A 57671-nucleotide genomic window follows, 5' to 3' on the forward strand; every position below is an offset into this window, starting at 1 on the left:
AGTCTGGTGCTGGATTGCTTGGGATTGTTCCAATTCACTCTGAGTCTGATGGAGTTGTAACTGGGATTGTTCCAATTGACTCTGAGTCTGATAGAGTTGTAACTGGGATTGTTTCAATTCACTCTGAGTCTGGTGCTGCCGTGCTTGAGATTGTTCCACTTCGCTCTGACTCAGTTGCAATTGCAACTGAAATTCTGCCAATTCACTTTGAGTTTGCTGTAGCAGATCCTTGTTTTGCTCAAATTCTGTCCGCGTCTCATAGGGCATATTGTATAACAGAGGACTCGGCTCGACATTTAATTTCAAGTGAAACTCACTTGAAAGCTTGGAAAGCTCGATAACTGCGATCGCATTTGCTTGAGAAAAAGGCGAGCCGTATTCCACATAACTCAGTTCAAGAGCATCTAATTCTTCCCAAAGCACGTTAAAGCCACGGTCTGTTGTTTCTCTGTCTATTAGCTTTAAACAATTAACAGAGACAGCCTCTTTAGGAATTCCATATTTTTTACCTAATAGATACAAATACTCTTTACTAAACTGAATATACCATTCCCCATCTATAAGTTTTCCAAAAGGAACGGTAATCAAGGCTTTGCCATCAGGAGCAAGTAGGTCGTATATCTTAGCAATTGCTTTTAATGGAGCTTCAAGATCGCGGTTTTCATGCTGCTCTCCATATCCACCAGAAGGATCTCCTTTTTGTCCAATGTGTTCGACTGTAGAAAGTGAGACAATCGCGTCGTATTTTTCTGCCGATTGCAGGTTCATTAAGTCTTCATTATCTACCCCTAATTCTACTTCAAATTTATCGACAATTCGTCTTGATGTTATACCAAGCGTTTCACTCAAATGGTTTTCATAATGAGATAGTACATTTCCAACTTCAAGGATGCTTGCTGGTTTGTTGATAGTGGCAAGAAAGTTAAAAGCAATAGGTATTTCTACAGCTCTTTCGGTAGGATTATTAAATTTTATACGGTTGTAATAAAAATTTTTTTTATTGAAAGAAAACGTTCTTTTCCATTCTTGCATTGTGGCTTCTCCTGTCTTTTATACATTAAATTTAGTCGAATTTGAGACTTGTGCGAATTGACGTAAGTGATCCTGACACTAATTCCATTTGACTCATCTGCACGTCAAACCAATTTTCGCATAAATGATTATTAAGCGCAGCTTAGATTACAGCAATTTCCATTAGTCTATTGAGACTGGCGTCGATCGCTATATGTTCCTGCCGATTTAATCTAGCATCAAGCACTGTCGCCAGAATTTCTGACAACCCATGATGACTTTCACCTGTTGCGCTTACCCAGCCCTCTGGCTGTTCGTGCTACAACATCAAGTACCTCGCCTCTCAAGAGTTCAGGATTAAACCACAGTTTACACTAAGGTCAGGTCATTAAGATTACATCTTGTCAAAGGTACACAACTTAGTGTAACCTGAAGTGGCTCATCAGCTTAGCACGATTGACAGTAACTCAAGATGGAAGCCACAAAAACTGCAGTTGATTATTTGGACGAGGGCGATCGACTTGTAGAGTCAGGGAATCTGGAGGAGGCGATCGCCGCCTACCGCCGTGCCATTGAGCTAAATCCTGACCACTCTTGGTCTCACCACAATGTAGGGGAAGCTCTAGGGAAACTCGGTCAATTCGAGGAAGCGATCGCATCTTACCGCCGCGCCATAGAACTCAACCCGGATTTTTCTTGGTCTTATCATCACTTAGGGGATGCTTTAGAACGACGGCAACAATGGGAGGAAGCGGTTGTTGTCTTTCGTAAAGCCATTGAACTCAATGCCGATCACTTTGGTTCGTATGTGGGATTAGGAAAAAGTTTAGAAAAACTGGGTCAGTTGGATGAGGCGATCGCAGCCTACCGCCGTGCTAGTGAGATTAACCCAGAGGCCGATTGGATTCAGTATAGACTAGGGGAAGTGTTACAACAGCGGACTCAGTTGGATTTGGATGGGGCGATCGCTTCTTATCGTCGCGCTATTGAGCTAAATCCAGATGATGTGCCATCCTACCGCAAGCTCCTAGAGATTCGCCCAGATAACTTGGACATCTGGTTGCAGCTAGCGAAGGCATTAATCAAAATCGAGCAGTGGGCAGAGGCCAGCGTTTGTTACCGCCGCATTACTGAGTTAAATCCAGATGATGTACAAGCTTGTCAGCGTTTAGGGGAATTATTACTCCAACAGGAGGATTTCGAGGGTGCGATCGATATTTTTCGTCATTCTCTTAAACAGAACCCCAACTCTGATGAATTTTACTATAACTTAGGAGAAGCACTAGCAGCTCAAGGAAACGCAACCGAAGCCAGCCTCTGTTACTACAAGGCTTTCAAGATTAATCCCAATAATATGCAAGCTAATCAAAAGCGGCCTCGCATTTATGACTGTTTTCCCTTCTTCAACGAACTAGATATTCTCAAAATTAGGATAGAAGAACTCAAGGATGTTGTCGATAAGTTTATTTTAGTAGAAGCGACGAAAACTCATAGTGGACAACCAAAGCCTTTATACTATAAAGATTTTATCCATGAGTTTGCTGAGTATCAAGATCGAATCATTCATTATGTTGTCGATGATATGCCAGAAGTCCAAAATAATGACCGATGGCCTCTTGAAAATTACCAGAGGGACTGCATTGGGTTTGCTTTGATGGAACTTGAATGTCAAGACGAAGATGTTATTTTGGTGAGCGATGCAGATGAGATTCCCAGAAAAAACAAAATAAATGAAGCAATAGAATTGCTGTCTAATAACGATTTTGTAATTTTCACGCATGACTTATATGCCCACAACTTAGATAATTTACGAAGTGAGTGGTGGTGCGGAACAGTTGCTTGTAAATACAAAAATTTAAAGCAAAGAACTGTTACCCAAGTTAGACGTTCAGATGCCGGCAATTGGGCCGCCGACAGTAAGGCTGGGTACATTAATGAATCTCGTAATTTTGGACACCCCTATATAGTTAAAGGCGGTTGGTCATTTAGCTGGTTTGGAACTCCCATATCCAACAGGTACAAACTACAAAGTTTTGCTCATGCCGAAGTAGACGATTCTGAAGCCAGAGGATTAAACAAACTGAAATATGATGTTTGTAGACCAACCTTAGAGTTTGAATCTTCAGGAGAGTATTACTTTGATGTCAGAGACATAGAGGGCAAAGATGTGCCTGAATTCTTGAGCAATAATGTCCTCAAGTATAGGCATTTTTTGCAACCTAGACCGACGGAAATGATGGCAAAATTTGGTGGAGAATTTCAACAAGCTAAACAAGCTGAAACTATACTAAAAAATCTAAGGAATGAAGCAATAAAAGTCAAAGAAGACATTGAAAAAGGCATTCAAAATCTGCTAAAAGTTTGTGAAATTTTGGCAGAAAAGGGTGAACTGGTAGAAGCGATCGCACAATGGCGACGGCTAGTAGAACTTTACCCAGAATTTACCAGTAAGAAATGTTTTTTAAGCAACTTAGATGGGATAAAAACTTGGCGAATTAACCCAGAAGATTATACTTTGATTTCAGGACTACTTATTCCCACACAAACTGGTAATCAGCTAGTTAGCCAGACCGGAAATCATGGTCAAGTTTGCTATGGGCCTTATATAACCTTGCCCGCTGGTTTATATCGGATAAGGTTAGACCTAGAAAGTTCAGATTATACCGGGAGTCAAGTTAGCAATGAGGGACAGTATTGGTTTAAGTTTGATGTTGCATTAAATAAAGCTGTGGTGATATATCAAGAAGATGTTTATTTTAAAAATCAAAAAAATCATGAGTTTTTTGTAGATTTTTCCTCGGCTAAAGATTTAGAAATTCGTTTCTGGGCAGCAGGTCTATTCTTTGCTATAAATTTTATAGAACTGACTTTAATTTATCAAACTGATTTACAGAAAACCCAAGTTTATGAAGATATTTGGAAGGAATTAAATCAATTAGAATATTATCAGTATGATCGTCCTGATTACCTAACGGAAAGTAACCCAGAAGTCGCGCTCCAATATTTTCAACTAACAAGCAGATATAGAGTCGTGACCATGCAATTATTAACTGAGGACGACAAAAACTATCTCGAAAAAATTGGGCTGTCATTAGCAAATCTGGAAGTAATAGCACAAGACAACTTTGCTTTGGAAGAAAGCTATATAAATAATTTTGGCGATCATCTGAAAAAGCCGATAGTTCCAAATATTAACTTGGCTCTTCCTTACCAGCAAGTTCTAGTAGAAACCGGTTATATTTATTCTGTTTGCCCTTTCAGTGGGAAGATTTTGAGGTCTAATCAGTCTTTTGTTATTAATCACCAAGAAAATTCCCAGCCACAAAGGGGACATGATTTACAAGGCTTTTGTTATAGATTTGTAGGCAAGGAAGTATTTTATTTGATGGTGGGTTGTCCTATGGGGGAGAAGTTGTTACTTTACTTTCCCAAGATAGACATGATAATTAACTTATCTGCGCACTTAGCCGGATTTGCGAGAGCAGTAGAAAGTATGAATAAGCTAAAAGCTTATATGGTTAGCTCGTGGAAGAATGTAAAATTTTATATAGCAACAACCGAAAAGAAAAAAGTAGTTGATGTTATAGGCTTAGGGTTTAATATGGCTCATTACCTATGGCAAGACTTAACAGCAATGGATGTACTGCATGAAAATGGGATATTACACAAGTTGGATAAAATTCTGGTAGGGCCTGGTGACTATTTTAGTTGTCAGGAGAGTTTTCCAGAAATTCCTGCTGACAAATTTATTGAAGTAGAGGATGTTAGCGATGTTTTTAAAAAAGTTATAGAAAACAATTATGTAGCTTTAAGAGTAAATAGCATTTTTATAAAAGAGCAGTTGATTGAAAGAATACGTCAAACAGCATTACACAAATGTTCAATAGACTTTTTAACTAATCTGAAAAAAGTAAAGCAACATCATCCAGTTTTAGGCGTGCAAGTTCGTGCTAGTGGTAGAGTTTGGGTATCTCAGGTAACGGGAATAGCAAATATTATTAACAAATTGTTCTTAGATTATCCAAACTTAGCCGTAGTTTTTGATGGATGGTCTGTGACAGGTAAAGAAGATTCTTCAAACTTGTGTTGGTCTACGATTAGCATGGAAAAAGAAGTGATGAACAAAATTATTGCTTTGATTAATCCTAATATCCCCACTCATAGTGCGATTGCCTCTACTTTTTTTGAAACATCTGCATGGTGGAGTGAGGCTATAGATATACATATATCACCTATCGGATCTGGTCTAACTTACGGTTCTTGGATAGCGAATAAACCAGGGGTAGTACATGGCCCTATTGCAATTTACTGGAATAAAAGTTTATTTGCTCAATCTGTTCATAGAGAAAACTTACTACCACAGGTTTTCATTCTAGAAGAGTATATTATAGATAAAGGGAATGGAAGTTATGATTGCGATTGGACAGTTATGTATGATGAGGTTATTAAAATCTTAAAGCAAATAGATACTAACCTCCACACGGAAAGTTGAAGCAAGGAGAGAAGTACCTCTAAAGTCAATATCTAGCGGACTAAAGTTTGTGCCGATCTTCATCTACGGTTAGTTTCAACCCATCCTGTAGGGAAATTCGAGGTTGCCACCCAGTTAAAGTAGTAATCTTAGTAATATCGGCTAGGGAATTCATCACTTGACCAGGGCTGTAATTAATAGCACCGTATTCAGGCTGAATCTGGGGATTGACTAGCTCTCGAATCCTTTCTACAACAATTTTCAAGGGCACTGCCATACCAGATCCTAAATTAAAAATGCCGGGAACTTGAGCGTTAGCTACACTCAAAATACCTCTAGCAGCATCGTCAACGTACAAGTAATCCCATATCTGTTCGCACTTAGTTAGTTTAGGTGTATTACCCAGACACATTTCTTTAATCAAATAAGGAATTAACCGAGAAGGTTCATCATGCCTTCCGTAGACTCCACAGGTTCGCATCCAACTTCCACACATCCCATAAGCTTGGCACAAACTCAAAGCTGCCCAACAAGCGGATAATTTAGCCTGTCCGTAAACTGTTGCTGGCATCGTCGGGTAGGATTCATCAACCTGACAGTTTGCATTTCCATACTCTTCTCGCGACCCAATACCAATCCAATGAGTGCAGCCCACTGCCTGGGCAAGTTTTACGGAATCTATGGTTAGGGGAAGATTATCTGTAACTTGATATATTCCTTTACTGTCTCGTCCGGTTGCGTCCCGCCAGTGCCAAGCCAAATGAATCAAGGTTTTCGGTCTGTACTTTTGCAGTTCCCGAACCAATTCAGCACTTTGCAAAGTCTCATAGGTTAAAGAGCGATACTCTTTAAGTCCTTGCAGCCTAGAAGCATTCGATACAGGTCGAAGTAACGCAATAGGCAGATTTCCACTGGCAAGTATCTGCTTGAACACAGCAGCACCGATGAATCCCGTCGCCCCAGTTAAGAGTATAGTATGTCCCTCTCCTTGCTCCATCTTAAGAGACCTTACCTTCCGTTACATCAATCATTGAATAAAACTGATCGGCTTTGTATCCAAAGGGCTGTAGGTCTTCCTGAATTTCCTTCATATATCCAAAACTAAACACCAGAATGTCATCCACAGGTGATTCCTTCAATTTCTCTAGACCAAATACAGGAACGTGAGATTTTGAAGTGTAGATTCCAACTCCTTTGGGCTTTTTATCAACCACATACTCTAGTTTGTGGCCATTGCTCATAGCAGCCAGAGTGAGAATGCCGCGCCCACCAGCACCGTATCCGGCAACTTTCCTGCCAGATTGAGTTAACTTATCCACCAATCTATCGAGGTTGTGAATACCCTCTTGAATTTGATCCGCTTGGGATTGGTAGAATGTCAACCCTCTCCAGTGAGGTTGATCTACGGGTGATATTTTCTTGGAAGTAAAACTAGACTGATTGGGAGTAGCTACAAATATTAAAGAGTTAGCGCGACGAACTGATTCAGGCACGATATCAAAGTCAATGATGGCATATTCTTGTCTTTCTAGCATCGTCTGGGCTGCCATTTCGCTCAAATAGATTGAGTGTTCGTGCTGAAATAAACAAAATTCACGCCTTGACAATAGCTGTTCAATATCGTGAACTTCAACCACTAAAAGACCTCGATCAGGATTCAAAATTAACTTGACTGCTTGCAGAAAGTCTACAGGGTCAGGCAGGTGGTCGAAGGTGTAGGATGTGACAACAATATCTACACTGTTGTTCTTAAAATTTTCCGGCAACTTGTCAAGAGAGTTTTTGTCAAATAGACCTTGAATAGTGGTAATACCTCGCTCTTCAGCAATTTTTGCAACCGGAGCTGATGGCTCATACCCCAATACTTCACAGCCCATCTTTTTAAACGGAAGTAATTGACTGCCGTCTCCCGAACCTACTTCTAAAACCCGCAAATTATTAGTGTTTGGGAAATATTTGCTCAGTAAGGCATCAGCAAGGGCTTCCATAAAGGTTGTAGCCGTCTTAGAATGCCCTACAGAGTATTGATAGTCTTCATAGTAAGCTGATAGATCTACATCATGCTGTGTTTGCACTGTGTAACAATTTAGGCAAACATAAATATCCAAATTTTCCTTGAACTCCTGTTCGAGCAATTTATCCGTAATGAATTGATCGTGAAGGGGCATTTCGGGTAATGATAATATCCGCTCCAAATTAGTTGATTGGCAACAACGACAAGAACTTCTATAAGTAACACTTGCTTGCATAAAATGTTCTTCTCCTTTCGATAGTTGGAATTTATTAAAACTTGCCTCACTCACACGCTGATGACACAGGGAGCTTCATTCATCAAAAAGTTTTCATACCACTCTATTGTTTCTTTCAACCCCTCTTCTAAAGGATACTTAGATTCCCAACCGAGCATTTGTCTGGCCTTATCTGCCGAGAGATACTGATGTTTGATTTCATTCTTGGCCCTATTCAATACCACGGGTTCTAAATGGCTTTTACCCATCAATCTCAAAACATGATCTACCATGCCCCGCACCGAAATTTGCAACTCGTTGCTAAAATTAAATGCTTCTCCCAAAATTTCTTTCCTGTCCATTTGTTCTGCCAAATGGAGATAAGCTAAAACCCCATCCTTCGCATAGAAATAGTCCCGAATAAAAGTGCCATCACTGCGGATGACTACCGGCTTGTCTCGTAATGCCGATCGAATAGTAGACGGAACGATGCGATTAAAATTCAAGTCTCCGCCGCCGTAAAAGTTGCCGCAGCGAGTAATGCACACGGGTAAACCGTAACTGACGTAGTAAGCCCGACTGATTAAATCAGCACAGCTTTTAGAAACATCGTAAGGGTGTTCTCCTTGCAGCGAAGTTGTTTCGCTATAAGGCAACACTAGCTGGTCTCCATAGGCTTTATCGCTGGATGCTATGACAATTCGAGTCACACCACCGACGCGGCGACAAGCTTCTAGAATATTCCAAGTACCTTTAATGTTTGTTTCAAAAGTGGCAACAGGCTCTCTATTTGCAACTCCCACAATTGTCTGAGCTGCTAAATGAAACACCGTATCTACTTCATACTCATTGATGGCTCGTTCTACCGTTGGCAAATCTTCGACACAACCGCGAACGATATTAATTTGCCGATACCACTCTCCAGCATAAAGTCGGGATTGGGGCACCAAGTCACGGACTAATCCCGTTACCAAAGCTCCTCTTTCCAGCAACTCAGCCACTAACCAGTTACCCAAAAGGCCGGTGCAACCTGTAACCAATACCGATCGATCGCGCCAAAATTCACTCATTCCCACACCCTCCAAGGAGCCTCTCCATTATCCCAAAGTTCATTCAAATACTTATATTCGCGGTAAGTATCCATCGCAAAGAAGAAACCTTCGTGGCGGTACGCCATCAATTGTCCCTGGGCCGCTAACCGCTCTAGTGGCTCTCGCTCCAAAAAACAATCATCCCCGCTCAAAGCCTCAAATATGCTGCGGTGAAGTACCAAAAATCCCGCACTAGCCCAGCCATCTATTTGAGGTTTTTCCGTAAATTCCAGAACTTTGCCTTGGCTGTCCACATCTAAAATACCATATCGGGATATCGGACGAACTGTACTAACAGTTGCCAGCTTACCATGAGCCTTATGAAAATCCACCAAAGCTCCAATATCGATATCAGCAACTCCATCACCGTATGTCACCATAAAGGTATCATCAGTAATGTATTTCTCCACACGTTTCACCCGCCCTCCCGTCATAGTGTCCGCGCCAGTTTCTGCCAGTGTCACCTTAAAATCTTGCTCGCGGTGCTCCTCGTGATAGGTAATCTGATTTTGGCGGCCCAGGCAAATAGTAAAATCATTATTCATAGCTTCATAATTCAAGAAATACTCCTTAATCATGTTGCCGCGATAGCCCAAACACACAATAAAGTCCCGGAAACCGTAATGGGCATAGGTTTTCATAATATGCCAGAGAATCGGATATCCGCCCACATCTACTAGCGGCTTAGGACGAAATTCAGTTTCTTCTCGGAGACGAGTACCCAAACCGCCTGCTAATATAACTACTTGCATTTTTTTAGATCTTGAAAATTGTACACAACCCCTGATAATTCACAACAGGTATTTATTGCAAACAAAGAGCTATTTTTTATGAAAAAATCCTCACACCTTACCCATCCTCGCTTCCACCATCATCCGCACCACATCGGGCATTTTATATTGTGCCTCCCATCCCAATTTTTCTTTTGCCTTAGCCGGATTTCCCCTCCCAACTGCAATCTCCGTCGGTCTGTAAAGACTCGCATCGGTTACTAAATGTTCCTGCCAATCCAAACCCGCAGCAACAAACGCTGTTTTCACAAATTCTTCCAAAGGATAGGTTACACCCGTGGCAATTACATAATCGTCCGGTTCTTCCTGCTGCAACATCAAATACATCGCCTCCACATATTCCGGTGCCCAACCCCAGTCCCGCTGCACGGAAATATTACCCAAATGCAGTTTTTCTGAACTACCCGCAGCAATTCGGCACACCACAGATACTATTTTTTGGGTAACAAACCTCTCCGGCCGCAGCGACGACTCGTGATTGAACAAAATACCAGAACACGCAAACAAATTGTACGCTTCTCGATAATTCGCTACTTCCCAAAATGCTGTTGCTTTCGCCACCGCGTAAGGACTTCTGGGGCGAAAAGGCGTATTTTCATCGGCTGGATTGCCTCGGGTATCCCCAAAACATTCGCTAGAACTGGCGTTGTAAAGTTTGATTTTTCCGCCTGTAAACCTAATTGCTTCTAACAGATTTAATGTGCCTGTCGCAATGCTTTCGAGGGTTTCTACGGGCTGTTCAAAAGACAGACCGACGGAACTTTGACCTGCTAGATTGTACACCTCATCTGGCTCTATTTTGGCAAGCACTTGCAAGACGCTGCGAAAATCGTTGAGAGACATGGATTCTAGTTTTACTTTGTCTCGAATGCCCAAACGGGTCAGGTTTCCGAAACTAGATATTTGGGCGTCCCTGGAGGTGCCGCAAACTTCATAACCTCGATCGAGCAAAAGTTTAGCTAAATAAGCTCCGTCCTGACCTGATATACCACTAATTAACGCTTTTTTCATACCACATTTTGCTTCCAAAACTCTACCGTAGCTGTTGCTATTTTTTCAGGTTTTTAACTTTTATAGTCGGAATTTTTATTTTTTTAATATTTGGGGTTTTCCGAGAACTTAACTAAAGCAATTTTAAGCGCTTACTACAAACAACAAAATTATCATCAAGCACACCCGAAAGCCCGATCATAGTATTATGGCAAAAATTTCGATAGCTGGGAGTAGCAGCATAAGCATATCGTAGGGACACGGGACTGCCATGTCCCTACGATATTTCATTTTGTCCTCGCCAACTATCGACTGGCAAAAGTCTCTACCGCTCGAAAACAGAAATAATCAGTCAGCTAGAAATCGACTCAAAAGTACAAAATATCAGGATTTTTTACCTTCTGCCGAATGACTAATGCCTTCTGCCTTGGGGTACTAGGCTTCCCAACGTTCGGCGACTAATTCAGCCAAGTCAACCACCCGCTGACTGTAGCCCCACTCATTGTCGTACCAAGCCAAAACCTTTACCATGTCGCCATCCATCACTAGCGTTAAGCTGGAATCCAGAATCGAAGAAGCATCACTTCCGCGATAGTCGCATGAAACTAAAGGCAAATCGTTGTACTCCAAAATCCCTTTCATGGAGCCAGACGCAGCTTCTTTGAACACTTGATTTACTTGCTCGGTAAAAGTCTTTTTCTCTACCTGAGCCACAAAATCGACTACGGACACATTGGGAGTCGGCACGCGCATGGCGATACCGTTTAACTTGCCCTTCAATTCTGGAATCACCAAAGCCACAGCTTGGGCTGCTCCGGTAGAAGTCGGCACAATATTCATTGCTGCCGCCCGGGCCCGCCGCAAGTCGCGGTGGCTGGCATCCAGCAAGCGCTGGTCGCCAGTATAGCTGTGGGTAGTGGTCATCATGCCTTTGACGATGCCAAAATTTTCGTGCAGCACTTTCAGTACAGGAGCCAGACAGTTAGTAGTACAGCTAGCATTGCTGATGACTGTGTAGTCACTGTGCTTGTAGTTGTGGTGGTTGACTCCCATGACATAAGTGCCAACTTCAGAACCCTTGCCGGGAGCGGTAATTAGCACTTTTTTAGCGCCGGCAGTGATATGCTTCGATGCACCAGCTTGGTCAACGAAGACACCGGTCGATTCAATAATCAGATCAATACCCCAATCTTTCCAAGGCAAGTTTAGCGGGTTGCGATCGCTCACGCATTTAACTGTCTTGCCGTTGAGAGTAATGGAATTTTCATCCGCACTGATGTCCACATTCTTCAACGTTCCCATCATGGAATCGTATCTCAGCAAGTGAGCATTACTTCTAGGATCGGAAGTGTCATTAATAGCTACCAACTCTAGCTGGCTGTTTTCTCGGCCCAGCCAGCAGCGCGCAAAACTGCGCCCGATACGTCCAAAACCATTGATCGCGACTCTAATCACCTTGTACCTCCTAACGATGGCAGCCTCTAGCTCAGGCTTAAATTTTGAAAAAATTTAAGAATTGACTTATGAGACAAGATCATATCGCAAAGGTCGATCCTTTCTAACTTTTTGTGTCGATCAAAAAAGCTTGAACTTTTCTAGAAGGCTAAAATTGCAAGGCAGAAGGCATTAGGCTTTCTGCCGCTAGTTACTGGTAAAGCTGATGGGATGCAATATAAGTCCCGACCACTTCCGGGACTAAGTAGCGGAGGCCGATCCTTTCGGCGCAGCAGCGGCGGATGTGGCTCGACGAAATCTCGATCGCAGCCATGGACAGCACCTCCCAGCGAATCTCCACGTCCAAAAGAGCCATTTGTTCGGCAACTCGCCGGCCAACAGCATTTGCCTGAACCTGCATCCTGTCTCCCCCGGAATCGATGGGTTTTCCACCCGGACAATCTCCCCACTCGGACAGTTCCCCAATCTCCGCGCTTTCTGCTGTCACTCGCTCTCCCTGAGTCGGACGCGGGGCCACCAACCAGTCGCACAACCCGGCAATTTCGCCGCACCGGTGCCATTTGGGGAGAGTAAGGAGTGCGTCACTACCAATAATCCAGTACCAGCGATGATCGCCTGGATACAATTTTTGCAAATACAGCAGGGTGTCGATCGCAAAAGAATTGTCGGAGGGATTTGCCGACGGCGGCGAAATTAGGAAGTCAGGGCGATCGCCGATCGCCAGAGCGAGCATTTCCCGCCGCTGCTCAAAACTTGCCAAATCCGGGCGCTCTTTGTGAGGGGGAGAGCGATCCGGTACCCAAATGACTCGATCGAGAGCAAATTGACTCGCAGCCGTCTCGGCTACCAACACGTGACCCCAGTGAACCGGATCAAAAGTCCCCCCCAAAATCGCTATTTTCGCCATATTCCCCCCAAATCAGGATTAATACAGACATCGCGCCACTTTTATGTTTATACGCTTTTAACCATAAGCTCGTTTATTAGAAAACCCTCGGTTTTCATTGGGGACAAACCCCTGGATGACCCTAGTTTCGAGGATCTTCCCGGACGCTAAAACCGGTTTTTTCAACCCCCTTAATTCGTTCAAACCTTCAATAAGACTTAAAAAACCAGGTTCTGAGCGTCAGAGTGGGTGCGGGACTGGATGATTAACCTTGCCAATATTAATCCCAACTTGTTTTGAGTGCGCGATCGACCGCCTCAGCATTCGTTTGTGGGCGACCGAAAAAGTTTTGACGGTAGATATACTTATCGCAGTGGTAAAAATTTTAAGGGCTGCCAAGAGAGTTGATCGGCTTCTCGATCAAAACCAATGATTTGGTTTGATCTATGGCTTTGCGACTATTTCGACTAACTGCATAACTTGTATATATACAATAAAGTAAGAATATATACTATAGCTGCGATCGTGTCAATCTCTCACTTTCAAGAAAAAATGACCGTACGGGTAGATAAATGACTATAAAAGGAGCGAAATTTTGTTGTTCGTGGTAGTGTTTGTAAATCCTTATGGGTTTTACCCTCAATCTTGGTAGAAAGGTTGTGGGGCTTTTGCTGCCGTATCCCAGCACAGCAGGCGGATCGAAATAGAAAGAATGCAGGAGTATGCAACCACCCAAAATTAGTCTATTGACCCCGACCCCAGACCCCGTTTTCTGTTACCTGCAATTTTCGAGCTGTGACTGTTCCGGAAAACTACTCGGTACTAAGTCATATAGGATACAAGACAAACATCTCTACAAGTCCCGCAAATCTAGGGACGCGCAGAGAATTTTGTACAAAATCTCTAGCGAACTGTATCCTGAAAAAACAATTCTTGATATGATATCGCGTGTTATTGGCGTGGTGTGGTGTGTGAGGAGCAAAGATGCCGAGTTCTGTTGATTTTAGCGGTAGACCATTTCATTTCATCGGCATTGGTGGGATTGGGATGTCAGCCCTTGCCTACATTCTAGCTAAACGCAAGTTGCCTGTGTACGGCTCCGACATTAAATCGAGTCACATAACCGAGCGCTTGCAAGGAATGGGAGCTCATATTTTTTGGAGTCAAGACGCCAGCAATTTTGAATTATTTCAAACGGCCCTTAACGGTAGCAGTCCCGACTGCGGGCAACAGGAAAGAGCAGTATCCTCGATAGTCGCGGGTACGGTAGGGACTTCTGTCGCGACAGCCAAAGCTCTCCAATTGAACGGCAACTGTTCAAGCGCCCAAGCACTTCCGGGATTGCCTCAAGTAGTATGTTCGACGGCTATTCACCCAGCAAATGCCGAATATCGAGCTGCTTTAGATTTGGGCTGTCCGATTTTTCATCGCTCGGATGTGTTGGCAGCGTTAATTCAAGATTACCAAAGCATAGCGGTAGCCGGGACTCACGGCAAAACTACTACTAGCAGCTTAATCGGCTTCATGCTGATGGCTGCGGGTCTAGACCCGACGATCGTAGTAGGAGGCGAGGTAAATGCTTGGGAAGGCAATGCCCGTTTGGGGGAAGGGCCCTACTTAGTGGCCGAGGCTGATGAATCCGACGGTTCTCTCGTTAAGCTGGTAGCCAAAATTGGCATAGTGACGAATGTGGAACTGGATCATCCAGACCATTACGATACCCTTGACCAGGTAATAGACACATTTAAAGTGTTTGCCCAAAACTGTCAAACCTTGGTGGGTTGCATTGACGACCAAATAGTCAAAGACTGCCTTCAGCCTCATGTCAGCTACAGCTTGCAGCCAGACAGCGGTGCTGACTACACGGCTTCGGGCGTGGAGTACGGAGCAGAAAGCACCAAGGCCCGGATTTGGGAGCGAGGATCTTTCCTAGGGGAAATGGAGTTGAAGTTGCTGGGTACACACAATCTCAGCAATGCACTAGCTGCGGTAGCAGTGGGCCGATTGTTGGGGTTAGAATTTTCGGCGATTGCCAAAGCGATTGCTGGCTTTGAAGGAGCTCGCCGCCGTTTTGAGGTGCGGGGTTTTCACAATGACATCCTGTTTGTGGACGACTACGCCCACCATCCTAGCGAAATCCGCGTTACCTTGGCGGCGGCTCGCTTGCGTATTGAAGGTAGCGAAAAAAATCCCAAATCCCGAAGAGTGGTGGCAATTTTTCAACCCCACCGTTACAGCCGGACTCTGACATTTTTGCCAGAATTTGCTCAATCTTTTGGGGATGCTGATTTGGTTGTGGCTTGCGATATTTATAGTGCTGGGGAACCGAATTTAGGAGAGATTAGCGGGCAGCAGGTTGCTGATTTGATTGCTAAAGAAGGCCGAGAGGTTGAGTTTGCGCCTTCCCTGGAGTCAGTCACTAAGTTTTTAACCAAAAATCTGCAACCGGGAGATTTGGCTCTGTTTTTGGGTGCTGGTAATCTGAATCAGATTATTCCAGAGGTTATGGCTTTTTATCAACAAGCCGATCGCCCCGATTAGCTCGCCAACAGAGTAGAGTCGATCGACATTATGGCGTTGCACTTTGTGCCGAAACTTCGGTCGGGCGGCTCGCTCAAAGCGGCCACATAATTTAGCTAAATGGATTTTCAACCACGTCTTCGAGCGAAGGTATTTTTAAGGATTTTCAAGATGGTGACTATCTCGAATGACTCCTCTGTTAAGGACAATCGGCGAGTGTATTCTCCTATTTCTTTGCGGGGAACTGATTGCAAGATTAACTCCCAAGTTTCGCTGGCGGGCCTGACTTCCTTCCGAGTCGGTGGCCCCGCCGAGTGGTACGTTGCTCCCCGCAGTATGGAGGCTTTGCAAGCGAGTTTTGCCTGGGCACAGGATGAAGGGATGCCAGTGACTCTGCTGGGTGCGGGTTCTAATTTGTTGGTGAGCGATCGGGGTTTGTCCGGTTTGGTCGTCGCCACTCGCTACCTGAAACAGGTGAATTTTAATGCAGAAACAGGTCAAGTGACAGCGGGGGCGGGAGAGTCAATTCCCCGCCTCGCTTGGTTGGCCGCTAAACGGGGCTGGAAAGGTCTAGAATGGGCAGTCGGCATACCGGGTACAGTGGGAGGGGCTGTGGTGATGAATGCAGGCGCTCACAGAGGCTGTACTGCTGATATTCTAGTCAACGCTCGCGTCCTATCCCCTGGTGGTAAAGTGGAAATTCTGACTCCCCAAGAGTTGGAGTACCGCTACCGGACTTCGGTGCTGCAAGGAGGCGATCGGCTGGTGACTGAAGCGACTTTCCAGTTGCAGCCGGGATTCGACCGATCGCAAGTAATGGCAGAAACTAATGACCATTTCAGCCAGCGCCGGACAACTCAACCTTACCACTTACCGAGCTGTGGCTCAGTCTTCCGCAACCCCGGCCCCAAGACGGCAGGTTGGTTCATCGAACAAGCGGGACTGAAGGGATATCAGATCGGCGGCGCACAAGTGGCTCAGCGCCATGCTAATTTTATTCTTAACTGCGGGTCGGCAACGGCCAATGATATTTTTCAAGTGATCCGCCACGTTCAACAGCAAGTCGAGCAGCGGTGGTCGCTGTTGTTGGAGCCAGAAGTTAGAATACTGGGAGAGTTTCCCTTCTAAGGCATCATTGAAGTAATACGGAAACGGCAGACTGCCAGCCCACACACCATCACAAAGTAGTTATGACAAAATCAGGACAAGGATTTGGCTTCGGCCTGGGAAAAATGAAAGAACTGACTGAAGCTTTCAAAAAAGCTCAGCAGGTTCAAGAAGGAGCTAAAAAGCTCCAAGAAGAGTTGGATGTAATGGAAATTGAGGGAACAGCCGGCGGCGGCTTGGTCAAGGTTTTTCTCAGCGGCAACCAAGAACCCCGCCGCGTGGAAATCTCACCGGATGCCCTCGGTGAAGGTGCTGATGTGGTTTCTGAACTCGTCACAGTGGCGATGCAGGATGCTTACGCTAAGTCTACGATGACGATGCGGGAGAAAATGGAAGAACTCACCGGCGGACTCAATCTCCCCGGTTTCGGTTAGTCATTAGTCATCAGTCAATTGTTGACTGTTGACTGTTGACTGATTAAACTTTCTGGAAAACCGCTATAGTAAGGTGCGTCGCTGCTCCATGTTCGATGGAACTTGCAGATTGACTCTGAAAGCGACGCACCCAACAAATTAGCACTGTTGACTGACTAATAACTAATAACTAATAACTAATGACTAATAACTACTAACTAATGACTAAATTATTATTTGTCTGCCTCGGAAACATCTGCCGATCGCCCTCAGCAGAAAATATTATGAATCACTTAATTGAACAAGCTGGTTTGAGCGATCGTATCACCTGCGATTCTGCCGGAACTGGTAGCTATCACATTGGCAGCCCCCCTGACAGGCGGATGGCATTGGCGGCGAGGAAGCGAGAAATTGAATTGTTAGGCGAAGCCCGCCAATTTATAAGGGAAGATTTCGATAATTTTGATTGGATTCTGGCGATGGATCGGGAAAATTATCGGAATATTCTTGCTCTTGATAATGCTGAAAAATATAAAAAAAAAGTGCGGTTGATGTGCGACTTTTGCCATAAATATGACCTGAAAGAAGTGCCAGATCCTTATTATGGTGGGCCGGAGGGATTCGATCGAGTAATTGATTTACTGTTAGATGCCTGCGAGGGTTTGTTGGAATACGTTGTTAGTCAGGAAGGCTTAAGGGTTGGTGGCCAGAAGGAAAGTTAGAAAATTGCGATCGACAGCTACTGTAAACTCTCTAGACGATGGGACACTATATTTTCTCTTTTGTGCTGTACCCGAGACTACTCGGGGATTTAACAAACTTTTGCAAGCTGCAACTGTTGGTAAAAATGTATAAGTTATGACTGTGATTCTTAATAAAGAAAGTAGGAATCCTGCTGCTAAATCTCTCCCTCGGCGCGGATTGAATAGGAAAGCGAAAACTAAAGGCCGCCAAATAATAGGTAAGGTTTTTACTAGAAATCCTACCCAAATTGCTAAAATGTCGCAAACATAGGGGCCGGAATCAAGACATCCTATTAAAACAATTAATGTATTAGCCCGCAAAACGTCAAGGTGAGCATTAACTATCTGCTGGTTCAATAGCATAGGATTGACTAAATATGCCATTGTGTTCAGGCTGTGTCGTAATTTTTGAGTAATCGCTAAATCCAGTAAGGATTGAGTGAATGATTGTTGACTGTTGACTGTAGAAGGAGGGGTCAAAAAAATGAAAATTGCGCGAATTATTTGTTGGCCTCGGGATTCGACTTTACGCCCGACTTTTGAAGCAAGGATTTGATATTATTCCGGGCTTACTGCGGGAATTGATATAAAACGCTCTGTAAAACTTGGTGATTCCCCTTGATGTCATGGCAATACAGAAAATTGTGGAAGCTGCTACTGCGACAGGATATAGAATTTTCTAATTTTTTAAGTAATTGTTGATTATGCTGTTATTCATGTTTGTGTGACAATTGCAGGTGATTTTATTGAACGAGCGAGCGTTTGCGGTTATCTGACTAAATGGTGTTCCATCGCAAAGCGAACGAGTTCTGCACGGTTGTTGCTTTCTGTTTTTCTGAACAAGCTGCTGACGTGCTTTTCGACAGTTCGAGGGCTGAGGTGGAGCCGATCGCCTATTTGAATATTAGAAAGACCTTCTGTCAGTAAATCTAGCACTTCTCGCTCTCGCTGAGTCAAACTCGGAGCATTTTGGCTGGGAGAGGGGCGATCGTCGGTTTCTGGCTTTTGAGTGAAAAAATCCGCTTCAGGCTTGCCATTGGCTCTGCTGCGTGCCTCTGTTGGCGTCGGTTCTGGTTTTGGGGAATGAGACGGTGCCTGAGCGATTAGAGCGTAGCGATCGAGCAAAGAGCGAATTACCGCCCCCAATTCTTGGAGTTCAAAAGGCTTAGCGAGATAATTGTCACACCCCATCTGATAGCCGCGAATCCGTTCCTGCGTGCTCGTGCGTTCCGTCAAAAAAATCACCGGTAGCAAGCGGAAAGCGGGACGAGTCCGAACTCGCCGCACGAATTCGTAGCCATCCATCTCGGGCATTGTAATGTCGGTAACAATCAAGTGGGGCTGAAATTCCTCTACCAAACCTAAAGCTTCTTTGCCATTCTCAGCAGGGATTACAGAGTATCCGGTAATTTCCAGATAATCGGTAATCGACAAGCGAGTCGCGAAATCGTCGTCAGCAACCAGAATCGTCAAGGGCATGAGAGGAATTTAAAAATTAAACCTTAAAAATTAAAAGTGACTAATTTCACTTTTAATTTTTAATTCTACTGTTTAATTCTGTTTATAACTTGCTGTTAAAGTAGCAGGCTGCCCTAATGTTCCCTCCAAAGCTACGCCGCGCCCGTTTGCTGCCAAATGCCGCAGAGTTTTGTAAATTGTCTCTATTTGCTCTGGCTTTCCTGCTTTTTTGGCTATTTCTGAGACAGACAGAGGTTTTTGGGCGTCTTTGAGCACTTGCAGTACCCGTTGCTGCAAGTCCAATACAGCAGCGGCCGCTTTTTTGCCTGCTTCGACCCCTGGCTGGTGATAGGCATTGACATTCACCAAGGAACCGTAAAAACCTACGGCTCTTTCGTAGAGGGCGATTAATGCTCCTACTGTCCGAGGGTTGACTTGGGGAATTGTGACAGTAATGGAATCTCGGTGATTTTCGTACAAAGCTTGTCGAGTTCCCTGCAACAAACCAGACAAATAATCTCCGGAAGTGACGCCGGTTTCTACTTCTGGGGAAATGCCTTGCCTGTCTTCCAAAACTTCGATAAATGTTAGGAAGAAATTCGGCACCCCGTCTCGCAGTTGCTGGACGTAGGCGTGTTGGTCGGTGCTGCCTTTGTTGCCGTAAACTGCGATTCCTTGATGAACTGTGTTGCCGTCTAAATCTTCCTGTTTGCCGATCGATTCCATGACTAATTGCTGCAAGTAGCGACTGAACAATAGCAGTGAATCTTTATACGGCAAAACTACCATATCTTTTTCGCCCCGTCCGTTGCAGGCAAAATACCAACTCATGGCTAAAAGGGCGGCGGGATTATTTTTAATGTCGGGAATTCTAGTAGCTTCGTCCATGACTTTAGCGCCGTCGAGCATCGCCCGAATGTCGATGCCTTGCAAAGCTGCTGGCAAAAGTCCTACTGCTGAGAGTTCCGAAGTGCGTCCTCCCACCCAGTCGGCCATCGGGAAGCTGCCAATCCAGCCTTCGGATTTGGCTAATTTGTCTAGTTTGCTGTCTGTTCCAGTGATGGCAACTGCCTGTTTGGCGAAGTCTAGTTTTTGAGCGGCGAAGGCTTTTTGAACTTCGATCATCCCGTTGCGGGGTTCGGGGGTGCCGCCGGATTTGGAGATAGTAATTACTAGGGTGCTGGCGAGTTTGTCTTTGATTTTGTTAAGGATGCGATCGATTCCAGCCGGATCTGTGTTGTCGATAAAATGTATTGCTAGGGGCGGAATGTCTGGGGATAAAGCTTCGGAGACAAATTGGGGGCCTAGGGCGGAACCACCGATGCCGATCGAAATTATGTCGGTAAATTGCGGAGCAAAGGGCGGTTTAATATCGCGGTTTTGAACTTTCTTGACAAATGTTTCAACTTGTGCTATGCCTTCGACTATTTCTTGTTTTAATTCTGGAGTGGGAGCTAAATCGGGGTTTCGCAGCCAGTAGTGGCCCACCATCCGGTTTTCGTCGGGATTGGCGATCGCACCTGCTTCTAAAGCTGCCATGTCTTTGAAAGCTTTGTCAAATTTGGGCTTCAGTGCTGCTGCGAAAGCGTCGTCGAATCCCATGCGGCTGATATCGAGGTAAAGTCCCAATCCCTCGTGATAGTAAAGCCAGTCTTGATAGCGTTGCCAGAGTGCTGCGGCGTCCATAGGAATTCTCTACAATTTTTTTAATGTTCGATCGGCGTCGTCAGGAATCCACCAATTGTAGTTTAAAACGATCTGATGTACGGCTTTTGCACAATCCCAATAATTTTAACCATTAGTCGTCTGAAGATAGCCGGAGCCGAAGGTAGGCAGAGCATTCGGCAGAATTAAACAATAAAAATATGACTTGGGCAACACTCTTAGTAGGTAGATCCCTCATTAATGGTCACACCCCATAGATAGATCGAAGCGGCACAGAGATTTAAGTGTGGTCGGCGTTGGCGTTTGGGTTCTGGTTTCACAATATTCAAATTAGGGCGATCGGGATGTGTAAAATAGGCATTGCGGTCAGGTTAAATATACTTTTAGCTGTCACTCAATAATCGGCTAAAAGTATATTTAACAACTGTCAACTACCTGAAGTGTAGTATAATATACAGATATTAGAATTAAAGTGCGATCGACTATGCTTGCTCTATCTCCCGAATTAAAAGAAAGGTTAGCAACTCCGCTCAAAATCGGCGATTTTGAAGTTAAAAGCCGCGTCCTGCAATCGCCCTTATCCGGCGTTACCGATTTGGTATTTCGCCGCCTGGTGCGCCGCTACGCGCCCGATTCGATGATGTACACGGAAATGGTGAACGCTACGGGTTTGCACTACGTGAAGCAACTGCCGAGAATTATGGAAGTTGACCCGAACGAGCGCCCGATTAGCATTCAATTGTTTGACTGCCGGCCGGATTTCTTGGCAGAAGCGGCGCAGAAAGCAGTGGCAGAAGGAGCCGATACTGTTGATATTAATATGGGCTGTCCGGTTAACAAAATTACTAAAAACGGCGGCGGTTCTTCCCTGCTGCGAGATCCGGAAACTGCCGAGGCAATTGTGCGGGCGGTTGTGGAAGCGGTAGATGTTCCTGTCACCGTTAAAACTAGGATTGGTTGGACTGACAAAGAAATTAATATTTTGGAATTTGCGAAGCGGATGGAAGATGCGGGAGCAAAAATGATTACCGTGCACGGCCGCACTCGATCGCAAGGTTACACCGGCCCGGCAAAATGGGAGTGGATTCGCCGAGTGAAAGAAGTTTTATCGATTCCAGTTATTGCTAACGGGGATATTTTTTCAGTGGAAGCAGCGATGCGATGTTTGGAAGAAACAGGTGCAGATGGAGTAATGTGTTCGCGGGGAACTTTGGGCTATCCTTTTTTGGTGGGAGAAGTTGATTATTTCTTGAAAACTGGTGTGGAAAAGATAGCTCCGACACCAATTGAACGTCTCGAATGTGCTAAAGAACATTTGCGGGCTTTGTGGGAATATAAAGGTGAAAGCGGTGTCTCCCAAGCGCGCAAGCACTTAACCTGGTATGCTAAGGGTTTCCCCGGCGCTGGGGAATTGCGGGGCGTGTTGGCTGTGGTAGAAACGGTTGAACAAGGTTGCGATTCGATCGATCGCGCGATCGAGCAATTGCCCGCATAAACCTTACCCGCAGATGTCAACTAGGGATTACAGAAACAAAACCCACCTCTGCGGGCTAAGATTTAAGACACAGTTAAAAATTTGTGTGTGGGGGAAAGCATGGATTCATTAAAAGGGCGAGATTTATTAAGTCTGGCAGATTTAAGCATAGATGAATTAAATTATTTGCTGGATCTAGCAGCCAGTTTAAAATCGGGAATGGTCAAGCTGAAACGCAATAAAGTTCTCGGCTTGTTATTTTCCAAAGCTTCAACGCGAACGCGGGTAAGTTTTACGGTGGCAATGTATAAATTGGGAGGGCAAGTGATTGACCTCAATCCCAACGTTACACAAGTCAGTCGCGGTGAACCTTTGGTAGATACAGCCAGGGTTTTAGATAGATATTTAGATATTTTGGCGATTCGGACTTTCGAGCAAAAGGATTTAGTTACTTTTGCCAACTATGCGAAAATTCCTGTGATTAATGCACTGACAGATGACGAACACCCATGCCAAGTGCTGGCGGATTTAATGACAGTAAAAGAGTGTTTTGGCAAGTTGAAAGGGGTGACTTTGACTTATTTGGGCGATGGCAATAATATGGCTAATTCGCTGATGTTGGGCTGTGCAATGACGGGAATGAATGTAAGAATTGCTTGCCCTCAAGATTTCCAGCCGAATGCTGAGATAGTGGAAAAAGCTAAGAATATTGCTAAGGGAAAAACAGAAGTTACTGTGACGACGGACGCAGAAGCTGCTGTGAAGAATGCTCAAGTGATTTATACTGATGTTTGGGCGAGTATGGGACAGGAAGAGGAAGCAAAAATCAGGATTCCTTTGTTTGAACCCTATCAGGTAAATGAACAATTGCTGAAGTTAGCAGATAAAAATGCAATTGTACTGCACTGTTTGCCCGCGCACCGAGATGAAGAGATTACCGATGCAGTGATTGAAGGCAGTCAATCGCGCGTTTGGGATCAGGCAGAAAATCGGATGCACGCTCAGCAAGCTTTGCTCGCAAGCATTCTGGAAAGCGATTAGGAATTAGCTAAAAATTAGTCTGTCGGGGGAGCAAATCGACCTGCTCGCTACTTTTTGCAGACCGCTTCCGTTATCATTTCATTTGAACCAGGATTATTTGCAACCAGCCTGTAATTATCCGTTTCAACCATGATTAATTGCAATCTCTTAAGTAAAAGAAATGAATCACATCACTACGACAGACTTACTCGAAAATCTCAAATGGCGATATGCCACCAAACAGTTCGATCCAGCCAAAACAATTGCTCCAGAAATCTGGACAGCTTTAGAAGATGCGTTAGTGTTAACACCATCTTCTTATGGGCTTCAACCTTGGAAATTTCTGATTATTACCAGCTCGGAACTTAAAGAACAGCTCAAGCCCCACTCCTGGAATCAGTCCCAGGTTACTGATTGCTCTCATTATGTCGTGTTCGCGATTAAAAAGAATCTCACTGCCGAGGATGTCGATCGCTTTATTGCCCGCACTGCCGAGGTGCGAGGCGGGACTATAGAGGCAATGGCAGGATATCGGAGTCTAATCGTCAGTGACTTGGTTGATGGTGGCCGCAGTTTTAATATCAATGACTGGTCAACGCGCCAAACTTATATTGCACTGGGCAACTTTATGACCTGTGCTGCATTGCTTGGTGTTGACACCTGTCCAATGGAAGGAATTGAACCTGTCAATTACGATCGCCTGTTGGGTCTTTCTGCAAAAGGCTTTACTACCGTCGTAGCTTGTGCGGCTGGCTATCGCTCTGAAGCAGATAAGTATGCTTCACTCGCAAAAGTAAGATTCCCTAAGTCAGAAATCTTAGAAACTTTATAGAACCCATTTGGTATCTTCTTGAGCGAACTATATGGTTTTGAGGGGATCGTTTTACCAGAGGATTTAATACCAGAGTCAGGACTTTAAGCTAACAGGCATCAAACCAGATACAACCTAGATACCTCAAAGGCTTGTGAGACAACAAAAAGATCCTAAATGGGTTCTATAAACCCGGGATACGCTGTAAGTCGATCGCAATAGCGCACCTCGGCGCACCCTAAAAAGATATTAAGAGGCTCCGAAATTCACTTTTGTGACTTCACCTGCGACAACATTAACAGTTTGTTGAATCTGACTGCTATCAACCTTTAACTGATAAGTTCCCGGAGAAAGCTCGATCGCCCCAAACCATCCTTTGCCATCGGCGCGCAGTTGACGCACCTGGCCAGCAGCATCGATCGACTGCAATGTCAAGCTCGCACCGTCGCAAGTTTGAGTACACTGCTGCAAATTTCCGGCGATCGCACCTGTAGTCGGCCGCGACTTCCAAGGCATATCGGGAACCGCTGCTGCTGTCGCCCACACAGGCTGAGTTTCATAGGTTTTGCCCGTCGCAGCGTCAACGTATTGACTCGGCTGCGAAAGCGCGGTGTAAAACAAATCGTTGCTTTGGGGAACGTATTTCCAAGGCTGGCGGGGCAAATCACCGCTACCGCCCGATCGCAGTTCCACATTCGTGTACACGTTGCTGCTAGCGTAGGAATAGAGCACCGTACCGGCGACGTGATTTCCTTTCGCAGACGGCTGTTCGGCGCGACGAATCTGGCCTAGAGTGTCTTCGATGTAGTTGAGGTAATTGCCAGGGCCGATCGCGATTTGGCGGTTGTACTGGTGGTCTTTGGCGTACTCGATCCAGTTGTCATAAGCGAGTTTTTGCTGCCGTTTGTACTCGCGCTGGTAAGTCATCGGCATCGCCATGTCTACAATCCCTTCTTCCAGCCAAGCGCGCCAATCCTGCAATACTTCTTTGTAAGGCTGCGTTTGATACCACCCTGCATCGTTTTTCGGGCCGTCTCCCCAGGCGATCGTGGCGGCGGTAATTTTAACGCGCGGTTTAATCGCAAGGCTTTCTACATAAAGCTTCCGCACTAAATTTGTTACCTGATCGCGCCGCCACTGCATCCACGCAGGATCTGTGGGTGCGGGTTTGCCCGATCGACCTGTTTGCTGATTGAAACGGGCGATCGAAGTCGGATTGTAGCCCCAAGTCGGCCCGCCGTAGCGCACATAATCCAACTGTACGCCGTCCACATCGTAGCGTTTCAGCAAGTCCAAATAGACGGAAACAGTATAATCTACGGCGTCTGGATGACCGGGATCGAGATAGCCTTGGGCTTCCCCACCGTAAGTCAGCATCGCCCAATTGTCGTTTCCTGGGGCAGAAGGCCCGTGTTGTTGCCAAACGTGACCGGCGGGAAGTTTGGTACCCGAAACCACCGGCAGCGTCACCATCCAAGCGTGTACTTCAATGCCTGCGGCGTGGGCTTTGTCAATCAAATCTTGCAGGGGATCGAAACCGGGGGGAACGTTGGGATCGAGGGTGCGGGGTTCGATCGCACTGGTGTAAAAAGCATCGCCACGGCGGCGGACTTGGGCGACGATGGCATTGGCATTTGCCCGCTGCGCGTCTGCGATCAATTTTGTGACTTCTTGAGGGGTTTTGAAGCCGGGGTTGAAGGCGTCAACCCAGAAAGCGCGAAATTCGGCGGTTTGGGTTTGCGGGGGCATAGTTGCGTTAGCGCGGGATGGGAAGTTTGAGAACCAACCAGGAGTCAGCAGAAAACTAATTGTTAAGCCAATCAGGAACAAGCTTGACAAAAAGAATGTTTTGGTATTTCGCATCAGAAATGTGTGAGAGAGCGTTTAACAGTCCTTTACGGACTTTTGCTTTGAGAGTCCGCTTGACATTTTCGCACAATGGTGAAAGTTTGGGCGAAAATACACTGAACTGGCGCTCGCACTTTTTGAACAAATGATACTACCGCACTTTCAAACCCTAGCCCTTCCGGGTAACAGCTACTCAATTGCAAGCAATTTACTCGATCGAGTAGATAGCTGGCGCCAAGAAGCAACCCGAAAGTTGCAGCAAAGCCAGAGAGGAGAAAAGGGACAATTTTTAACACCTTCCTCAGTGGCAAGTTTGATGGCGGGAATGTTTGAATTTAACTGTCCTGATATATCGCTTTTAGATGCCGGTGCAGGAATTGGTTCGCTGTTAGCAGCCGTTGTTTGCGAACTTTGCCACCGCCCCAACAAACCGCACAGCCTGCACGTTACAGCTTATGAAATTGACCTTATTTTGATTGAATACCTCAAGCAAACTTTAGAATTATGCAGTATAGAATGTCAGCGTTTTGGGATATCTTTTACCTGTGAGGTTCGCGAAATTGATTTTATTCAAGACAGCGCCGATATGTTGCAGCCAAATCTATTTACACAGCCAGTAAAACGGGAATTTACCCATGCAATTATCAATCCTCCCTATGCCAAGATAGACGCTAAATCCCAAGCCCGAACCTTGCTGCGTTCTATAGGACTAGAAACCAGCAATCTCTACGCTGGCTTCACAGTTGCTGCTGCTCACCTGCTCAAACCAAACGGTGAATTAGTGTCGATTACTCCCCGCAGCTTTTGCAACGGTTTATACTTTCGAGACTTCCGCAAAGTATTCCTTCAAATGATGGCTTTGCGCCAAGTACACATCTTTGAATCCCGACAGTTGCCATTTCGCGATGATGCGGTGCTGCAAGAAACTATTATTGTGCGCGCCACCAAACAAATAGAACAGCCAGATACTGTACTAATTACCTCAAGCAGCAGCGTGGGCGACGACCTGGTTTTGTCTCACCAACTGCCCTATACCGCCCTAATTAATCCCAATGATTCCGAGCAATTTATTCGGATTTTACCGGATTCTGTCAGCCAGAAAGTAGTCGAGCAAATGGCTCAATTTACTTGCACCCTAGAGGAATTAGGCTTAACAGTTTCCACCGGAAAAGTTGTAGATTTTCGTGTTCGCTCTGACTTGCGGCTAAAACCTGAAAATGGTACAGTTCCGCTGATTTATCCCGCCCACTTCTCCGCTGGCGGTGTTGAATATCCCACAGCAACGAGAAAGCATCAAGCTTTAGCTGTCACGGAAAAAACTGCTGCACTCCTCGTACCTAACGAACATTATGTTTTGAGCAAGCGCTTCTCCTCAAAGGAAGAGAAAAAGCGAATTGTTACAGTTGTCTGGGATGCCAATAAAATTAATAGTTCTAGCGTGGGTTTTGAGAACCATTTGAATTACTTTCACCAACAGGGACGCGGATTAGATCTCACCCTGGCGCGGGGATTGGCCGTTTATCTAAATTCGAGTTTGGTAGATGCGTTTTTCCGACTGTTCAACGGACACACTCAAGTTAATGCTACGGATTTACGCAATTTGAAGTATCCTACTGTAGAGAAATTACTTTTACTTGGCGCTCAAATAGGAGAAATATTTCCTACACAGCGGGAGATTGATCAACTTGTCGAGAGACAACTGCTTAACGCGACAAATCCGTTAGAAAATAGCCCAATGACAATTAAGAACCGTATTGATGAATCTCTAGAAATACTTGCAGCGCTGGGTTTTCCCAAAGGTCAGCTTAACGAACGTTCCGCCTTAACCCTTCTGGCTTTGCTTGACCTCAAGCCAAAGGAAGCTTGGGAATTGGCAAAATCTCCACTTCGGGGAATCACACCAATTATGGAATTTATGGAGGAGGAGTACAGTAAAAAATATGCACCAAATACGCGGGAAACTGTGCGCCGCCAGACTGTGCATCAGTTTCTAGATGCAGGTTTAATTGTTGTTAATCCTGACAGTCCCGAACGTCCGGTGAATAGTCCAAAAACTGCATATCAGATAGAAGAAAGTGCTTTGGAACTGCTGCGAACTTATGACACTTCTGACTGGGACAAGAATCTTCGCGCTTACCTCGCCTCCGTCGAAACGCTGAAGCAACGATATGCACAAGAGCGAGAAATGGCGCGAATTCCAATTACAATTGAAGGTGATGTAAAAACTCTTTCGCCCGGAACTCATAACGTCTTAATATCAAAGATTGTCAGTGAGTTTGCTGAGCGCTTTACTCCTGCTGGTCGACTGCTTTATGTCGGAGATACCGATGAAAAGTTTGCTCATTTCAATGAAGCATCGCTAACTGCATTAGGCGTTACAGTCGATGCTCACGGTAAGATGCCAGATGTAATTGTTCACTTCACTGAAAAAAACTGGTTGGTGTTGATTGAAGCTGTTACTTCTCACGGCCCGATTAATCCAAAACGCAAAACTGAGCTTGAGAATCTTTTTAGAAGTTCGACAGTATCTCTGGTGATGGTGACAGCTTTCCTCAGTCGCAAGGCAATGGCAGAATATCTCTCTGATATTTCCTGGGAAACTGATGTCTGGGTAGCAGAAGACGCTACTCACCTGGTTCATTTTAACGGAGAACATCTTTTGCAGGCTTATTCCAAACATGAAAATATTTGTGAGTCCGAAGGATGCTAAAATACACTATTTATATGGCTGCCGCTGGCATCGGAATGACATATACTGTGATGCAAGCGGTTTAATTGACCGGAATTGTCGATCGCACTCAGTAAATCAAATAAGTAACTAGGTAAAATATCTCTGCAATGGAAAAAAAGCATAACGCTGGATTGTGGGTATCAGTATTATACTTCGCTCAAGGTCTCCCTTACACCGTCGTTAATTTAATGTCGGTGATTTTTTTGAAAGGTATGGGCACCAGCAACGAGCTCATCGGATTGACAAGTCTGTTGTCTTTTCCTTGGGTTTTAAAAGGTTTGTGGGGCCCAGTGGTTGATTTGTATTCCACCAAACGCAAATGGATTTTAACAACCGAAATCATTTGTGCTTTTCTGTTTGCTTTCCTAGCTTTTGGTGTATTGACGCCGACACCGATTATTATATCACTTGTGATCTTTACGGCGATCGCCTTTGTGTCAGCTACTCACGACATCGCCATTGACGGATTTTATTTAAACACTCTCAATAAAGACCAACAAGCACTATTTGTCGGGGTTCGCAACACGGCTTATAGAGGTGCTGTCATTGCCGGTAGCGGTGTATTGGTGTTCTTAGCCGGGAAACTGGCCGAAAACCATTTAGTCACCGGAAATACAGGCGACACCAAAATATATCAAAACATTCCACTGTCACTTTTCGGTTCGGATTTTAGCGTGTCTGCGCTTAACTACGGATGGGCGACAGCCTTTGGCATTTGTGCGATTATGTTTGTGCTGATATATCTCTTTCAGCGCTGGTATCTTCCCTATCCTCGAAATTACGAGCTCGAATCGGACACCCCCCAACAAACAACCAGCTTTATCGAAGCATTCAAAACCTATTTTCAGCAAGATAAAATAGGTTGGATTGTGGCTTACGTCTTGATTTTTCGCTTGGGCGATGCCTTGACTTTTAAAATGGCTCCGCCATTTTTAATGGATAAAGTTGAGAAAGGAGGATTAGCAGTTTCTACGTCGGATATGGGCTTATTATCCGGTACTTTAGGGGTAATGTTTTTGTTAATAGGAGGGTTGCTTGGTGGCTATTTGATTGCCAAACAAGGATTGAAAAAATGGATGTGGCCGACGGCTATTCTGCAAAATTCGACTAACGTGCTGTATTGGCTGTTGGCAATCAATCAACCGGGGATTGAATGGGCTTATGCCGTAAATTCGATCGAGCAATTTACTTACGGACTTGGCGTAGCTGCCTATACAGTGTTCTTGATGCGGACTGTCCGCCCTGAATACGAAGCATCTCACTATGCAATTACAACGGCTTTTATGGCCGCAGGAGTGCTGATTCCGGGCGTTTTCAGCGGCTACTTGCAGGCGAATCTCGGCTATCAAAATTATTTTTTGATGAGTGCGCTGGCTGTGATTCCCGGTATGCTGACGATTTTCTTTCTGCCCCTAGAAGATGAGAAAAAATTAGCATCCATGCCCAGACCTGGACTGGACGATTTCGATTAATATCAAGTGCGATCGCTATAATTATAAGAGCCGGGCGGGGCGGGTTTACGAAGGTCTGCACTTTTTTTTCGAGATTTCGGTGAACCCGCCGTTGGAGGAATATTGATGTTTTTAATCATGGCAGAGTATAAATTGTCGGTGTTTGTTTTCCTAAAATAAAATAAGGACACAACAATGTTGTGTCCTTACCGAATATCTGTATTGCCAGCCGCCAACTAAATCGCAATAAAATCACTAGCTGTTAGCGGACTACTTGGAATGCCAGGAATACTGGCAAGAACTTCGCCATTACGGGCTAGTTCAATCGTCGTTATAAAATCTCCTGGAGTAACTCTGACTTGGTTGAAGGTCAAACCTCCGCTCAAACCGATTAAATCTTGACCCTTTTGAAAGTCTACAAGTGTATCTGTACCGGCACCTGCTCCTAACACTAATACGTCGCGTCCAGCGCCACTGATTAAGAGATCCGCACCCGCTGCGCCAATGAGTGTATCGTCTCCTTCTGCCCCGTTCAAATTGTCATCCCCTTTGCCGCCTAATAGCAGATCGTTGCCGCTGCCACCGCTGATAATATCGTTGCCTTTGTTGCCGCTGAGAGTGTCGTTTCCCCCATTGCCAGTGATAATATCGTCGTCTCCAAAACCTGATGCTGTATTGTTGGCATCGTCGCCGACTAAATTATTAATTTGGGAGGGAGCTAGAGCAGTTTGCATTGCTGCAACGTTTGCTAAAAATGAGGTTCCCGGAGTGGTTCTTAATTGCTCTAAACTGCTGCGCGATTCCAACGAGGTTCCCAAGGCTGGCAGTGCAAAGTCTAAGCCAGCTAACAGTTCTAAATAATCTGAATCTGTAAAAGTGAAATCCGGGCGGCTCAACTGGTCTACAGTGATTTCTGTCTGAGTCAAGCCGGGAGGTGGAGAAGTTAACAAACCGCTTTGCGTGTGCTTGTCCAAGACAAGTAGCGGGTTGATAATCGGGTTAGTAAATGTTTGAAGAATTACTTTGCCGGGGATAAAAGCTTCTCCTCCCAAACTAACAAAATCGCCGTTAACTATGTAGTGAGTTACATTTTTTCCTGCCCCGGCTTTCTGCTTAAATGTATTGACGGTGCTCTGATCAACTCCGGGAGAATTGAAGGTGACAATATCTCCGATAGTAGATGTAAATTCGGTGGCGGCTAGTTGCGTTATGGCACCGCCCAAGCTGTGTCCAAGAAGGTCTGGTGGCAAGCGGCTGGGGTTTTTGGCTGTATCTTGACTGATTTCTGTCAACCAATTTCCTAATGCTTGTTTGTTGGCTTCAAATTGGTTGAAACCGGCGCCGCGCGGGTCTGCGTTGGCAATATCGTCTACGAGCGAGTCCGTGCCGCGAAATACCAAAATAGGCGGTTTGTCTGGGGTGGTGGAAATTAAGCCGATCGCGTGAAATCCAGTTCCGGGATCGTCAAAAGTGCGATCGATTTGGTAGCCAGCAGCGGTCAAACCCGTTTGAACTAAAGTTTGAGACTGGGGGTCGTTATCTATGTAAACAACTTGCTTGGCTATAGTTTCGTAAGCGGCGGGGGAGGAGGGCATATTTTTTTATTTCCTGTCGTTTGAGGGGTAATTAGTTTTTAAGCTACTTAACTAAGTTTACTATAAACTTCGTTTATTGACCATATTAATTGGTCATTTTTAGTAGTTTTTTAGCGGCGAATTAAGAGATATTTTTTAATAAAAAAAAACCTATCGCTACAAAACCCAGGCAGGTTTTGCGCCACCAAAAATACAAATTTTGAGCACCCTAAAGCTATACAAAATCTACCCGCGTAATATCGCTGGCAACTACGCCTCTGAGAGTAGCAAGAATTTCCCCAGTAACCGGGATAGTAATTAAAGCTCCGTCACCACCTTGGGTTACTCTAACTTGAGGAAAAGTTAGACCCCGCGACAGGGTAATTAAATCTTCACTATCTTGAAAATCTAAAATCACATCTGCTCCGCCGCCGGATTCCAATACAAAGCGATCGCGCCCCGCACCACCAATTAAAAAATCGTTGCCAAACTCGCCGGAAACCAAATCGTTTCCGTCGCCGCCCTCGAAATAATCGTTATCTCTGCCGCCGTACAAGAAATCGTCGCCATCACCACCGGTGATGCTGTCATTACCTCGATTGCCTCTGAGAGTATCGTTACCGCCGTTGCCGATAACTGTATCCTCTCCAGGGCCCCCCGTAGCAGTATTGTTGCGAGCGTCGCCTGATAAATAATTCGGTTGTAAGGGAGCTAAACCGTATTGCATTTCTCTGATCAACTGCACAAAAGAAAATTCTGGCGCTGTTCTCACACTCTCTGCACCGCCTCTGCTTCTGATCGCTACTGACACATTGGGCAGGGCCAAATTCATCGCAGCTATAAACTCGTTAAAATCTGAATCGTTGTTATAAGTAAATTCAGAACTGTTTAATTGTTCTACGGAAATTTGCCTCTGCAAAAAACCGACGGGCGGAGTAGTTAACAAATTTTCAGTTCGATGTTTTGCCAAAACAGTTAAGGGATTAATACTCGGATCTGTAAAACTTTGGATAAATACTTTACCCGGGATAAATGCTTCGCCAAACAAGCTGACTACATCTCCGCTGGTAATGTAGTGAGTGACATTTTTGTTGCCTGCCCTGCTGAGATTTCTCCGAAAAGTGTTAAATGTACTCACTGATACTCCCGGAGAGTTGAAAGTAAAGATATCGCCGGTCAGAGATGTGTATTCGGTTGCTACAATTTGAGCGACAGCTCCGCCCCAACTGTGTCCGATGACATCGGGCAATAATTTGCTGGGGTTTTTACCAGTATTTTGACCGATTTCTGTGAGCCAATTTTTGATATTATCTTTGTTCTTTTCAAATTCAGGTAAACCAATGTCCCGCGAGTCGGAAAAGATAGCGTCGCCGTCGATGAAGTCTGTACCTTTAAATACGAGGGCGGGCGGGTTTTCGGGATTGGATGAACCGAACCCGATCGCATAAAAGTTTGTTTCTGGGTCGTCGAATATGCGATCGATATAGTAGCCATTAGTATCTAGGAAAGTCGAAACTTGATTTTGCGCGCTCGGCTTTTGATTCAAAAAAACAATTGATTTAGCTAGAGATTCATAAACAGCAGGCGAGGCACTCATAATATTAGATTTTCTGTTTGTTGGTATTTGCGATCGCTCTCTTGTTGAGCTAATTGTCCAATGGTAGCAATTATAGCTGACAAGATTTGTATGGTACACTTGATAATATCAACTCAAGAATTAAGTTTTTGCGGTTATGGGTATCATTCGTCAATACATTGCTCCATTGATAGCGGTATTAGTATTTTTCGCGGCTCTGGTAGCAGTCAGTGCTCGCATCTTTTTGCCTGGTGACATGGCTGCCCCCGCACCGATTGAGGAAGCGATCCCCCAAAAGCAAGCGGCAGTAGTGAATCCAATTTTCTTGGGGCTAAATTATTCCGCTTTTCGTGTCCGCTGAGCTGATGTCTGCTCAACTAATACCGGGCTACCGGCTGCGCTCAGGATCGGGACTCGATCGGGCAAAACTGGTAAAGTTTATGCACCGGACTTACCAAGAGCTTTACCCGGATGGGGAATTGGGACATTTGGCTCAAACTGTCGAGCAGTATTTTTCTAACCAGACGCCGGTTTGGTGGGTAGAGTGCCAGAAAAACACCCAGGAAGAGGCAGAAATTTTGCCGACGCTTCCCTCGCAGTATCTCAATCCCCAATCTCAAGCCCAAAATCTGACATCGGTTGTCGGATGTTTGTGGTTGGGAAATGCGATAGACCAAACCACCGGAGAACGCTACGCTCACATTTTTTTGCTGTACGTAGCACCGGAACATCGCCGTCTAGGAGTAGGTGCAGCTTTAGTTATTCATGCTGAAAATTGGGCGCGGGAAAGAGGCGATCGGCAAATTGGTTTGCAAGTATTTCTGAGCAATCAGCCTGCGGTGAATCTATATCAAAAATTAGGCTATCAAACTCATTCCCTCTCGATGCTCAAATCCCTTTGAAATATAAATTCTACTGGTTTGGAATCAGGGCAAAAGTCCTGATTCATTCCAATTATGAGGACTTCTGTCCTCACTACCAACTTAAGTAACAGCAGAGATATTCCTTTGTAGTAAGGATTTTAGTCCGGATTCATCCAAATTATGAGGACTGAAGTCCTCACTAGAAACTTAGGTGACAGCAATTATGAGGACTGAAGTCCTCGCTATTAACTTAGGTGACAGCAGAGGTATTTGTTTGTAGTAAGGTACTGCGCGCGCACCCTACAATTATTGACTGCGGACTGCTGAGTGCTGACTGAGTTGCTTAGGAGCATCCTCTGTGCGGTAAAGTTTTTTTATGAACAATAACGACTACTCCAACGCCCTTGATACTGACACGGAACTGGAAAGCCCTTTGGATCATTTTGACGAATCCGAACCCCCGCTGCCAGATCCCGAGGAAATGCTGCCTTTGCTGGAATCCCCGGAACCTCAGCACCGGATGATTGCGGCGCGGGCTTTTTGCGAACTGCAGGACGATCGAGCAATTTCGCATTTAATTAATTTATTGAGAGACGGTTGCCCCTTGGTGCGAGTGAGCGCGGCTTATGCGTTGGGGCGAAATCCGAGTCCCGATGCTGTGGAACCGCTGATTGTTCAGCTTAACCGCGACTGGAACGGTTACGTTCGCAAAGGGGTAGTTTGGGCCCTGGGAAATTGCAGGGATCACCGCGCTTTGCCATCTTTAATTGATGCTCTGAAAACTGATATTTCGGCGGTGCGTTTGTGGGCGGCGAGTTCTCTGGGTCAAATGGCAAAAGTTGGTTACTATGTGGTGATTGCGGCGATTCCGCCGTTGATTGAAGCGCTGCGGGGAGATGCTGTGTCTGCTGTGCGGAGCAACTGCGCTTGGGCGATCGGGCAACTGGCACGCGAATTGCCGAATAATATAGTGTACGCTGGGGCGATCGATGGTCTGATTGAAGCTTTAGAAGAAGATGAAGATATGGGCGTGCGGGAAGATGCTAAATCTTCGCTATTGCGAGTTGGCGACCCGCGCGGATTGCAGATTATTGAAGATTTAGAAATGGAAGGACTTTTGTGATTTAAACGCCCCCATTACTAATGATGCCTTTCATCAGTGCTAAAACAAGTTTTGGTTTCAAAAAAATCTTTGGTTCGCCCCAGAGCAAAGACATTTTGATTAGCTTCCTCAATGCTATGCTCTATGACGCACAGCCAACCATTGAAGACTTAGAAATTATTGACCATTACGCCGCGCCGAGCGTTACTGGATTAAAAGACACTTACCTGGATGTTAAAGCCAAAATTACAGGCAACAAAACTGTGATTATCGAAATGCAGGTAATAAATGTAGAAGCTTTTACTAAACGGGTAGTGTACAATGCCGCCAAAACCTACGCAACTCAACTCAGGCCCAGGGAAGGATACTCTAAATTAAATCCTTTGATTGCTTTAACAATTACTGATTTTATTCTCTTTGAAAATACCGAAAAGTTTCTCACTCATTTTGTATTTAAAGAACTAGAAGAAAACTTCGAGTATTATAACAGAGAAATAGAATTAGTGTTTGTCGAACTTCCCAAGTTTAATAAAGAACTGGAACAAGTCGAAAACATAATTCAAAGCTGGATTTATTTTATCAAAAATGCTCCCCTATTCGAGGAAATTCCTGAAAAGTTTGCATCAATTCCCGAAATTCAAACAGCTTTTTCCATCGCCAGCAGAACTAATTTAACCCTTAAGGAATTAGAGGAATTGGAAAAGCGGGAAATGTTTTTTGAAGACCAGCGCGGCGCTATTATTAAAAGTCGCCAAGAAGGCATAATTGAGGGGCAAACAGAATTAATCTTGCGTCAAATCGCGCGGCGCACTGGTGAAATCCCACCCGAAATTCAAACTCGCATCCAGCAGTGATCTCTCGAACAATTAGAGGATTTAGGAGAAGTCTTGTTAGATTTTACCAGTCAAGAGGATTTGATAGCTTGGTTGGAATCGGCTTCAACATGAATTTATAATAACTTTTGCACTCCTGATACTAAATCCGGCTTTAATACCCCCTTCATTCTTTATTTGCCACAGGCGGACTGTGTTTGTGTAATAGCGGTTTCAACCGCCGAGTTTCTAATCTAATAAGTCGGGTTCCCGGCGCACTATCATGTCATAAAGCGGTTGAAAGCTAAACCATCCCATGCGGTGAGACCCTACTTGCTGCTGTGTTAAACGCGCACATTCTGGCTTGATGAGAATGGGTTTTCCCGCAGCTTCGGCCATTAACTGCGCTTGACAAGAACGTTCCATTGCAATAAACCACCAAGCTGCTTCATCTACTGTTTGACCTACTGTTAATAGTCCGTGATTTTGTAAAATAATAGCTTTTTTCTCACCTAAAGTTTTGGCGATGCGTTTAGCTTCTTCGATTTCCAAAACAACTCCGGTGTAATCGTCAAATAAAGCTTGGTCTTCATAAAAAGAACAAGCATCTTGCGTCAGCGGGTCAAGCAGGCGGCCCAAACTCGACCAACTTTTGCCGTAGGGAGAATGAGCGTGGGCTGCTGCGATTACGTCGGGGCGGGCGCTGTGCACTTGAGAATGAATGGCAAATGCTGCTTCGTTTACTGGTTTATTTCCTTCAACAACTTCGCCTTTGTGGTTGACTAAAATTAGGTCGCTGACTCGAATTAAACTAAAGTGCATTCCAAAGGAATTGACCCAGAAATGGTCTAGGTGTTCGGGGTCGCGGACTGTGATGTGTCCGGCAATTCCTTCGCTGAATCCGAAGCGGGCAAATAATCGAAATGCGGCGGCTAAACGCTGTTTGCGGTGGCGGCGTTCTTCTTCAAGTGAGGGGAATGTTGGGGGTTGAAAAGTGACTTTGGGAATTTTTAATGCAACCATATATTTTATTAGTGAAAAGACGGGAAGCAGAGCCTCCGAATCGGCATTCCCAGTCAGAGACTGGGAACGAGATAATTGGGAATTGTGGGAGAGGCATCTTGCCAGCCCTACTGACTGGCGACTTCACTAAGGCGCAAACCTGCGATGTTTTTGCAGTCAAAAGTGGCGTTGTTGCCGGGGCGACGTTCTATTAATTCGAGAATTTGTCCGGCGGGGTTTTGCAGAAACCACTGGGTTAATGAGCCGTAGTCTAGAGGACGCTCTGATAGCGCTTTAAAGTTTTTATTTTGCCATATTTTAGCAGCATTCTGCACGTTTTCGACTCGAATCGCGACGTGGTGAACTGCTGCTAATCCTCTTTCTTCCTGGAAACGGTTTTTTTGGTCGCCGGCTGCGTGGGGCGCATCTAATACTACTAAGCCGCCCGCTGGCATTAATAAGGTCATTAAATGCAGCCACAAATCGGAGGGAACGTTAATGTTTGTCGAACAAAAGTTAATCGGGAACAAGTCTGGGCCTTCGACAATTTTGGCGCCCAAGGGATAAAAAGATTCGGCGTATTTTTCGAGTTCGGCGCGGCTGGGAAATGTGATGACAAAGTGGTCGATCGCAACTTGTTCGTCGTACAGGTGTGTTTCAAACGTCCAGGTTGTTAAAAATTCGGGAGTGATAAATTTGGGGTTGAATTCCAGCAAGCCATTTTTTTCGATGAAAGGTGAGTCAAGATGGCTGTCAAGGTTGCGATCGAACTTTAGGGTTTGTAGATTCAAGTTTTTCATCTGTCTTCCCCGATGTTAACTTCGCAAAACTGCGAATTTTGTCTGCAAGCCGAAGTTGACTCACATTTGGTGCGCCTTAATTCAAAAATAACACAAAATTTAATACTGGGAAGCCGATCGCGCGCTCGCAAGTCCCAAACCTTTACAGGGCAAATCTTCCCCAATCTAAAATCTCAAATCGGATGGTTTGCCGATCGCGTTCCCGGCCAACCACGCCGTAGTCCAAGCACTTTGGAAGTTGAAACCGCCCGTCACGCCGTCGATATCCAAGATTTCGCCCGCAAAGAAAAGTCCGGGACAGCGGCGGCTTTCCATTGTCTTGAAATCGACTTCTTTGAGGTTGACACCGCCGCAGGTGACGAACTCTTCTTTAAATGCCCCTTTTCCGGCAATCTGATATTCGCCTTGAACGAGTTCTTGCAGGAGGCGATCGAGGATTTTGTTAGATAAGTCGGCCCAGCGTTTTTGCTCATCAATGCCGATCGAACTTGTCAAACGTTCCCACAGGCGGCGCGGCACCGGAAACGGACAGCTAGAGACAATCAATCGGTGCGACAACTGCGACTTAACCGCTAGCAGTTGCTGTCGCAAAACTTCCGCATTGTACTGGGGAAGCCAATTAATCAGCACAGAGGTTTTATAATGGCGATCGTGCAAAAATCTCGCACCCCAAGCCGAAAGTTTCAGGACAGCAGGCCCGCTCAAACCCCAGTGAGTAATTAGCAAAGGCCCGCTTTGTTCTAATTTAGCTCCCGGCAATTTCACCTTAGCATTAGGAACAGAAATTCCGGCTAAATCTTGGATTCTGCTGTCGGAAATATTAAAAGTAAATAGAGAAGGGACGGGCTGTTCTACAGTATTACCTAACTCTTTTGCCCACTTATAACCCGACGGATTGCTGCCTGTAGCGAGAAGAATGCGATCGCACTTCAATTTATCCCCGGATTTCAACTCAATTTCAAAACTAGGGGCGGTGTCTCCGTGTTCGCCTTCTGCCGTATTTCCTGTTAACTTCTTTACTGAAACTACTGCATCGCCGGTGCGAATTTTTACGCCTGCATCCTCAGCAGCGCGGATCAAACAGTTAACAATTGTCGCCGAATCGTCTGTGGTCGGAAACATTCGCCCGTCTTCTTCGGTTTTCAACTTGACGCCGTGACCTGCAAACCATTCAACAGTATCGCGCGGTTGAAATCGAGTAAAAGCACCGCGCAGAGCTTTTCCACCTCTGGGGTAATTCTGCACTAAAATACCGGGATCAAAACAAGCGTGAGTAACGTTGCAGCGCCCGCCGCCAGAGATGCGAACTTTTGCCAGGAGTTGTCGGCCAGCTTCTAGTAAAGTGACGCGGGCCTGGGGGTAGGTTTTGGCACAGGTAATTGCACTAAAAAAACCAGCAGCACCGCCACCAATGACTGTAATTTTGAGGATTCGATCGGACAAATTTTTTCTCGCTTATTCGGGTTCAAAATCGGATTTTGCCGCCCCGCAAGTGGGACAAACCCAATCGTCGGGGATATCTTCAAAGGCAGTACCGGGCTCTATGCCTCCGTCGGGGTCGCCTTCTGCTGGATCGTAGACGTAATTGCAAACTGTACAAACGTATTTTTGCATTTGCTTAACTCAATTTTCTATTGTAAGCCTATAGATTGTACTTGACAACGCAACCTAGTGCAATACCACTTTCAAAAACTCATGAGACTTTCAGCCATTCCCAAATGATTAAAAATTAAGTTTTTCACAATTATAAAATCTAAAATCTAAAATCGTCAAAGCCTCTAGAACCACAGTTCTAGAGGCTTGATTGTATTTTTTATTAGTTTACTGCGATTGCAAGACTAGACTTTCGCTAAAGGCTTAGTCCAAACGCCGTTTTCATCTTCTTCGTATTGCTGGTGAATGGCGTCCCAAGCGGTGTGTTCCGCTTGTATCGAGTCGTTGCTTTCATCAAATGCGGCGTTGTATGATTCCATAAAGGTTTTTTGAGCAGCTTCCGACAGGTGCGATCGCACTTCGGGAGACAAGTCTGCCGTACTATTGCAGCGACCTTTGACGGCGCGCGGCAGCGTCATTTCGCTAACTGAAACTTCTTGGCCACCTGCACTTTCTAGCAAGAGTTGAAATTCGCCCGATTTATCTGCGGGAACTTCTGCCATCACGAGAAATTCGCCTGCTTCAACGCGCGTTTGATAGATAGCTGCTTTGTCTTCGGGCATTCCCAAAGCGACTAAAGCGGAAACTAGACCCGCACCGGCTGAACCTGCGATCGCCCCGCTAGCTGCACCCAACAGTACAGCACCCAGCGGGCCTGCCGAGACTACTGCACCGACAAAGGGAATAAACAGCACGCCGACGCCAGTTAGCAAACCCAAAAAAGAACCGAATAATGAACCAAAAATCGCCCCGCTTCGCAGACCGCCTAAAATCACATTTTTTTTAGTAAGAAAGCCGGCAATTCTAGTTTTAGACTGAAAGTTTTTTCCCATGACTGAGATGTGTTCGCGGGAAACTCCGCGATCGAGCAAGCGCCGAATTACGCCGTCTAATTGTTCTTCTTCCTTAAATACGGCTGAAACTGTTCGTTCGGCTAAATATTCCTCGGTCATTTTTCCTCCTTGATGATTGGTCGATTAGTTTTGATAGTGTTTAGTATAGGAAGACACGGTAGGGCAAGCGCATCGACCGCGAGATAGAGGTCGATTTATTGGATATACTTTGAGGCTCTATCAAAAGACTTAATGATTTTTTTAGTTGCGATAGCTCATCTTTTACTAACAGTTATTCAGCTCTACTATAAGCTCCCAACTATTCCTATCTTCTTGTATTGTAACGGCTTAAGTTTAATCGTATATGCAGATTCCAAGCGCTCCCACTCAGCGTTTTCTGCCGCTATATCCGCGTCAATTTTGTCTTTGTTCGCATAATAGTAGGCTAGTGAACCATAAATGGGTGTTAAAGTCAAGTGCGGTTTTTTATCAATGATTTGTTCTGGAGTCAGCCCAGCATTAAAATCAATAGCAATATTTTCTAGGGTAATTCGGGTTGTGGCGATGCGGGGGCTGCCGCCGCAAGTTCCCGGCGTGGTGACAATTAGCGTTCCAATCTCAACGGTAGTTGTCATATTTACCTAGATTGAGTTAACTTTACTCTATTGTAACGCAGCTTCATTTCTACCCGATCGCATTTAACAAGGTTAATCAATGCCACTAGCACCCCTGTTTCCTGTCGTTCATCCCATCCTCAAATCTGCTTTTCCCAGATGTCTGTGGACTGGAGATATCAACAGCCGAGAAATTGCCCTCACATTTGACGACGGGCCGCACCGTCAGCACACACCTCAACTGTTAAAAATTTTAGATAAATACGACATCAAAGCTAGTTTTTTCTGGCTAGGTTTTTGCGTTGACCGCCATCCAGAAACGGCTAAAGAAGTGTACGATCGCGGACACTGGGTCGGTCTCCACGGCTATCAGCATATATCGTTTCCCAAACTCAAAACCCACGAACTCAAACAAAGTTTAGAAGACACGCAAAAAGCAATTGCCAAAGCTTGCGATTTAGACCCAAAATTAATCCTGGACGTGCGGCCGCCCAACGGCATTTTTACGCCGCGAACATTAGAGTTATTGCAACAGTGGGAATATCGCCCTGTAATGTGGAGTGTCGTCCCGGAAGATTGGGTGCGGCCGGGGGTTAAGAAAGTTATTAGTCGCATCGTGCAGCAAACTGAAAACGGATCTATTATTGTACTGCACGACGGCTATTGCGGCGGCGAAGATGTTGCAGCTTCGGCGGATAAAATAATTCCATTGCTTTTGTACAAAGGTTACAAATTTGTGACAGTCGATAGACTGTGGGAACAGACCAACATTCAAATAACAGGAAATTAAGTTAATGAAAAAAAGACAGTTTATTGCATCTCTTTGTTTGGTAAGTGCCGGATGGGCGATCGAGCTTTCTCCTGCTTCCCTAAGCGCGGAAACTCCACTTGTAGTGCAGCAGCCAGCCCCTGGCGTATCCGCGCCTGCCCCCAACTCGAAAACCCCGCAAGTGGAACTGCTAAATCCGGGAGTGGAACCACGACAGGAACTGCGTTTAAAACCCGCTATCGATGTCAAAGAAACAACTGTTATGACCGTAAAAACGGATATGGAAATATCCGCATCCGGTCGGTCTTCGCCTGGGGCTAAAATTCCAGTATCGGTGATGACTTTCGAGACAAAAGTCACTAAAATTGATCCCAATGGCGATATTCACTACGAGTTTGCTTATACTAACTCAGATATCGTCGGCGATACTGGAAATATGCCACCAGCCGTCCGAGATTCCATGCGTTCCGCACTCAAAAGCATGGTGGGAGTGAAAGTCTCTTTCATCATGGACAATCGCGGTTTTCATAAAGGAGGTGACATTATTTTGCCCGAAAAAGCTGACAACAACCTCAAACAAATGGTTGGACAAATGTCTAAATCTCTAGAACAACTAGCCTCGCCGCTGCCTGCCGAAGCAGTCGGAAAAGGAGCCAAATGGCGCGTTTCTTCTTCCTCTGATTTCAGTGGCATGAATGTGAATGACATTGCTACCTATGAATTGGATAGCTGGCAAGATGGAGTTGTGTCTCTGAATGTAAGTATAGAGCAGCAAGCCAACCCCCAAAATATTACCTCTCCCCAATTGCCTGCTGGAACTACCTTAAGCCTCAAATCTTTTAGTTCTCAGGGCCGGGGAAAAGTTACAGGGCGCTTGGATAGATTAATTCCTTGGCGCTCTAGTGTGTCTATTAGTTCAAATAGCGAAATGAGTGTTAAAAATGCTGGCAGCTCAGAAGAATCAACAATCACCACAAAAATGGCGATGGAGATGACTTTAGAGTCGAAGTAAGCTTTATTATAGGAACTCGAAAAATTAGGGACACGGCACTGCCGTGTCCTTAGTCGCCGATTAACTTGTAATAAATGGTATTAAATCAGGTTAATATACCTGATATTATATAACTTTTATGAAAGTTTCGATCGCCAATTTGTAAGTAGAGGAGTCTGTTCTATGATTCGATCGCACAGATGGCAAGCTATCATCGGTTTACTGGTAGCCCTGGGGATAATCATCGGGAATTTAATGTTTCCGGGTCTGAATGTAGCGCCGGCATTTGCTCAAGCCAAATTTAAGGATGTTAACGACCATTGGGCGCAAGCTTGCATTGAGGAGTTAGCGCAGAAAAAAATCATCAGTGGCTATTACGAAGACGGCACTTTTCGCCCGAATCGCCCCGTCAGCCGCGCTGAGTTTGCGGCGATGGTTCGCATGGCTTTTCCCGATGCCAAAACCGTCCGCGCTCCGATCGACTTTGCAGATATTCCTACAAATTACTGGGGTTTTAAAGCAATTCGAGAAGCTTATCAGACGGGTTTTATGTCTGGATACAGTGGCAGTATCTTTAACCCCACTTTGAATATTACCCGCTGGCAGGCTTTGGTAGCTTTAACCAGCGGCTTGAAATATACACCTACGGGGTCGGCGGCTGAGATTTTGGATGCGACTTTTGAGGATGCGCGGGACATTCCCGAACTGGCAAGAAATGCGATCGCCGCGGCCACAGAAAAACAACTTGTGGTCAATTATCCTGCGGTTAAACAGCTAGAACCTACTCGGAATGTTACTCGCGCCGAAGTCGCAACTTTTTTCTGTCAGGCGATCGCCAAACCCGGCCAAAGTGCCTTAGTTCCTGCCGAATATATCGCCCAAGTTCCGGCGAATATCGGCCCGCCGATAACAACAGAAATCTCGGAAGCGGGGAAAGTTCGGGCGGAAGTTTCTTTCGTAAAAGAAGCAGAAAATGCTAAAAATCTCCGCATCAGAATTATCCGCGACGGTAAAACTTTATTAGAAGAACCAGTGCTGATTCCGACTCGCTCTCTAGTAGATAATCCCGACAAAAGAGCCAGCGAAGAAATATCAGAAGGACGTTTTTTATCGCTGCGAATCCGTGATTTAGACGGGGACAAAGAACCGGAAGTGCTGGCAGATTTAGTGTCCATCAAAAGCGGCGTCCGATGCTGCAATTATTCGTTTATTTACCGCTACGAATCGGGGGCTAACAAGTACAGTCACATCAAGCATTTTTGGGGCAATGTGAGTTACGAAATAGTCGATTTTGGCAAAAATGATATCCCAGAGTTTAAGAGTCAGGACGGCAGATTTTCCGAGGCTTTTACAAATTACGCTGATTCTCGCTTTCCGCTGCAAATTTGGCAGTACCGCCAAGGTAAAATGCAAAATGTTAGCAAAGAGTATCCGGTGGAAGTATACACGAATTCTGCTGAGCTTTGGCTAGAATCTAACAAGCGTTTGAGTGAAAATGGGGAGGTGAAGGGGGTTTTGGCGGCCTTCATGGCGAACAAGTATGTTATGGGCCAGGAGGCGGAAGGTTGGCAGTTGTTGGAGAGAGTTTATCAAGGGCGCGATCGCACTCAATTCTTTGGGAAGTTGCGGGAGTTTTTGGTAAGTACGGGTTATGCTAGTAAGTAGATTTGGAGGTGTTTAACCGCTGATTTAAGCGGATTAACGCGGATAATATCTGTAGGGGCGGGTTTGACGAATAATATCTAATTCCTACTAACAATATTACTCAACCCGCCCCCATACAACAGATAACCCACGTCAACTATTCATCCAATTTATCGTCACATATTAATTTGTTTAAATAAAGTAAATTACTAAAAACTTGTGAAGAAATACCAAAAATTGTTGCTTTTTGAAGTGGCAAGCTAAAATAAATATAAAATCTCATACATTTCATGACTGAAAATGGTATATCCACCTGCACCTTGGAATCTGCAAGGTTATGCTGTTCAGACTTTACAATTGGTAGATGTGGCACGAGTGCGCCCCTTGGTTCCCTCTGAGTTAGAAATTGTCTCTTTATTGCCAGGAAAAACCCTAGGTGGCATTTATATATCCTCCTACGGGTTGGGTTCGGTGATGGAGTACAATGAGTTAATTGTAGTTAGCGCGATCGTCAATTATGCAGGAAAATGGGGTGCTTGGATTTCCCATATTTATGTAGACAATCCTAACTCGGTAGCCGGCGGACGGGAAATTTGGGGACTTCCTAAAGAATTAGCTCAATTTACCTGGGAAGGCAGCGAGTCGGTAAAGGCAGCACCGCTAGGCTACCGAGTCACAGTTAGCCAAGGAAACCGTCAACTGTGCAGCCTCAATTACAGCAAGCAAACTTTAGCCTTACCGCTGCCTTTTAGCGGAAATGTTTTCAGCGCTGACCGCAGCAATTTGCTGTTGTTTAAAGGAGGATTACAGTCTCGCATCGGTTTGATTAAAGGCGAATTAGAAGTGGCAGAAGAAAGTCCTTTTGCCAGTTTAAACTTAGGGCAGCCCTTGCTAACTTTTGGCTCCGAAGATATGCGTTTAACAGTCGCTGCGCCGGAAGTTGTGGGGAACAAATCCCTTGAATTCAATTATTAGCTGTAAAGTGCGGGTATTCGCCGTAAACCTAAAAAAACCGAACAGCCAGAAACCCGGTTTCTTGAAGAAGCCGGGTTTCTGGCGCGGGGTATGAGTTTGATCTACTTACTAATCTTTTTGAGGACTTACGCATCAAAAGGCTAAAAACCCGGTTTCTTCTTAGATGCCTCGTTGCGGCACCCCATATTCCCCTACAAACCAGTTTTTTTTTCGTAAGCCCTATTTTTAAATGCCAGCCCCCGGAGCGGCTTCAGCACCCATTTCTAAGATTGTACCGCGAAGGAAATCAATTTGCTGCTGGAAATCCATCCCCTCAATCTTTCCTAATAAAGCTTTTCCTGCTTCGGGAAGTTGATAGTCTGGAGGCACAGGAATAATAGTTCCTTCGTCCATTCCTACTGCTAGGAAATACCAAAAAGCCAGCTTGGTTTCAGGACTCATTGAGCCGTACATCCGGCTGATTTCGGTATTGGCTTTTGAGGCAATGTCCCGCATTACTTGTAGTTGTTCTTGGTGGGGCAGAGGCTTGACTTGCTCGAACAAACCCTGAGCGATTTCGGAACCGGAAGCACCGGGAGCCGCTGGCGTTATTGACTTGCCCATTTCGGTGTAAACAAACCACAGCAAACCTAATTGGTCGTCTACACTCAACTGCTTAATATCTGCTTTTCCTTGGTCGTAAGCACTGGTAGTAAAGGTCATTCAAGCCTCCAAAATAATATGTATTGCTCAGTTTTCTTATTTGTGAGAAAACTTTTGTTTGCTACTTAAGTTAAAGTACCTAATAAATAGTGATGCTAGAATCTTGCTTAAGACAGAGATGATCCCGGACATAAGTTCGGGGAGTAAATTTACCAAAATTGGGAAAAATTGCAACCAAAGGATGAGGGAAATTTGCCAAGATTGTTGTTAGCGGAGCTCATGATTAGCATTGTTTAGCCGATCGACGATCGCCTATAATCGCAACAGACCTCTATTTAGGTGGCTGTTATGTCGATCGCAACTGCAAAACGCTTCACCATAGCGGAATATCACCGCCTGACAGAACTGGGGTTCTTTGGTGAGGACGATCGAGTTGAGTTAATTAATGGAGCACTTGTGAAAATCGCTGCTAAAAGTACCGCTCACGAAACCTGTCTGAGAAGATTATTGCGGGAATTAAGCGCCCTAGTAGCAGAGCGGGCAACTTTACAGTGTCAATCTCCCATCGTTTTACCGACAAACAGCGAACCTGAACCTGATTTTTCGCTCGTACAAAATCGCCCTGACGACTATCTATCTCTTTCACCCCTGTCCAGGGGATATACTGTTGCTGATTGAGATTGCAGATTCTTCTTTGAGTTACGACAAACAGGTTAAGCTCCCCCTTTATGCTGAAGCCGGAATCTCGAACTATTGGATATTTAATTTATCACAAACTTGCTTGGAATGTTACAGCGAGCCGTATCAGAATGCCCCTGGCCAATTTGGTTATCGCAGGACGCTGATTTTTCTGCCGAACGAGTCTGTTAATCTGCCTTATTTTCACGACTTGGCGCTCGATTTATCGAGAGTATTGCCGCCAACTATAGAATCCTGAAGGACTCTGATATTATTCCCAAGAAAATAGGCTGGCAAACAGCCAGCCTAGAATCAGGAGAACTTTATTTCAAACTCGTTGAAAATCTAGCTAAACAAACCAGAAATACCGTTGACTGCTATTGCTCCAGCCAAAGCGGAAACAACCACAGAAGTCAGAGCCGTACCGAACAGCCACCAAGCTGCGGCTGCTGCAGCTTCGCGCGCATCTTCTGCTTGCTGCTTGGTCTTTTTCTTGAGCTGTTTGATGCGTTTTTTAGCTTCTGATTGCAGGCGTTCGGCTCGCAATAAAACGCTGTCCCGGGCTCCTTCCATTTGGTCAACAATTCGGTGCGCGTCAGTCTCGGAAATATCGGAACGAGAACTCAGCAGGGCAACTAAAGTACCGCGATCGAACTCACCTAAACGCTCTTTAATCGCGTCAAATCCGGCCTGCGGGTCGTCAAACACTTTGCGTAAGTCCCGCTTGATGCCTTCGTAGTTGAGTTCGGGTCTCTCCAGCGAATTGAGGTAATCGCGGATTTTTCCGAAAATACCGTCCATTGCCGACTGAAACTTGTCCTGAACCATTTGAACTTGTTCGACAATTTGGTTGCGGACAGATTCAATTTGGTCGGCAATTCTGTTAGCTTCCTCTTCCGAGATGTCTTCCCGCTGCGACAACAATGCTACCAGAGTCGATCGATCGAAGTGCTTCACGCGATCGCCCAAACTTTGCATCCCCATTCCCGGCTCGCTAAACAGCAACTGCAAATCGCGTTTGATGCTTTCAGGATTGAGTTCTTCCTTGTCCGTATTCCGCAAGTAATTTTCCAAACTGCCTTGGAAATCCCGGACTGTTTTTTGAGCGCGAGATGCCAAGCGGCGGGGCGATTTCACGATGCTGCGAATCGAATCTTGCACGCGATCGATCGTCCGATTGATCTGTTCTTCGCTCAAATCTTCCCGCTGCGACAGCAACTTGACCAAAGTTTCGCGATCGACCTGAGAAAGTCTATCCCGAAGTGCCAAAGCACCCTCTTTCGGATTTTCAAACAATTTAGTCAAATCCCGATTGATGCCTTCTGGATCGAGTTCATCGAGGTTTGTATTCCGCAGGTATTCGCCAATTTTTGCAGTAACTTCCTCGTACTGCTGCTTAGCTCTATCTGCAACTATTTGCGGGGCGTGGATAATGTTGTCGCGCACAGATTCAATGCGGTCGATCGCCTGATTGATCTGTTCTTCGCTGAGGTCTTGGCGCTGTGACAGCAACTGCACCAGCGTATCGCGGTCGAATTGAGACAAGCGTTCTCTCAGCGCTTTAAATCCGGCTTCCGGGTCGTTTAACAGCGTTTGAAACTCGCGCTCGATCGCTTCAGGATTGAGTTCTTCCTTATTAGTATTGCGGAGATAGTCTTCTACCTTTTGCCGCAATTCTTGGGCTTTCGATTGCGCTTGCTCTTGCAATTCTTGAGCTCTAGAAATAACGCGATCGCGAGAACTTTCGAGCCGCCCGATTAACTGATCGGCTTCCTCTGGACTGAAATCTTCCCGCTGACCGAGCAACTGCACCAAAGTATCGCGGTTAAACTGCGAAAGGCGATCGCGCAAAGCCTCAAAACCAGCATCCCGGTCTTCCAAAAGCGCTTGGAAATCCCGTTCGATACCTTCAGGATTCAGCTCATCTTTGCCAGTCGATCGCAAATAATTCTCAATCCGGCTCCGCAAATCTTGAGACTGTTCTTCACCAGCAGCAGCTTGCACAATTTCCAACACTTCTTGTCGGACACCTTCAAGCTGTTCGGCAATTTCCGTCACCTGTTCCGGAGCAAACCCCTCGCGGCGGCTTAGAATCCCTACAAAATAATCGGGATTAAACAGCTCTAACTGTCGCAACACCGCCCCAGGAGAGGCTTCCGGGTCGTAAATAACATCCCTAAATTCCTGCTTGATTGTCTCCCGGTTGAGATGCCACGGTTGGGCATTCATCAAGTAGTTTTCCACATCTGCCTTAGCTGTATTGAAAGGCAGCGCAGGCACTTTGTCACCCACCTGAGAAGCCAAAGATTTAGCTTTTTGAGTCCCTTGTGCTGTCAGTTGTTGCAACTGACCAGAGATTTTTTCCACATCCAAATCCGACAAATCCGTCCGCGACAAAACAGTGCCCACAAGAGCTTCCACACCCAACTGCATGGCTCGCTTCATGCCGCTGCTGGATTCCGATTTGTTTTCCCTACTTTCGAGAATTTGAGACAGCTTGGCGTTGAGTTCGTCAGACTTCAGCAAATCGGGAGCCGCAAACTTGAGAAAATCAACCAACTCTAAATTCGGGTCTCTCTGCTCTTGCTGCTTGCCGAAAGTTTGCTTCCAAACACCTTCGAGTTGGTCAGCAACTTGAGTTATTTCCTCTTGAGAAAAGTCGGTGCGACTCTTAACTAAATCCACAAAAGTCTGGCGGTTAACATTCTTCAGAACGTCGCTTCCGGCAAGAGATTTGATATCTGCATCGCCCAGCAACTTTTCAAATTGACCGCGAATTTCCTTAACATCTAATTTCGGTAACTGCAAAGAACCCACATAATCTTGCAGTGTTTCGCGAATGCTATCCGGGTCTACGGCCGAACTCAATTCGCGACGGACAGCGGCAACAGATGCCTCTACAGTATTGACCATTTGGTCGCTAGCCATCTTGCCGCCGATCGCAGCACCAGCAGTACCCATGACGCCTTGAAGCCCTGAAAAAGCAGTTTTTATCAAGGAACCGATCATAGAACCGACGGCGCTAGAACCGAGCCACACCAGCGTTAAAAAGTACGCAGCCCAGATTACCACACCAATAATTGCCGCTCCGTCTACCGAGGCAATTGAAGTTAGTTTGACTGCCAGAAAACAAGCCAAAAATAAAGCCAGGTTAACGGTGACTAAAATCCAACCCCCGACTAAACCTTCGATTTTCCGAACTTTCTTGCCTAAACTTTCGGACTCATCATCATCGTCATCGTCGGGTAAAGCCTCGTCCCAATTTGAGATTTTGGCGGCGATCGAGAAATTTGTTAACAGGAACTGGAAGCCGAAAGCCATGATGACTCCGGCAATTAATGCCACGAAAAACTGCGGGCTTAAAAACATCAGCCCTCCGATATCGGGGTGGTCAAATGGCACATCCATTTGTACAGGCATTTCTACTGGCATTTGTACTGGCACTGGCATTTCTACTGGCATTTCTACTGGCATTTGGCCCCTATTGACTTGGGGAGTGTACAGCGACATTAATAACTCGCTTTGAAACATAATTTCCCTCCTAAGTTTTTATGCCTAACTCGGCATAGCGAAAATAGTCCCCAACTTTTTTATAGGGGATTTTGTAATCTTTAGATGATGGTTTGTGTTGGTTTGGCTTTATCTTAGGGAAAGCCTTATTAGTGAAATTGGAATGAGTAGTAAATCAGTTCTCTAGTTATCTCATCCTTACTGCTTATTATGGCTGTGGAAGCGAAAAAATAAATCCGTCTAAAGTCAGAAATTAGTTTTGATGCGAGTGGTAGCAGCAGAGTTCGCATAAAACTGGCAAGTTTGAGGCGGGCGCCATCGCCACCAACGATCAATAGTAATAAAGTGCGAAGCGCTTCAGCCTAGATATCCTATCGTGGGCTACCTAGTTGAGGATTCCGTTTGATTTGTAGGTTCAAAACGAGGTAGTAATTCCGAGGGATTGAGCTGCATAATCAGTCGGTTGCGATCGAGGGTTTCTAGATCTAATTGCAGGCAATTCAACAAACATGATATCGGGTGCGCCGCAGTCTATGCTACGAATTTTTGCCGCAGCATTTACCCTCACAGTTGCGAAGGCTGCGAATACAGCCGTACTCCTCAAAACGTTGACTGTGTTTGCGAACAGTAGGATAGGCCAGTAAATATAAGGGAATCCCGATTATTTTGTAAAGCAATCGACCAGCAGCATGAACAATATCCCAAATTTCGCTTAAATTAGGTTCTCGAACAAATTCTCCTATTTCATCTTTTAAAGCAAGCCACTGAGATTGCACAGTAGGAGAGTGACAATTATCAAATACTGCCATACCTTTTTCGTAGTTTTGCCAAATTTTATTCATATATTTAATCAAATCCGCCTCACCTCTGATAATATCAGAAGTTAATCTGAGATTACAATCCTTCGGTATTTTAAGGAAATCAGCTATGCGACTCTCTCAAATGCTTTTTGTCACCCTGCGCGAAGACCCCGCAGAAGCAGAAATTCCCAGCCACAAACTATTACTCCGTGCCGGATATATCCGGCGCATCGGTAGCGGCCTTTACGCTTATCTCCCTTTGATGTGGCGAGTTCTCAAAAAAGTCTCTCAAATTGTGCGCGAAGAAATGGACGCTACCGGCGCTCAAGAATGTCTCCTCCCGCAATTGCAACCGGCAGATTTGTGGCGAGAATCCGGCCGCTGGGATACCTATACTCAAGCTGAAGGTATTATGTTTTCCATGACAGACAGGCAGCAGCGAGAATTGGGGCTGGGCCCAACTCACGAAGAAGTAATTACTACAATTGCTAAAGATATGATTCGTTCCTATCGGCAATTGCCTTTACATCTTTATCAAATTCAAACTAAGTTTCGCGATGAAATCCGCCCGCGTTTTGGCTTGATGCGCGGTCGCGAATTCATTATGAAAGATGGCTATTCTTTCCACACTAACGAAGAAAGTCTGAAAAAAACTTATCAGGATATGGCTCAAGCTTATAGCAATATGCTGCGCCGATCGGGCTTGCAATTCCGAGCAGTAGATGCTGATTCGGGAGCAATTGGCGGTTCTGGTTCTCAAGAGTTTATGGTGCTGGCTGAAGCGGGCGAGGATGAAGTTCTTTATACTGAAGACGGTCAGTATGCCGCGAATGTGGAAAAGGCTGTCTCGATGCCTGCTGATGCCGAACCGTCGCCCTTTGCAACTTTTGAAAAGCGGGAAACGCCGGGAACTGAAACAATTGATAAACTATGCAAGTTTTTGAAATGTTCTCCGACGCAAGTTGTCAAAAATGTGCTTTACCAGGCAGTTTACGACAATGGTATCACAGTCTTGGTATTGGTAAGCATTCGCGGCGACCAAGATGTGAATCAGGTAAAGTTGCTCAATGAATTGACGAAGTTAGCAGGCAATTATCAAGCTAAAACAGTTTTATTTTTGACTGTTCCGGATGCGGAAGCTCAGCGGAAATGGGCGGCTAAATCTTTACCTCTCGGTTATATGGCTCCCGATGTTGCTGATGATTATATAGCTGGAAGTAAGGAGGTAAACTCTAAGTTTTTGCGTTTAGTCGATCGCACTGCAGTTGACCTGACAAACTTTGTCACCGGTTCAAACGAATCAGGATACCACGTCGTCGGGGCCAATTGGAACAAAGAATTTCCTCTACCAGCAACGGTTGTGGGTGTCAGGACGGCGAAAAAAGGCGATCGGGCAGTGCACAACCCCGAACAAACCTTGCAAAGCGCCAGAGGCATCGAAGTCGGCCACATCTTCCAATTAGGCACAAAATACTCCCAAGCAATGGGCGCCACCTACACCAGCGAACAAGGCGAAGAAATGCCCTTTGTGATGGGCTGCTACGGCGTCGGCGTGTCGCGGCTAGCTCAATCGGCCGTAGAACAATCCTACGACAAAGACGGGATAATTTGGCCAGTGGCGATCGCCCCGTATCACGCCATAATTAGCATCCCCAATATTTCCGACGCCCAACAAGTAGAAGTCGCCGAAAAACTCTATGCAGAACTCAATCAATCAGGCATTGAAACGTTACTAGATGACCGCGATGAACGAGCAGGAGTTAAATTCAAAGATGCCGATTTAATCGGCATTCCCTATCGCATTGTTCCGGGTCGTTCGCTGAAAGCAGGCAAAGTTGAAGTCGTGGAAAGAGCAACTCACAAATCCCAGGAAATTTTCATTGATGAAGTAAATTCTACGTTGAAACAGTGGATTGAAGCCGCCGTCAGCTAAGACTTTTTAATCAGTAAGGTGCGCGCTGCACCTACATTTAAAATCGCAATCTGCGCGGTCTACACCCTACATTAGCTCCCCTTTTGGGAGCATCTCAATGAAAGCACTCCAGCTAGAAATTGGAGTTTGGAGGCAAGAGACAGGAGGCAGGAGGCAGAAGAAGTGTTTTTACAAATATGAGATACTCCCCCCTCTTCCCTCTTCCTTCTTCCTTCTTCCCTCTTCCTGACATCCGTTACATCCGTTACATCCGTTACATCCGTTACAGAATCCGTTGCCGAACTTCCTTGAGATGTGAAATTATCTAAAACTTAAAACTCGATATGAATCTGAACCTAAATCAGTTTCTTCGATTCCCTCAATCCCGAATTGGGCGGTACTTAGCCCAAGTAACTGTCGTTGCGGTCGCTTACGCCGTGGGGGCGAGGCTAGCAATTTCAATTCAAGGTGTCAATCCTTTTGCTGCCTCGGTGTGGCCACCGGCAGGAATTGCCCAAGCCGGACTTTTATTGTTTGGGAGTAAAGTCTGGCCGGCCATAGTTTTGGGCACATTTCTGCTAAATTTTGTTAACCCAAATGAACAGATATTTGCGGTTTGGCTGGGAGGAAACGCCGGGGCAATTCTGCAAGCGGTTTTTGCAGTAACTGCCCTGAGCTGGTTCCGGTTTCGTCCCTCTCTCGAACGTTTGAAAGATGTAATTAATTTAATCTTGTTTGGCGGTCTAATTGCTACTCAAATCAGTTGCACTATTGGCGCATTTTCTCTATCTTTAGCTGGGAAAATAGAGTGGAGTGAATATTGGTCTGCTCGATGGAATTGGTGGTTGGGAGACACAATGGGAGTTTTAATTATAACTCCCTTAATTTTAATATTTATTCGTCCTCAAGTAACCGCAAATCGTTTAAAACTACAAACAGGAACCCAGAAAAATTATTTAATTGAGCGAGGAGTATGGTTAATATTATTGATCGGGGTGAGCTGGCTGGTATTTGAGTCGAAACATGAAGCTTCGATTTCTCGTTATCCCCTGGAATATTTGCCGTTTCCTTTGATCATGTGGGCTGCGCTTCAATTCGGTCAGCGAGCTGCTGTCATAGCATCGTTTATTGTCTCAATCATCGCAATTTTTGGCAGTTCTCATGGAGGGGGGCCCTTCACAGCCAAAGCAGACAATATTAATCAGGCTATATTATTTTTGCAAGCTTTTATGGGTGTAATTACGATTACCTCGCTATTATTGGCAGCGACAGTAGCTGAACGCACATCAGCAGAGTATTCTCTGCGGGAGAGCGAAATTAAATATCGAGAATTGGTGGAAAATGCTAGCAGCATTATTATGAAATTGGATGCTAATGGCCATATTACTTTTTTTAACGAATTTGCCGAAAAATTCTTTGGTTACAAAGAGGAAGAAATTCTGGGAAAAAATGCCTTGGGAACCATTATTCCACCGACGGACTGTGAAGGAAATAACTTAGAGTTGGTTTATAGTCAAATTTTACAAAATCCCGATCGCTTTACCAGCTATGAAAATGAAAGTATCCGGCGCAGTGGCGATCGCGTTTGGGTATCTTGGGCAAATAAACCGCTGGTTGATTCAGCGGGCAAACTTTTGGGCATCCTCTGCATCGGCACAGATATCACGGATCGCCGAAAAGCTGAAATAGCGCTGCAAAAGCTGAATGAAAAGCTGGAAATCCGAGTTGAAGAGCGGACAAATGCCCTGAAACAAAGCGAACTTCAACTACAGAAACAGAAATCGGCATTAATTGATTTAGCCAAAAATAAAGCGCTGAATCAAGGCGACTTAACCAAAGCGCTTCAAGAAATAACTCAAACTGCTAGCCGTACTCTGGAAGTTGCCCGATCGAGCGTCTGGCTGTACGATCGCACTAAATCCAAGATGGAGTGCCTAGATTTGTTTGATCGCACTCTCAACCAGCACTCACACGGTTTGAAATTAACAGCAGCAGACTATCCTGTCTATTTTCAAACACTGCGAGAAGAACGCGCAATTGCTGCCTTTGACGCGCAAAACGATTTTAGAACTAAAGAATTTGCGGAATCTTACCTAATTCCTTTGGGCATCACTTCTATGCTAGATACGCCGATTCAAATAGGCGGAGAAACAGCAGGAGTTCTCTGTTTAGAACACGTAGGAATGCCCCGCTTTTGGACGATTGAAGAACAAAGTTTCGCTGTTTCTCTAGCAGACTCTGTAACTTTCGCAATGGAAGCGCGAGAACGCCAGCGGGCTGAAGAAGCGCTGCGGCAAGCTGAAGAAAAATACCGCAGCATTTTTGAAAATGCGATCGTCGGCATTTTTCAAACTACCCCAGATGGGCAATATCTCAGCGCCAATCCTGCTTTGCTTCGCATTTACGGTTACAGTTCACGCGAGGAATTGGTCGGCACACTAACTGATATTAGCCAACAACTTTATGTTGACCCCAATCGCCGCGCCGAAGTTGTCCGCTTCATAGAAGAACAAGGAAAAGTATCGGATTTTGAATCTCAAATTTACCGCCGAGATGGCAGCATAATTTGGATTTCGGAAAATACTTATACCGTGCGCGATTCCTACGGAAATTTGCTTTATTACGAAGGTACTGTTCAAGATATCACAACTCGCAAACAAGCTGAGGCAGCTTTGCGCTTAGAACAAGAAAAATCCGACCGTCTCCTACTCAACGTTTTACCGCAACCAATCGCCGATAGATTAAAACAAGACCAAAGCATCATCGCCGATACATTTGCCGAAGTAACAGTATTGTTTGCAGATATAGTCGGTTTTACCCAAATTAGTTCCCAAATTTCTCCCCCCGAATTAGTTTCCTTGCTTAACGACATTTTTTCCACATTCGATCTCCTAGCAGAAAAGCACGGATTGGAAAAAATTAAGACCATTGGCGACGCTTACATGGTAGTAGGAGGATTGCCAATGCCCCGCAGGGATCATGCAGAGGCGATCGCCCAAATGGCCATCGATATGCAGCAGGCAATTACTGACTTCAGCAATATCCACAATCAAGATTTCAGCATCAGAATCGGCATCAACAGCGGCCCGGTTGTCGCCGGAGTCATCGGTATTAAAAAATTTATTTACGATTTGTGGGGAGACACCGTTAACACCGCTTCCCGCATGGAATCTCACGGCTTGCCGGGGTGTATTCAGGTAACAAAGACAACTTATCAGCAGTTGCGAGAAAAGTATTCCTTTGAAAGTCGCGGCGCGATCGAAGTTAAAGGCAAAGGCGAGATGACTACTTATTTACTAAAATGCCGAAAATAGCTTTAATAAAGGTTTTTCTCTAAAAGTAAGGGCGATCGCACTTTCAAATGTGCGATCGCCCTCATTTTAATTTAGCCAAGTTTTTTAAAGCTTGTAAAGATTAATTCCAGCTTCCTTCGCCATGATTTCCAAACCCTTGTGTTGCAAGGTTTTAATTGCCTTTGTAGAAAGGTGCAATCTTACCCAGCGCTTCTCCTGCGGCCACCAAACCCGCTTCCACTGCAAATTGGCGTCTTGCAATTTGTGAGTGCGGTGGTGCGAGTGAGAAACTGCAAAACCGTTATTAGCCTTCTTTCCCGTTAGCTGACATTTCCGTGACATACTTCCCTCCAGATTACTGTTTTTTGCGTGCAGCATTTCATTATACCCGAAGGAAGAAGGAAGAAGGAAGAAGGAAGAAGGAAGAAGGCTTGACTTATCCCTTTACCAATAGAAATAGACTCTTACTCCCCCCCTTAGCAAGGGGGGGTTGGGGGGGTTAATTACATTGCACGTTCAGTCAATTTTGTCAAGACTTGATTCGATCGCTCGACAAAATCCTTCATCCCTTCAGCATCGAAACCCTTCTGGGCCATCAAAGCCAAGTCGTAAACGTGGTGACAAATCATACTCGCCAACTGACTTGACGGAGACTCCCCGCCGCCTTGAATAATCGCACCCTGACTCAAACTCGCCAGATTTTGAATCAGCGGGTGAGAGGTATTCACCAGCAAAACGTGTTCTTCGGGGAATTCGGCGGCTTGCTGCTGCAAAAGCGCCGTCATATCGCGCATCCGGCGCAAAGCTTCCGGCAAAAGTACGATCGCAGGTGGCGTCGCCTCCGCAGAGTCAGACTTCAAAGCTTCTGTGCGAATGTTCACTTTCGGCTTATTGAGAGCTTTTTGGAACATCTCTTTAACTTGTTCGCTGCGAGTTTTATTCGTCGCCGGATCGACGATTTCCGCTTCTTTCTCTTTGTCAATTAGCGTTTCGTCGATGTCGGAATCAACCCGCGAGAATTTGACATCTGAGTATTCTCTTTCCAAGAAGCTGATAAAGTGCGTGTCGATGAAAGAATCCATAAACAGCACTTCTAAACCTTGGCTTTTGTGCATTGCCACGTAAGTTGCTTGAGACGCCGGATCTGTACAATAAAAAACGCGATTTTCGTGGCGTTTTTGATTGCGTTCCAAATACTCTTTTAGAGTCGTGTAAGGCTGGGTGGAACTAGAATTTTCCGACTTCGGAGTGACATCTTGCCACAAATCTCCTTCCTCACTTTGCACCTGAACTTCTGGTGTTACAGTTTCTGGCTTCTCGGCTGTTGGTTCGTAGGTGCTGCGGTAGATTAAAATATCTTCGACTTGCTTTTTGAACTTGTCATCGTTGAGAGTTCCGAACTTGACAAAAGTGCCGATATCTTGCCAGCAGCGGATGTATTCGTCACGGTCGTCGCGGTAGAGT

The 57671-nt window shown here is 45.3% G+C and carries 46 protein-coding genes and 1 pseudogene (1 of these 47 only partly in view); 22 read left to right on the forward strand and 25 right to left on the reverse strand.

Features of this window, described 5'->3' with window-relative positions; genetic code table 11:
* On the reverse strand, window positions 1–1032 hold a 1032-nt coding region (locus tag QUA57_RS02115; RefSeq protein ID WP_445304450.1), incomplete at its 3' end, for an SAM-dependent methyltransferase.
* Between the two features lie 451 nt (window positions 1033–1483).
* On the opposite strand from QUA57_RS02115, the gene QUA57_RS02120 reads away from it, so the two are divergent.
* Window positions 1484–5503, forward strand: coding sequence for a tetratricopeptide repeat protein (locus QUA57_RS02120; RefSeq protein WP_333059177.1), 4020 nt, complete (start codon window positions 1484–1486; stop codon window positions 5501–5503).
* Window positions 5504–5543: 40 nt separating this feature from the next.
* Here the strand turns inward: QUA57_RS02120 and QUA57_RS02125 are convergent, their stop codons facing one another.
* The 7 genes from QUA57_RS02125 to nadD form a co-directional block, all read right to left on the reverse strand.
* Window positions 5544–6479: an NAD(P)-dependent oxidoreductase gene (locus QUA57_RS02125; protein ID WP_333059179.1), complete on the reverse strand. Its 936-nt coding sequence runs from the start codon at window positions 6477–6479 to the stop codon at window positions 5544–5546.
* A gap of 1 nt (window position 6480) precedes the next feature.
* Window positions 6481–7785, reverse strand: a complete 1305-nt coding sequence (locus QUA57_RS02130; RefSeq protein WP_333059181.1) for a class I SAM-dependent methyltransferase — start codon at window positions 7783–7785, stop codon at window positions 6481–6483.
* Complete coding sequence (locus tag QUA57_RS02135; RefSeq protein ID WP_333059184.1) at window positions 7782–8780, reverse strand: GDP-mannose 4,6-dehydratase; 999 nt, start codon at window positions 8778–8780, stop codon at window positions 7782–7784. The genes QUA57_RS02130 and QUA57_RS02135 overlap by 4 nt, the downstream gene beginning before the upstream one ends.
* Entirely contained in the window at window positions 8777–9553 is a 777-nt protein-coding gene (gene rfbF, locus QUA57_RS02140; protein ID WP_333059186.1) for a glucose-1-phosphate cytidylyltransferase, read from the reverse strand. Before rfbF ends, QUA57_RS02135 begins: the two co-directional genes overlap by 4 nt.
* 90 nt (window positions 9554–9643) lie before the next feature.
* Window positions 9644–10603 (reverse strand): GDP-mannose 4,6-dehydratase, encoded by a 960-nt coding sequence (locus QUA57_RS02145; RefSeq protein WP_333059188.1) that lies wholly within the window; start codon window positions 10601–10603, stop codon window positions 9644–9646.
* Between the two features lie 414 nt (window positions 10604–11017).
* Window positions 11018–12037: a type I glyceraldehyde-3-phosphate dehydrogenase gene (locus tag QUA57_RS02150; protein WP_006634268.1), complete on the reverse strand. Its 1020-nt coding sequence runs from the start codon at window positions 12035–12037 to the stop codon at window positions 11018–11020.
* A gap of 190 nt (window positions 12038–12227) precedes the next feature.
* Window positions 12228–12944 (reverse strand): nicotinate (nicotinamide) nucleotide adenylyltransferase, encoded by a 717-nt coding sequence (gene nadD / locus QUA57_RS02155; RefSeq protein ID WP_333059190.1) that lies wholly within the window; start codon window positions 12942–12944, stop codon window positions 12228–12230.
* A 963-nt stretch (window positions 12945–13907) separates the two neighbouring features.
* Here nadD and murC point away from each other — a divergent pair.
* From murC to QUA57_RS02175, 4 genes are all read left to right on the forward strand, one after another.
* Window positions 13908–15464, forward strand: a complete 1557-nt coding sequence (gene murC / locus QUA57_RS02160) for a UDP-N-acetylmuramate--L-alanine ligase (RefSeq protein ID WP_333059191.1) — start codon at window positions 13908–13910, stop codon at window positions 15462–15464.
* A 150-nt stretch (window positions 15465–15614) separates the two neighbouring features.
* Complete coding sequence (gene murB / locus QUA57_RS02165; protein ID WP_333059194.1) at window positions 15615–16571, forward strand: UDP-N-acetylmuramate dehydrogenase; 957 nt, start codon at window positions 15615–15617, stop codon at window positions 16569–16571.
* 62 nt (window positions 16572–16633) lie between these two features.
* Window positions 16634–16984, forward strand: a complete 351-nt coding sequence (locus tag QUA57_RS02170; RefSeq protein WP_006634273.1) for a YbaB/EbfC family nucleoid-associated protein — start codon at window positions 16634–16636, stop codon at window positions 16982–16984.
* Between the two features lie 200 nt (window positions 16985–17184).
* The gene (locus QUA57_RS02175) at window positions 17185–17685 is read left to right on the forward strand and encodes a low molecular weight protein-tyrosine-phosphatase (protein WP_333059195.1); all 501 of its coding nucleotides are present in this window, start codon (window positions 17185–17187) and stop codon (window positions 17683–17685) included.
* On the opposite strand, the gene QUA57_RS02180 is transcribed toward QUA57_RS02175, so the two are convergent.
* The 3 genes from QUA57_RS02180 to QUA57_RS02190 all read right to left on the reverse strand — a co-directional run bounded on the left by QUA57_RS02180 (window position 17656) and on the right by QUA57_RS02190 (window position 20850).
* Window positions 17656–18186 carry a hypothetical protein gene (locus QUA57_RS02180; RefSeq protein WP_333250924.1) on the reverse strand — a complete coding sequence of 177 codons (531 nt, stop codon included), beginning with the start codon at window positions 18184–18186 and terminating at the stop codon, window positions 17656–17658. The two genes, QUA57_RS02175 and QUA57_RS02180, sit on opposite strands and share 30 nt — an antisense overlap.
* A gap of 288 nt (window positions 18187–18474) precedes the next feature.
* Window positions 18475–19185, reverse strand: coding sequence for a response regulator transcription factor (locus tag QUA57_RS02185; RefSeq protein WP_333059198.1), 711 nt, complete (start codon window positions 19183–19185; stop codon window positions 18475–18477).
* A gap of 72 nt (window positions 19186–19257) precedes the next feature.
* Window positions 19258–20850: a glucose-6-phosphate isomerase gene (locus tag QUA57_RS02190; protein ID WP_333059201.1), complete on the reverse strand. Its 1593-nt coding sequence runs from the start codon at window positions 20848–20850 to the stop codon at window positions 19258–19260.
* A gap of 463 nt (window positions 20851–21313) precedes the next feature.
* Here QUA57_RS02190 and dusB point away from each other — a divergent pair, with 463 nt between their 5' ends.
* The 3 genes from dusB to QUA57_RS02205 all read left to right on the forward strand — a co-directional run bounded on the left by dusB (window position 21314) and on the right by QUA57_RS02205 (window position 24155).
* Entirely contained in the window at window positions 21314–22324 is a 1011-nt protein-coding gene (dusB, locus tag QUA57_RS02195) for a tRNA dihydrouridine synthase DusB (protein WP_333059203.1), read from the forward strand.
* A gap of 99 nt (window positions 22325–22423) precedes the next feature.
* Window positions 22424–23344 carry an ornithine carbamoyltransferase gene (gene argF, locus QUA57_RS02200; protein WP_333036647.1) on the forward strand — a complete coding sequence of 307 codons (921 nt, stop codon included), beginning with the start codon at window positions 22424–22426 and terminating at the stop codon, window positions 23342–23344.
* A gap of 160 nt (window positions 23345–23504) precedes the next feature.
* On the forward strand, window positions 23505–24155 hold the full coding sequence (locus tag QUA57_RS02205; protein ID WP_333059205.1) for an NAD(P)H-dependent oxidoreductase: 651 nt from the start codon (window positions 23505–23507) through the stop codon (window positions 24153–24155).
* Window positions 24156–24383: 228 nt separating this feature from the next.
* Here the strand turns inward: QUA57_RS02205 and QUA57_RS02210 are convergent, their stop codons facing one another.
* Window positions 24384–25997 (reverse strand): family 10 glycosylhydrolase, encoded by a 1614-nt coding sequence (locus tag QUA57_RS02210; RefSeq protein ID WP_333059207.1) that lies wholly within the window; start codon window positions 25995–25997, stop codon window positions 24384–24386.
* Window positions 25998–26127: 130 nt separating this feature from the next.
* Between QUA57_RS02210 and QUA57_RS02215 the strand changes: the two genes are divergently transcribed.
* Both QUA57_RS02215 and QUA57_RS02220 read left to right on the forward strand, forming a co-directional pair.
* Window positions 26128–28692: a BsuBI/PstI family type II restriction endonuclease gene (locus tag QUA57_RS02215; protein ID WP_333059209.1), complete on the forward strand. Its 2565-nt coding sequence runs from the start codon at window positions 26128–26130 to the stop codon at window positions 28690–28692.
* Between the two features lie 128 nt (window positions 28693–28820).
* A complete protein-coding gene (locus QUA57_RS02220) occupies window positions 28821–30185 on the forward strand; it encodes an MFS transporter (protein ID WP_333059212.1) in 1365 nt (454 codons plus the stop codon).
* Between the two features lie 215 nt (window positions 30186–30400).
* Here QUA57_RS02220 and QUA57_RS02225 read toward each other — a convergent pair whose 3' ends face one another.
* Complete coding sequence (locus tag QUA57_RS02225; RefSeq protein ID WP_333059214.1) at window positions 30401–31759, reverse strand: calcium-binding protein; 1359 nt, start codon at window positions 31757–31759, stop codon at window positions 30401–30403.
* A gap of 214 nt (window positions 31760–31973) precedes the next feature.
* Window positions 31974–33335, reverse strand: a complete 1362-nt coding sequence (locus QUA57_RS02230; protein ID WP_333059215.1) for a calcium-binding protein — start codon at window positions 33333–33335, stop codon at window positions 31974–31976.
* 136 nt (window positions 33336–33471) lie between these two features.
* Here QUA57_RS02230 and QUA57_RS02235 point away from each other — a divergent pair, with 136 nt between their 5' ends.
* The 4 genes and pseudogenes from QUA57_RS02235 (at window position 33472) to QUA57_RS02250 (ending at window position 36226) form a co-directional block, all read left to right on the forward strand.
* Window positions 33472–33675: a hypothetical protein gene (locus QUA57_RS02235; RefSeq protein ID WP_333036629.1), complete on the forward strand. Its 204-nt coding sequence runs from the start codon at window positions 33472–33474 to the stop codon at window positions 33673–33675.
* Window positions 33676–33679: 4 nt separating this feature from the next.
* The gene (locus QUA57_RS02240; protein ID WP_333059216.1) at window positions 33680–34216 is read left to right on the forward strand and encodes a GNAT family N-acetyltransferase; all 537 of its coding nucleotides are present in this window, start codon (window positions 33680–33682) and stop codon (window positions 34214–34216) included.
* Window positions 34217–34553: 337 nt separating this feature from the next.
* Complete coding sequence (locus QUA57_RS02245) at window positions 34554–35300, forward strand: HEAT repeat domain-containing protein (RefSeq protein WP_333059217.1); 747 nt, start codon at window positions 34554–34556, stop codon at window positions 35298–35300.
* Window positions 35301–35323: 23 nt separating this feature from the next.
* A pseudogene (locus tag QUA57_RS02250) lies at window positions 35324–36226 on the forward strand (Rpn family recombination-promoting nuclease/putative transposase).
* A gap of 114 nt (window positions 36227–36340) precedes the next feature.
* Here QUA57_RS02250 and QUA57_RS02255 read toward each other — a convergent pair.
* The 6 genes from QUA57_RS02255 to QUA57_RS02280 form a co-directional block, all read right to left on the reverse strand.
* Complete coding sequence (locus QUA57_RS02255; protein ID WP_333059219.1) at window positions 36341–37114, reverse strand: class II aldolase/adducin family protein; 774 nt, start codon at window positions 37112–37114, stop codon at window positions 36341–36343.
* Between the two features lie 107 nt (window positions 37115–37221).
* Window positions 37222–37893: a hypothetical protein gene (locus QUA57_RS02260; RefSeq protein WP_333059221.1), complete on the reverse strand. Its 672-nt coding sequence runs from the start codon at window positions 37891–37893 to the stop codon at window positions 37222–37224.
* A 165-nt stretch (window positions 37894–38058) separates the two neighbouring features.
* On the reverse strand, window positions 38059–39324 hold the full coding sequence (locus tag QUA57_RS02265) for an NAD(P)/FAD-dependent oxidoreductase (RefSeq protein WP_445304451.1): 1266 nt from the start codon (window positions 39322–39324) through the stop codon (window positions 38059–38061).
* Between the two features lie 24 nt (window positions 39325–39348).
* Window positions 39349–39507, reverse strand: coding sequence for a rubredoxin (gene rd, locus QUA57_RS02270; RefSeq protein WP_333059225.1), 159 nt, complete (start codon window positions 39505–39507; stop codon window positions 39349–39351).
* A gap of 224 nt (window positions 39508–39731) precedes the next feature.
* The gene (locus tag QUA57_RS02275) at window positions 39732–40499 is read right to left on the reverse strand and encodes a ChaB family protein (RefSeq protein ID WP_333059227.1); all 768 of its coding nucleotides are present in this window, start codon (window positions 40497–40499) and stop codon (window positions 39732–39734) included.
* Between the two features lie 185 nt (window positions 40500–40684).
* Complete coding sequence (locus tag QUA57_RS02280) at window positions 40685–41014, reverse strand: DUF433 domain-containing protein (RefSeq protein ID WP_333059229.1); 330 nt, start codon at window positions 41012–41014, stop codon at window positions 40685–40687.
* A 79-nt stretch (window positions 41015–41093) separates the two neighbouring features.
* On the opposite strand from QUA57_RS02280, the gene QUA57_RS02285 reads away from it, so the two are divergent.
* The 4 genes from QUA57_RS02285 to QUA57_RS02300 all read left to right on the forward strand — a co-directional run bounded on the left by QUA57_RS02285 (window position 41094) and on the right by QUA57_RS02300 (window position 45372).
* On the forward strand, window positions 41094–41783 hold the full coding sequence (locus tag QUA57_RS02285) for a polysaccharide deacetylase family protein (protein WP_333059231.1): 690 nt from the start codon (window positions 41094–41096) through the stop codon (window positions 41781–41783).
* A gap of 4 nt (window positions 41784–41787) precedes the next feature.
* Window positions 41788–42774: a DUF6263 family protein gene (locus QUA57_RS02290; protein ID WP_333059232.1), complete on the forward strand. Its 987-nt coding sequence runs from the start codon at window positions 41788–41790 to the stop codon at window positions 42772–42774.
* A 162-nt stretch (window positions 42775–42936) separates the two neighbouring features.
* Window positions 42937–44418 (forward strand): S-layer homology domain-containing protein, encoded by a 1482-nt coding sequence (locus QUA57_RS02295; RefSeq protein ID WP_333059233.1) that lies wholly within the window; start codon window positions 42937–42939, stop codon window positions 44416–44418.
* A gap of 279 nt (window positions 44419–44697) precedes the next feature.
* Complete coding sequence (locus QUA57_RS02300; protein ID WP_333059235.1) at window positions 44698–45372, forward strand: acetoacetate decarboxylase family protein; 675 nt, start codon at window positions 44698–44700, stop codon at window positions 45370–45372.
* Between the two features lie 225 nt (window positions 45373–45597).
* Here QUA57_RS02300 and QUA57_RS02305 read toward each other — a convergent pair whose 3' ends face one another.
* Window positions 45598–46074, reverse strand: coding sequence for an orange carotenoid protein N-terminal domain-containing protein (locus QUA57_RS02305; RefSeq protein WP_333036605.1), 477 nt, complete (start codon window positions 46072–46074; stop codon window positions 45598–45600).
* A 288-nt stretch (window positions 46075–46362) separates the two neighbouring features.
* On the opposite strand from QUA57_RS02305, the gene QUA57_RS02310 reads away from it, so the two are divergent.
* Window positions 46363–46692, forward strand: a complete 330-nt coding sequence (locus tag QUA57_RS02310; RefSeq protein WP_333059236.1) for a Uma2 family endonuclease — start codon at window positions 46363–46365, stop codon at window positions 46690–46692.
* A gap of 16 nt (window positions 46693–46708) precedes the next feature.
* Window positions 46709–46951: a Uma2 family endonuclease gene (locus tag QUA57_RS02315; protein WP_333059257.1), complete on the forward strand. Its 243-nt coding sequence runs from the start codon at window positions 46709–46711 to the stop codon at window positions 46949–46951.
* A gap of 86 nt (window positions 46952–47037) precedes the next feature.
* On the opposite strand, the gene QUA57_RS02320 is transcribed toward QUA57_RS02315, so the two are convergent.
* Together QUA57_RS02320 and QUA57_RS02325 are read right to left on the reverse strand one after the other, a co-directional pair.
* Window positions 47038–50223 carry an MFS transporter gene (locus tag QUA57_RS02320; protein ID WP_333059237.1) on the reverse strand — a complete coding sequence of 1062 codons (3186 nt, stop codon included), beginning with the start codon at window positions 50221–50223 and terminating at the stop codon, window positions 47038–47040.
* 515 nt (window positions 50224–50738) lie between these two features.
* Window positions 50739–51044 carry a hypothetical protein gene (locus QUA57_RS02325; RefSeq protein WP_333059238.1) on the reverse strand — a complete coding sequence of 102 codons (306 nt, stop codon included), beginning with the start codon at window positions 51042–51044 and terminating at the stop codon, window positions 50739–50741.
* 85 nt (window positions 51045–51129) lie between these two features.
* Here QUA57_RS02325 and proS point away from each other — a divergent pair, with 85 nt between their 5' ends.
* Both proS and QUA57_RS02335 read left to right on the forward strand, forming a co-directional pair.
* Complete coding sequence (gene proS, locus QUA57_RS02330) at window positions 51130–52935, forward strand: proline--tRNA ligase (RefSeq protein WP_333059239.1); 1806 nt, start codon at window positions 51130–51132, stop codon at window positions 52933–52935.
* Between the two features lie 323 nt (window positions 52936–53258).
* A complete protein-coding gene (locus QUA57_RS02335) occupies window positions 53259–56228 on the forward strand; it encodes an adenylate/guanylate cyclase domain-containing protein (RefSeq protein ID WP_333059240.1) in 2970 nt (989 codons plus the stop codon).
* Between the two features lie 84 nt (window positions 56229–56312).
* Here the strand turns inward: QUA57_RS02335 and rpmB are convergent, their stop codons facing one another.
* Together rpmB and htpG are read right to left on the reverse strand one after the other, a co-directional pair.
* Window positions 56313–56549 carry a 50S ribosomal protein L28 gene (gene rpmB / locus QUA57_RS02340; protein ID WP_006634309.1) on the reverse strand — a complete coding sequence of 79 codons (237 nt, stop codon included), beginning with the start codon at window positions 56547–56549 and terminating at the stop codon, window positions 56313–56315.
* Between the two features lie 161 nt (window positions 56550–56710).
* Window positions 56711–57671 carry the end of a molecular chaperone HtpG gene (gene htpG / locus QUA57_RS02345; RefSeq protein ID WP_333059241.1) on the reverse strand. It continues 1028 nt past the right edge of the window, so the window shows 961 of its 1989 coding nt (coding positions 1029–1989); the start codon falls outside the window, past its right edge; the stop codon is at window positions 56711–56713.

Origin of the sequence: Microcoleus sp. Pol7_B2 (assembly GCF_036701035.1) — a bacterium.
Lineage (GTDB): Bacteria > Cyanobacteriota > Cyanobacteriia > Cyanobacteriales > Microcoleaceae > Microcoleus.

Coding starts and splice junctions, on each gene's coding strand:
- dusB (WP_333059203.1), top strand. CDS start 21,314: ATGCTTGCTCTATCTCCCGAATTAAAAGAAAGGTTAGCAACTCCGCTC.
- QUA57_RS02255 (WP_333059219.1), bottom strand. CDS start 37,114: ATGGTTGCATTAAAAATTCCCAAAGTCACTTTTCAACCCCCAACATTC.
- proS (WP_333059239.1), top strand. CDS start 51,130: ATGCGACTCTCTCAAATGCTTTTTGTCACCCTGCGCGAAGACCCCGCA.
- QUA57_RS02205 (WP_333059205.1), top strand. CDS start 23,505: ATGAATCACATCACTACGACAGACTTACTCGAAAATCTCAAATGGCGA.
- QUA57_RS02305 (WP_333036605.1), bottom strand. CDS start 46,074: ATGACCTTTACTACCAGTGCTTACGACCAAGGAAAAGCAGATATTAAG.
- nadD (WP_333059190.1), bottom strand. CDS start 12,944: ATGGCGAAAATAGCGATTTTGGGGGGGACTTTTGATCCGGTTCACTGG.
- QUA57_RS02210 (WP_333059207.1), bottom strand. CDS start 25,997: ATGCGAAATACCAAAACATTCTTTTTGTCAAGCTTGTTCCTGATTGGC.
- QUA57_RS02280 (WP_333059229.1), bottom strand. CDS start 41,014: ATGACAACTACCGTTGAGATTGGAACGCTAATTGTCACCACGCCGGGA.
- QUA57_RS02275 (WP_333059227.1), bottom strand. CDS start 40,499: ATGACCGAGGAATATTTAGCCGAACGAACAGTTTCAGCCGTATTTAAG.
- QUA57_RS02120 (WP_333059177.1), top strand. CDS start 1,484: ATGGAAGCCACAAAAACTGCAGTTGATTATTTGGACGAGGGCGATCGA.
- QUA57_RS02190 (WP_333059201.1), bottom strand. CDS start 20,850: ATGGACGCCGCAGCACTCTGGCAACGCTATCAAGACTGGCTTTACTAT.
- QUA57_RS02310 (WP_333059236.1), top strand. CDS start 46,363: ATGTCGATCGCAACTGCAAAACGCTTCACCATAGCGGAATATCACCGC.
- argF (WP_333036647.1), top strand. CDS start 22,424: ATGGATTCATTAAAAGGGCGAGATTTATTAAGTCTGGCAGATTTAAGC.
- QUA57_RS02135 (WP_333059184.1), bottom strand. CDS start 8,780: ATGAGTGAATTTTGGCGCGATCGATCGGTATTGGTTACAGGTTGCACC.
- QUA57_RS02320 (WP_333059237.1), bottom strand. CDS start 50,223: ATGTTTCAAAGCGAGTTATTAATGTCGCTGTACACTCCCCAAGTCAAT.
- QUA57_RS02245 (WP_333059217.1), top strand. CDS start 34,554: ATGAACAATAACGACTACTCCAACGCCCTTGATACTGACACGGAACTG.
- QUA57_RS02235 (WP_333036629.1), top strand. CDS start 33,472: ATGGGTATCATTCGTCAATACATTGCTCCATTGATAGCGGTATTAGTA.
- QUA57_RS02325 (WP_333059238.1), bottom strand. CDS start 51,044: ATGAATAAAATTTGGCAAAACTACGAAAAAGGTATGGCAGTATTTGAT.
- QUA57_RS02170 (WP_006634273.1), top strand. CDS start 16,634: ATGACAAAATCAGGACAAGGATTTGGCTTCGGCCTGGGAAAAATGAAA.
- rfbF (WP_333059186.1), bottom strand. CDS start 9,553: ATGCAAGTAGTTATATTAGCAGGCGGTTTGGGTACTCGTCTCCGAGAA.
- QUA57_RS02295 (WP_333059233.1), top strand. CDS start 42,937: ATGATTCGATCGCACAGATGGCAAGCTATCATCGGTTTACTGGTAGCC.
- QUA57_RS02175 (WP_333059195.1), top strand. CDS start 17,185: ATGACTAAATTATTATTTGTCTGCCTCGGAAACATCTGCCGATCGCCC.
- rpmB (WP_006634309.1), bottom strand. CDS start 56,549: ATGTCACGGAAATGTCAGCTAACGGGAAAGAAGGCTAATAACGGTTTT.
- QUA57_RS02230 (WP_333059215.1), bottom strand. CDS start 33,335: ATGAGTGCCTCGCCTGCTGTTTATGAATCTCTAGCTAAATCAATTGTT.
- QUA57_RS02290 (WP_333059232.1), top strand. CDS start 41,788: ATGAAAAAAAGACAGTTTATTGCATCTCTTTGTTTGGTAAGTGCCGGA.
- QUA57_RS02335 (WP_333059240.1), top strand. CDS start 53,259: ATGAATCTGAACCTAAATCAGTTTCTTCGATTCCCTCAATCCCGAATT.
- QUA57_RS02125 (WP_333059179.1), bottom strand. CDS start 6,479: ATGGAGCAAGGAGAGGGACATACTATACTCTTAACTGGGGCGACGGGA.
- QUA57_RS02145 (WP_333059188.1), bottom strand. CDS start 10,603: ATGAAAAAAGCGTTAATTAGTGGTATATCAGGTCAGGACGGAGCTTAT.
- QUA57_RS02185 (WP_333059198.1), bottom strand. CDS start 19,185: ATGCCCTTGACGATTCTGGTTGCTGACGACGATTTCGCGACTCGCTTG.
- QUA57_RS02240 (WP_333059216.1), top strand. CDS start 33,680: ATGTCTGCTCAACTAATACCGGGCTACCGGCTGCGCTCAGGATCGGGA.
- QUA57_RS02215 (WP_333059209.1), top strand. CDS start 26,128: ATGATACTACCGCACTTTCAAACCCTAGCCCTTCCGGGTAACAGCTAC.
- rd (WP_333059225.1), bottom strand. CDS start 39,507: ATGCAAAAATACGTTTGTACAGTTTGCAATTACGTCTACGATCCAGCA.
- murC (WP_333059191.1), top strand. CDS start 13,908: ATGCCGAGTTCTGTTGATTTTAGCGGTAGACCATTTCATTTCATCGGC.
- murB (WP_333059194.1), top strand. CDS start 15,615: ATGGTGACTATCTCGAATGACTCCTCTGTTAAGGACAATCGGCGAGTG.
- QUA57_RS02225 (WP_333059214.1), bottom strand. CDS start 31,759: ATGCCCTCCTCCCCCGCCGCTTACGAAACTATAGCCAAGCAAGTTGTT.
- QUA57_RS02300 (WP_333059235.1), top strand. CDS start 44,698: ATGGTATATCCACCTGCACCTTGGAATCTGCAAGGTTATGCTGTTCAG.
- QUA57_RS02285 (WP_333059231.1), top strand. CDS start 41,094: ATGCCACTAGCACCCCTGTTTCCTGTCGTTCATCCCATCCTCAAATCT.
- QUA57_RS02260 (WP_333059221.1), bottom strand. CDS start 37,893: ATGAAAAACTTGAATCTACAAACCCTAAAGTTCGATCGCAACCTTGAC.
- QUA57_RS02220 (WP_333059212.1), top strand. CDS start 28,821: ATGGAAAAAAAGCATAACGCTGGATTGTGGGTATCAGTATTATACTTC.